Genomic DNA, 56,067 nt, shown 5'->3' on the forward strand with positions numbered 1-56,067 from the left:
ACGAACAAAGAACGAACAAAGAACGAACAAAGAACGAACAAAGAACGAACAAAGAACGAACAAAGAACGAACAAAGAACGAACAAAAGACGGTGCGAGCCGCACGGGCAGATAGAGAAAAGACGAATAAAAGACGGTGCAATTCGAATGGGCAGATGAGAAAAAGACGAAGGAAGAGCGATGCTAAAGCGAAGGTAAGTTGAAGTTGAGGTAAAGATAAAAAGATGATTATTGGAGGTTTTTAACTTTGTTAGAGTTTCAAACTTCTGCAAAGTTTATACATAAACGAATGATGAACAAATCAAACCTAAGTAGCAGGGTGGAGATAGGGTGTTTTATAATAGTTTAAAAGTTCATTTTATTAGGGTTTTATTTATTTGTAAAAATTTTGCATCATTAAAAATAAGCTTTTAAAAGGATATTCAGTAAAAAACTCTTTGCATATTGGTGCTAAATCAAAAATATTATGTACTTTTGCCCCAAATTTACATAGTGGGCTTTGTGAAAAAACTACTTATTGGAGTTAATAATCACTATGTGAGTTATATAAAAATTAAATTGGAGAATTACGATGGAGAAAATAACCGCTGCCATTACGGCTATCGGAGGCTATGTACCTGAAGATGTTCTAACCAATGAAATGTTGGAAAAAATGGTAGATACTAACGATGAGTGGATTTACACCCGTACAGGTATCAAAGAAAGACGCATACTTAAAGACCCTAATAAAGGTTCATCATTTTTAGGAATTGAAGCCGCTAAAGACCTTATTCGCAAAACAGGTCTCGACCCCAAAGAAATAGACTTAGTTATTTTGGCTACGGCTACCCCTGATATGCCTGTAGCCCTTACAGGTCCTTATGTAGCGTCGCAAATAGGCGCTGTGAATGCTTTTTCATTCGATTTGCAAGCTGCGTGTTCGAGCTTCCTATTTGGGGTTTCGGTAGCTGCTAAATACATAGAATCAGGGCGTTATAAAAAAGTACTCTTGGTGGGGGCAGATAAGATGTCGTCTATCATAGACTATACCGATAGAGCTACTTGCATTATCTTCGGTGATGGGGGAGGGGCTGCACTCTTTGAACCTAACTACGAAGGTTTAGGCGTACAGGACGAACTCTTAAGAAGTGATGGTATAGGACGTAACTATTTGTACATAAAAGCAGGAGGTTCTCTCTGTCCGACTACGGCTGAAACAGTGGCTAACAAAGACCATTTTGTATTCCAAGACGGTAAAACGGTGTTTAAATATGCGGTTACAGGAATGGCTGACATAGCAGAGGAGCTTATTAAACGCAACGGTTTGACCTCAAACGAAGTGCAATGGCTTACACCTCACCAAGCTAATAAACGCATTATTGATGCTACTGCCGAGCGTATGGGATTACCTGCTGAAAAAGTGATGCTCAACATTCACAAGTACGGCAATACAACTTCGGCAACCATCATCTTAGCTCTTAACGACTACGAAAACCAACTCAAAAAAGGAGACAATATAGTATTGGCAGCCTTTGGGGGAGGTTTCACTTGGGGAGCTATTTACTTAAAATGGGCATACGACGGAGCCCTTTATCACAAATAAGGAACAACCATTGAGAAAAATACAATACACGTATGGATTTAAGAGACATTCAAAATTTAATTAAGTTTGTTGCCAAGTCGGGGGCAAGCGAAGTGAAATTGGAAATGGAAGATGTAAAAATCACCATTAAAACGAACCCTGATGAAAGTGGCAAAGAGCAAGTGTTTGTACAACAATTGCCCGTAGCACAACAGCTACCGCAATTGCCTTTGCAACAGCAAGTGCCTGTACAACAACTTCCTACAGCTGAACCTGCTGACAGCAAACCAGCAACACCTGCCGATGACGATAGCAAATACATTACTATCAAATCGCCGATGATTGGTACTTTTTATCGTCGTCCTGGTCCAGACAAACCGCTATTTGTGGAAGTAGGTTCTACCATAGCCAAAGGTAGTGTGATTTGCATTATTGAGGCGATGAAACTCTTCAACGAAATAGAATCAGAAGTTTCTGGTAAGATAGTTAAAATATTGGTTGATGATTCTTCACCTGTAGAATTTGACCAGCCATTGTATTTAGTGGATCCTTCATAAACCAAACAATTATGTTTAAAAAAATATTGATAGCCAACCGTGGAGAAATTGCCTTACGCGTGATACGTACGTGTCGCGAAATGGGTATCAAATCGGTAGCCGTATATTCTACTGCCGATGCTGACAGCTTGCACGTGCGCTTTGCCGATGAAGCTGTGTGTATAGGTCCTCCACCCAGCAAAGATTCATACTTAAAAATACCTAATATTATAGCCGCTGCCGAAATTACCAATGCCGATGCCATACACCCTGGTTACGGATTTCTTTCGGAAAATGCGAAATTCTCGAAGATTTGTGCAGAACACGGCATTAAGTTTATAGGCGCATCGCCTGAAATGATTGAAAAAATGGGTGATAAGGCATCAGCTAAAGCGACTATGAAAGCCGCAGGAGTGCCTACCGTACCAGGTTCTGACGGGCTCGTAGAATCGTTGGAGCACGCTAAAAAGATAGCTGCTGAAATAGGCTACCCTGTGATGCTGAAAGCTACTGCCGGTGGGGGAGGTCGCGGTATGCGCGATGTATGGAAAGAGGAAGACCTCGAGAAAGCCCTCAACAGCGCGATGCAGGAAGCAGGAGCTGCCTTTGGTAACGATGCGATGTATATGGAAAAGCTGATTGTAGACCCTCGTCACATTGAGATACAAATCGTAGGCGACCAATACGGCAAGGCTTGTCACCTTTCAGAACGCGACTGCTCGATACAGCGTCGCCACCAGAAACTTACCGAAGAAACGCCGTCGCCTTTTATGACGGACGACCTTCGCAAGCGTATGGGAGAAGCTGCAGTGAAAGCTGCTGAGTATATCAAATATGAAGGGGCAGGAACGGTAGAGTTCTTGGTAGACAAAGACCGCAATTTCTACTTTATGGAGATGAATACTCGTATACAAGTAGAGCACCCTATCACTGAACAGGTGATAGACTATGACCTTATTCGCGAGCAGATATTGGTAGCTGCCGGAGTGCCTATCTCAGGTAAGAACTACACGCCTAAACTGCACGCCATAGAGTGTCGTATCAATGCGGAAGACCCTTATAACGACTTCCGTCCGTCGCCAGGTAAGATTACCACCTTGCACGCCCCAGGAGGTCACGGAGTGCGCCTCGATACTCACGTGTACAGTGGTTATGTAATTCCGCCTAACTACGACTCGATGATTGCGAAACTCATCACTACAGCGCAAACCCGTGAGGAAGCAATTGCCAAGATGAAACGCGCCTTAGACGAGTTTGTAGTAGAAGGAGTGAAAACCACGATTCCGTTCCACTTGCAACTAATGGACGACCCCGATTACTTAGCAGGCAATTACACTACTAAGTTTATGGAGGATTTCCAGATGAAACCCCAAGTGGCAGAATAATGAAGTAGAAATGATTATATAAAGAAAGGGACTGTCTAACTCAAGAGAAAGATAGTCCCTTTTATATCGTTACAATACTATGATATATCTTGTTGTATATTTTATTTGTTGGGTATTAGCTGTTGTACTGTATGCTTTTTCTTTCGATGAAAGCTTTGTATATACCGCATTATATACTCATTTGGTTTATGGAGTAGGCTTTTTCGGGTTGTTTAACTTTGTAGGGCACTCGGTACTCAGTGAGAAAGTAGCTAAAACCATAGGATGGGTATCTAATGGTTTTCAAAAAGAATTGGGGTTTGTGTCGTTGGGGATTGGTATTTGTGGTATATTGTGCCATTGGTTTCGCGACGGATTCTGGTTGGCAACGGCTATTCCGTTTAGTGTATTCTTGATAGGAGCAGCCTTGTTACACATTGCTGAGATGAAGCGAAAACACAATTTCAACAAAGGGAACGTATGGATTATACTTCCTGATTTGCTAATGCCCTTAACGTTATTAATATTGTTTATACTGAATTAGAGATGAAACTGATAGCAATGATACCTGCCCGCTACGGAGCGACCCGCTTTCCTGCAAAGCTGATGCAAGACCTTTGTGGCAAGCCTGTAATTGTACATACTTATGAACGTGTAGCTGATACCCGCTTGTTTGACGAAGTGTATGTGGTAACTGATGACGACCGTATAGAAAAAGCGATACGAGAGGTAGGAGGCAAAGTAATTCGCAGTAAAAAAGAACACAATAGTGGCAGTGACCGTTTGGCAGAAGCTTCAAGAGATTTAGACGTAGATGTTATTGTGAATGTACAAGGAGATGAGCCTTTTACAGATAAAGAGAACTTACAAAAAGTAATTGATATTTTTGCTAAAGACCTTACTAAAAGCATAGCGGTAGCAAGCCTAATGGAGCGTATTACTGACCCAGATGATATTGCAAATCCGAACAATGTGAAGGTAATAGTGAACAAATTTGGAGAGGCACTCTATTTTTCGAGGAATATCATTCCCTTTCCTCGCGACCCTAACACCAAGGTGTCTTATTACAAGCACATAGGTATTTACGCCTATCGCAAAGAAGCATTACAACAGTTCACCGAGTTACCTCCTTCCTTATTAGAAGAAACGGAAAAATTAGAGCAGCTTCGTTATTTAGAAAATGGGTTTAAAATACGTTTAGCACTTACCAATATTCCTACCATAGGGATTGATACCCCCGAAGATTTGGAGAGGGCACGTAAGCGATTGATTACACAAAAGTGATAAAAACAGAGATAAAAAGACTAAAATTGAGGCGAATAAAGCAGAAATTTAGTAAATTATTAACATTGATTATCAGCTATTTATAAAAATGTTGATAACTTATTAATAAAAAAATGCTGTAAAGTTTCTTTTTTTCTATATCTTTGCTACGTCTAAAGAAGTGTAAAGACACGAATAGAGCGACCTAATTAATAACGAATTAAACAAAAAATTATCGGCTATACATCTAGATATAGTTGTTTAAGTGAAAAATGAAATATAACAAGTATTACGTAGGGTTAGATATCGGGACTACCAAGATTGTAACTATGGTAGGGGCAAAGAACGAATACGGGAAGATTCAGATTTTAGGTTATGGGCAATCTAAAAGTGAAGGCATCAATAAAGGAGTAGTAACTAACATTGCTAAAACTACTCAATCTATTATGGATGCTATTCAAGATGCCAAAGAAAAGACAGGCTTAGAAATTGAGAACGTAGAAGCAGGTATCGCAGGACAAAATATCATAAGTCGTTCACATAGCGATTATATTACCCGTACAGACCCTGAACAACTTATAGACTTTGACGATTTAGAACGCTTGAAAGAACAGGTGTTCTCTATAGCACTTTCACCGGGACAAAAGATAATTCACGCACTCCCTCAGGACTATAAAGTAGATAATGTGGGAGATATTAAAGAACCTATCGGTATGATGGGGACGCGTTTAGATGCTACTTTTCACTTAGTTATCGGGCAAGTAAGCGCTATCAAAGGGATTACTCGTTGTGTGGAAATGGCACATCTAAAGCCCATAGGTCTTACTTTGGAACCTATTGCTTCTGCTAAAGCTGTATTAAGCGAAGAGGAGAAAGATGCAGGAGTGGTGTTAGTGGATATAGGAGGAGGTACTACCGATGTAGCTATCTTTAAAGATGGTATTATCCGCCATACAGCCGTAGTGCCTTTAGGAGGTAATATTATTACTGATGATATAAAAGAAGGTTGTGGAATACTCACCCGTCAAGCCGAAATGCTGAAAGTAGAATTTGGGTCGGCTTGGCCAGGAGAGAACCGAGATAATGAGATAGTATCTATTCCTGGTATTAAAGGGAAGGAGCCTAAAGAAATAACACTTAAAAACCTTTCTAAAATTATTCACGCAAGAGTAAGTGAGATTATCAATTTAGTATTTAACGTGATTAAAAATTACGGTCACGAAGAAACTAAAAAGAAACTGTTTGCCGGAGTAGTACTCACAGGAGGTGGAAGCCAACTGAAGCATATTGTTCAGTTAGTAGAATATATTACGGGAATGGATGCCCGCATAGGTTATCCTAATGAGCACTTAGCAGGTAACTCTGACCCTAAACTTACTTCGCCTATTTACTCTACGGCTATAGGTCTTGTAATGAGCGCTATTGAAAATGAAGCAGAAGAGCAATTTAAAAAACGCTTCCAGGAAGTAAAAGCTCAAGAGACAATAGAGAACGGAAAGGGAGCGGTAGTGGAGCCTTTATCAGCAGATTTGCAGGATTCATCACTTGAAAAACAACCTATTACAATAGTAGATTCACCGAAAATAAATGTTTTTCAAGATAAAGATGAAGATAATGAATTAGAGATACATAAAACTAGTAGAGGCTGGTGGAGTAAATTAAATGAAAAACTAAAGGACTTCTTAGATAGTGAAGATTAAGTAGAAACAAATAATTATGATTTTTTTGATATGAATTCGGACATTCAATTTGATTTGCCAAAGAATATTAGTAACTATATCAAAGTTATTGGCGTAGGAGGCGGAGGGTGCAACGCCGTGAATTTCATGCACAACGAAGGTATAAAAGGGGTAGATTATGTAGTCTGTAATACAGATGCACAAGCTTTGGAAAACAGCCCTATCCCTAATAAAATTCAATTAGGAGTTACCCTTACTGAAGGATTAGGAGCAGGAGCCAATCCTGATATTGGTGAAAAAGCGGCTCTTGAAAGTATTGAGGATATCCAACGTACTTTGGAGGGGAATACCCAAATGGTGTTTATCACAGCTGGTATGGGTGGTGGAACAGGAACAGGAGCAGTGCCCGTAATAGCAAAGCAAGCTAAGGATATGGGTATTCTTACCGTTGCTATTGTAACTACTCCATTTAATTATGAAGGCTTAAAACGCAGTCGACAAGCACAAGCGGGTATTAAGAAACTACGTGAATGTGTAGATTCTCTTATTGTTATCAATAATAATAAAATCAACGAAATATACGGTGATTTGAGTATTAAAGAGAGTTATGGAAAGGCGAATGAGATATTATTAAAAGGAGCGAAAGGTATGGCTGAGGTAATCAGTAAGCATTACCTTGTAAATATCGACTTACGCGATGCTCGTACCGTACTTGAAAACGGGGGTACAGCTATTATGGGCTCAGCCTCAGCTGAAGGTGATAATAGAGCTTATGAAGCTGTAGCAGCTGCTTTAAACTCTCCTTTACTAAACGATAATAAGATAGCAGGTGCTAAAAATGCTCTTCTTTTGATTACTTATGGTAAAAAAGAAGCAACTCAACGTGAAGTTACTGAAATAAGTAGTTTTATTCAAGAGCAAGCAGGTGATAATATGGCTGACCTTATCTATGGGATAGGTGAAGATGAATCATTAGGAGAAGCTATTTCTGTGATAGTGATTGCCACAGGCTTTGATGCTGACCAACAACAAGAAATAGTGAACGCTGAAACCAAAAAGGTAATTCATATTCTTGAGGAAAATCAAACAGCTACTCGTGATTTAACAGAGCCCAAAGGAACTGTGGTTAATGCTATAAGTAGCAGTTATCCTATTTCCTCAATCTCTGAAATAAAGAAAGAGTCTTCGCTATCAGATTTATTTAATATTTGGGTGGATTGTGAAATAGTTACTGCTGTAAATGATGAGTTTGTGATAGTAGATAAGTCTATTCCTAAAAAGAATAGTTTTCAGACTATTGAAAAAAAAGCTGAAGTGCAAACCCAGCAACCAACATCAGTAAAACACGAAGAGCCCGAAAAAGAAGCTCCAATTATTCACCAATTGAGTGAGGATATTCATAAAGAAGTACCTCAAGTAGAACGCCGGAAGAATCCTCCTGTTGTAAATCAAGAGGGAGAAATTCGTTATACTTTAGAAGACTATACAGAGCTTGAAAGAACTTTTATAGAAGCAAAGCCAACCTCTTTTACAGAAGATAAAAACTCAAACGAGTTTATTCTTTATAAGAAAGAAGAGGATTCTAAGTCCAAAACTTCTCCTTCTTCAGGTCAATTAGATATGTTTGCAGAAGAAGAGGATATAGAGTCTTCTTTGAACCCTATTGACAGTAGAATCTCTGATGTAATGAAACGCTCTCGTTCCAATCGTTTGCAAGATTATAACTACAAGTTTGGAAGTAATAATCAATCACGTACCTCTATGGGGAAAGATAGCGCAGGAGAGATGCAAATAAGAAAAAACAATTCTTATTTACACGACAATGTAGATTAGTTTTATAGGACTCATCTATGAGAAAAACCATATTCTAATAAAAACGGGAAGTTTAATTTAAACTTCCCGTTTTTCTATACAATCACATTATTGAAATTATTTTATAGTACTCTATTCATATCCCACTCTTCAAGATATTTAGCTACACGCTGTACAAACATTCCTCCTAAGGCTCCATTTACAACACGATGGTCATAACTGTGAGAAAGCATTAGTTTATAACGAATGCCTATTGTGTCTCCTTCTGGAGTTTCAATTACAGCAGGAACTTTTTGGATAGCTCCTATTGCTAAGATACCTACTTGTGGCTGATTAATAATAGGAGTACCAAACAAAGTGCCAAATGAACCTATATTGGTTACTGTATATGTGCCATCTTTCACTTCATCGGGTTTGAGTACATTAGCACGAGCTCTATTAGCAAGGTCATTTACTACTTTTGCCATACCTCTTAAACTGAGCTCATCAGCGTTTTTTATAACGGGAACAATTAGGTTACCGTCTGATAGCGCAGTAGCCATACCTATATTAATATTTCTCTTCTTGATAATGCTATCTCCTTCTACTGAGACATTCATCATAGGAAAATCAACAAGTGCTTTGGCAACCACTTCCATAAAGATAGGTGTAAAAGTGAATTTCTCACCTTCGCGCTCTTCAAATGCTTTTTTTACTTTATTGCGCCATTTCCATATACGGGTTACATCTACCTCAATAAAACTTTGTACGTGTGCTGAAGTAAGTTTGCTTTTTAGCATATGCTCTGCAATGAGTTTACCCATACGGCTCATCTCAATTCGTTCTTCACCGCGTTTGGTATAAACTCTCTTATCGGCAGGAGTAGCATCGAAAGTAGCTGAAGGCTTTGCTTTTCCTTGTGTCCTATGCGATAGATAGTCAAGAATATCACTCTTGGTTACGCGGTCGTTTACCCCCGTTCCTTTGATGCTGTCTAACTCACTTAAACTGATGCCTTCTTTCTTAGCGATATTCTTTACCAAAGGTGAATAGAAACGCTCTGTTTTGCTGAAGTCTATTTGTGGCTGAGCTGAGGTACTTTGTTGTATGTTAGCAATGTTTTTTTCTAAACTTGCAACCGATTGTTGTACAACATCAAGCGCTTCTCCAGAAGAGCTAATCTCTTCTTGTGTCTCAATAACAGCTATTACTTCACCTACTTTCACAACGTCATTCACTTGAAACTTGATTTCAGCCAATATACCCGACACATCAGTAGGTACTTCAGTATCTACTTTATCTGTAGATACTTCCACAATACTTTCTTCGGCTTCTACAGGATCGCCTACTTTTTTCAGCCAGTTGGTAACAACAGCCTCTGTTACACTTTCTCCTAATGAAGGAAAAATTAATTCATATCTTGCCATTTTCCTGCTACTTTATTTCTTTAACCTCTTGTGGGAGGTTCATATTTTTGGTTAATACGCTTATTTTATTAAGGTCTATATCGCCTGTGAGCGATAATACTATAGTTTGTTTTGAAGTCTCGGTCGGTTCTACAAGCATTAGCAGTTCCGATACGTGGGTAGCATCTTTCCCTTCTTTGGTGTAGAATTTCACATTTTGAGCTTTGTCTTTTACTCGCATTAATTCTGATAGCCCTGCTGTTTTAAGGTACTGTTGTGCTTCTGTTTTCATTAGCCCAGCAGCCGTTTTACTCTCAGTCGTGAATATCTTCATTCCTTTGAGCTTATTAGCAACTTCCATAAACTCTTTAGCTTCCGCATCTTTACTGTCAATTTTTGATAGCATCTGAAACATCTTCTGCGATACTACCACAGTGCTAATATCTTTATTGGTTTCTAACTTTTCAAAGGCTGTTTGTCCGTTAACAGCTATGGTCACCCAAAAAGCAGATAGCATTAATATTTTCTTTATTTTCATAGTAACAATATGTTGTTAATGTTCTTTAACGATTTTGTTTTTAGTTTCCTCATATTCTTTGAGGTATTGCACTTTCTCAGCGCCCTTATTATATTCCTCTGAGAGTATTAAAAGCCCTTTTCTTATTACTTGGTAGTTGTACTCTGCTTCTTTGTATTCGCGTTGCTGTTTCACCCAATAAAAAGAGCCTAATCCTATCGCCACCGCTATGAGTAGACAAATTGCAATAGTTTTTTTCATATTTTCTTGTAACTTTGTTAATGTCTTCTGAATATTGATAAATCAAAGTCAAGGAAGTAAAGAGTTATCAATATTAATACTAATAACACTATCCAAAAAGTTTTGTTTACCCCTGCGTTTTTTCGGTTGCGACTCTCACTGCGGATAGAACGCCATTCTTCCGTGAAGTGGTTCGTTACGGTTTCGCGGTCTTTGCGAATGCGTGAGCCCATCTCAAAAGGGTTGCCTTCTTCCTTCCCTTCGTAGTAACGAGGAGTATAGTTAAAGCGCTTGTTCTTTGGTAATTTAAATAATCTAATCTTCATAATAATGCAAAGGTAAAAAATAATTGATAATTAACAATAAAATATTGCACAAAAATTATTCCAATAAGCTATCAATTTGTTCCATTACTTCCTTAATGATGTGATTTTCATCAATAATGTTTTCGGAAAGTTCTCTTTTACTTTTCTGTAATTTGATGATTTTTTCCTCAATGGTATCCTTGCTCACAAAGCGTATCACGTTCACTTTATTTTGTTGCCCTATACGGTGAGCCCTCCCAATAGCTTGCTTTTCAGAAAACGGATTCCACCACGGGTCTAATAACAAAACATAAGATGCCTGCGTGAGATTTAACCCTACCTCACCTGCTTTAAGCGAAATGAAAAAGAACGATATACTAGGATTGTTCTGAAACATCTCTACTTGGTTCTTGCGCTCAAACGAGGGTGTTTCGCCTGTTAGTTTAGCATATTTTATCCCTTTTTTGTTACACCATTCTTCGTAAAGTGCTAAATGACTCACAAAACTGCTAAAAATAAGTGCTTTTCGAGATGATTGTAGCAATTCCTCCATATAATTTATCACTTCTTCGTACTTTCCTGATGCAAATTTACTCTCTTTGTCCACTAATTTAGGGTGTAAGCTTATTTTTCTAAGCCTCATTAGCATATTTAGAGTATTAAATTCAGAGATTGGCTCATTAATTTGTAAAAGCTGGTTACGCACTTTCGATTTTTCTGTTTCATACCATTTGTGTTGGGCTTCACTCATAGGACAGTAGATAATTTGCTCTTCCATTTCTGGCAAATCGTCAAGCACTTGCTCCTTTGTCCGCCTTAGTAAAAACGGACTGATAATAGTCTTTAACTCCTCTAAGGCTTGTGTGTTTTTCTTTTTGCTGATTTCCACTTCATAGTTCTTGTAAAACGAAGCATAACTTTTCAGTATATTCGGATTGATAAATTGCATCTGCGACCATAAGTCACTGAGTGAGTTCTCAATAGGTGTCCCACTCAGCGCAATGCGATGAGTCGCTTTTAAGGTGTGTATAGCTTTGAATGTCTTTGAGTTCTTGTTTTTAATACGCTGGCTTTCATCTAAAATGATATACCTAAATTCGTACTTTTGGAAGAGTTCCATATCGCGTTCTACTATCGGATAACTGGTAAAAACCACATCGTAATTGCCTAAGCGTTTGGCTTTTACTTTTCGGTCAGCCCCCACGTATTGTGTGCATTTAAAATGTGGGGCAAACCTTTTAGTCTCGTCATACCAATTAAAAATAAGCGATGAAGGCAGAATAACCAATACTTTTAGAGCCTCTTTACTCTTTTCTATCCCTGAAAAAAGGTCGGCAGTTTCAATCGCTTTTTCGGGTAAAGCATCGTGTATAGCCACCAATAAGGCAATGGTTTGTAGTGTTTTCCCAAGTCCCATATCATCAGCAAGGCACGCCCCAACACCATTGTAATAGTGTTGTAAAAGCCACTCCACACCCTCTATTTGATACGGACGTAAGGTAGCTCGTAGGTTAGGCGAGGGGGTATAATTCACTTTTTCTACTAAGTTCTGAGGTTTTATCTCGGGTACAGCTTCCAAAAGTGCATAGTTACTCTTGCTAATTTGCAGTTTCTCCTGCCTAATTTGTGCATATTTGGCAATACTACCAAACTTACTAAACCATTCTTGAGGAATAATGAAGGATTTTCCATCAGGAAGTAAGTAAATAGGGTTATTTTCTTTTAAATTCTTGATTAAATCTTTAAAATGAAAGCTATTTTCTCCTTGTTTTACTCTTATATTGAGGTCAAACCAATCGTTTTCGGTACTTGTTTCTGCAAAAATGAGCTCAGGCAGATGTTCACTGATCTCTTTTCCACCTTCTATACTAAAAGTATGAAAGCCAAAACCTGCTTCTTCCAAATCTTTTTTGCAGTGCAATAGATGAAAATACGAAGCAAAAGGGTCTTTACTTTCAACTGAAAAAGTACCTCCGTCGTTCACAAAACCTAACTGTTCCAAAAGGCGATACTTTCTTGTTTCTTCTTCTTTATTTCGTTGGTAATTATATATTTTTATATCGTTATTGGGGCTTATTTCTAAGTTCGACTGATTGTTTTTCGCTTGATTACTGTCAAAAGTATAACCATTGTAATCAAAGTGTATGTATATTTTGTAATGATTGGCAAAGAAATCGTGTAAAATATCCAATTCACTACCTTTTAATTCATTCTGAGTAATAATTTTAAAGCCTTTTGCTTCTACCTGTGCATTTCTAAGTACTTTTTTAAGGAATTTCTCGAAGTATTCGGGGAAAGTTTTTTCGGGAATAAAGCTACTTTCTTTATTCAAAAAAGGTTTAAGGTGCGAAGCTTTAATATGTGCTACTCGCACTACTTGCCCTTTGAGTACAATCCAAGCGTATAAGTTGTTCAGCAGTTCGATATGGCTTTCACAAGGCAATAATTTTTCATCGTCTTTCTGTAACAACAACCGATAACTAATACCCCCTTCAATTTTTGTAAATTCCAATAGAGGTTCAATTATATTCGTGCTTATGGGTAGTATTTTCTTACTGATATCGTCTTTGTGATTGTGGTTAGTAGTGATAAACAAACTATTTTCTGCAATAATAGAAAGTAATTCAGCCGTTTTTTCTTCTATTTGTTGCTGAATATGCTTTTTTATTTGGGCATTTTTGTATATTTCCTCAAAACTATCCCCTTTTTTGATGTATTTTTGATGTAGAATATTAGGTTGTAGACTATTTACGATACTTAAAGCCCTTTTTTCACTTTCTGATAGTTCAAAGTTAGTCAAACTATGTAATACTTCTGTGGTAGCTTTCTTGTAAAACGAGGTGTATCCGTTTTGTTTTTCGGCTAAATAAGCATTAGGCAAAGCTAGTTCTATGGTAGGGTGAAAGCTAAAATCAAAAAATAAAAACATAACTCAATAATGTAACTGCTGTAAGGTTTTGTATTCAGCGGACAAAGGTACAGTATTTTTACAGGAATAAAAAAACTAAGTGTCCTCTTTTTATCAACATCGATAGGAAAAAACCTTTATTGAACAACACTTTGCAAGATATTTGTCCTCACTTTGTGAAAATTTCAAACTTTTACAAAGTTAAAACTTGATATATTATATCTTCACCTTATCTTTATTTTATCACCATTCATTGTTCGTTCATTGTTCGTCTTTTGTTCGTCTTTTGTTCGTCTTTTGTTCGTCATTTCTTCGTCCTTTCTCTATCTGCCCGTGCGGCTCGCACCGTCTTTTGTTCGTCTTTTGTTCGTCCTTTCTTCGTCCTTTCTTCGTCATTTGTTTATCTGCCCGTGCGGCTCGCACCTGCTCGTGTGGCTTGCACTATCTGCCCGTCGTGCTACGACCTCGCACCTGCCATTTTGTCACCTCCTCCTACTTTGGTACTCTTTTCGCTATATTCCCCCTAGTAAATAACAAATTAAGAGATACGAGTCTTACCTCTTATCTCTTACTTCTTAACTAAATAAAAATGAAAGGAAATATAAACGTCTCTGTGGAAAACATCTTTCCACTTATTAAAAAATTCTTGTACAGCGATCACGAGATATTCTTACGCGAACTCATCTCCAACGCTACCGATGCAACCCTTAAACTGAAACACCTCACTACTATAGGCGAGGCAAAAGTGGAATATGGGAACCTTATCATCGAAGTGAAGGTCGATAAGGACAATAAAACCCTCCATATAATCGACCAAGGTATCGGTATGACCGCTGAAGAGGTCGAAAAGTACATCAACCAAATTGCCTTTTCAGGAGCTGAGGAGTTTTTGGAAAAATATAAAGATACTGCCAAAGACGCCGGAGTGATAGGTCATTTTGGGTTAGGCTTCTACTCTGCTTTTATGGTAGCCAAACAAGTGGAAATCATCACCAAATCCTATACCGATGCTCCAGCCGTGCGCTGGGTATGCGATGGTAGTCCTGAATTTACCTTAGAGGAAACTGACCTGCGCACCGAACGCGGTACTGAAATTATCTTGCACATCGCCGATGACTCTACTGAGTTTTTGGAAGACTTCCGTATCGAAGAGTTGTTGCGCAAGTACAACCGCTTTATGCCTATCCCAATTAAATTTGGTACAAAACAAGAGCCGTTACCTCGTCCTGAAAATGCCCCTGACGACTATAAAACGGAATATGTAACAGTTGATAATATCATCAATAATCCTAATCCTGCTTGGACGAAACAGCCAGCCGATTTGAAAGATGAGGATTATAAGGCATTCTATCACGAACTCTATCCAATGCAGTTCGATGAACCTCTTTTCTACATTCATCTAAACGTAGATTATCCGTTCCACCTTACCGGTATTCTCTATTTCCCTAAGCTCACTAACGATATGCAGTTGCAGAAAGACCGCATACAGTTGTATCAAAACCAAGTATTTGTTACCGATAACGTCGAAGGTATAGTGCCCGAGTTCTTAACAATGCTCAAAGGGGTGATAGATTCGCCAGATATTCCGCTAAACGTATCGCGTTCTTACCTCCAATCCGATGGTAATGTAAAGAAGATTGCCAATTACATCACTCGTAAGGTAGCTGATAAGCTGAAATCACTCTTTACTAATAATCGCGACGACTTCCAAAACAAGTGGAACGACATTAAGATAGTGCTCGAATATGGTATGCTTACCGATGATAAATTCTACGAAAAAGCAGCCGATTTTATGTTGTACCCCACTACCGATGGCAAGTATTACACTTTGGCAGAACTAAAAGAAGCAATAAAAGCTGAACAAACCGACAAAAATGGTATTCTGGTAGTGTTATATGCTCAAAATAAAGAACAGCAATACACAGCTATTGAGCAAGCCAAAGAAAAAGGCTACGAAGTGTTGTTGTTGGATAGCCCTATTGTATCACACTTAATACAGAAGTTAGAGGGTGATAATGAGAAACTTACTTTCACCCGTGTAGATGCTGCTCCTGTAGCTAAGCTGATACAAAAAGAAGAACCTATTATTGCTAAACTTTCCGACGAAGAGAAAAACACGCTGAAAGCTGAAATCGAGAAGGTAATTCCTAAAGAAGGCTATATGGTGCAGTTAGAAGACTTAGACAGCGATGATACGCCATTCGTTATCAATCAACCCGAGTTTATGCGCCGTATGAAGGAAATGAGTGCTACCGGAGGAGGTGGTATGTTCGCTATGGGAGGCTTCCCCGAAGTGTATCACGTAGTGGTAAATAGCAATTCTCCTTTAGCCGATGCTATCCTCCACTCTAAAGACGAAGTTCAAAAAGAAAGCCTTATCAAGCAAGCCTTCGATTTAGCACGACTTTCACAAGGTCTCCTCAAAGGTAAAGAACTTGCCGACTTTGTAAAGAGAAATTGGGAAATTAACAAATTAGCAAATTAGTAAATGAACACCATTACACTTTGCCAAAGGTTTTAGTAGCTTGTCGTGCTACGACCTTTGGCAAAGTTCTTTGTCGCTACACTTTGCCAAAGTTTTAGACTTTGGCAAAGTTGAATATAATGATAGTCAGGTATTTTTACAATATATTTTGTAGAAACGTTTTGTAAAATTCCTTACAATTTTTTTTAGACAATCTTTTAATTATTCTGATAACTTATATTGATATGTTTAAGATTATAATGTTTGTGCGCAAGAAACAGCATCTTAGCACAGAAGAATTTATAAAACTATGGGAAGCACATTCTCAAAAAGTAATAAACTATAAAGAAACCCTATTGATAAAGGATTATGCTAAAACATTTCCTTTTCAACCTACTGATGAAAAATCGTCTACACAGCGAGAAACCCTCCCTTTTACCTTTGATGCTATGGGTGAATTGTGGTATGAAAGTAAAGACGATTTTCTCAGAGCCCGCAACACTCCTGAGGGGCAAAAAGCCTTAGCCGACCTCCGTGCCGATGAACTCAAATTTGTAGATATGGCAAACTCTGTAATGTGGCTCGGTACTGAGGAAAGAATATTTTAACATTGTACAAATACAATACACGCGTTGGCGCGAGCTTGTAGCTCGCGCCAACGCGTGTATTTTTTATTTGGTAGTTTAAAAATGAAATATTACCTTTGCCAAAAATAGACAAATCAACACATTAACAAATCCATAAATTAATACATTAATTTTATATGAAACAACTATTTACCATCATTGCATTATTCTTCCTTATCTTTGGCTATGCCCAAAAGAAAATGACTTTTACTCAAGCACAAATACCTTTGGCTACTGATAAAGATAATCTTATTACCTCATTTGTACTGCCTGTAAAGCAAGGAACAGAGGTAAAAAAACTCTCTTTGCAGTTTAAAAATAAAAAGCTCAATCTTTCAGAACTCTCTGTTTATGTAGGTGCTAACGCTAAAAGAGAACAAGCAACACTTTTTGCTAAAACTTCAAATCTCGGCTGTAACACCAAACTACAAGGGAATTTTAAAGCTACTAATGATAGCCTTTTTGTTTGGGTTTCTGCTCGTACTACTCAAAAACCAGACCTCTTGCAAAAACTGTACTTATCAACGGTAAAACTCATTACCAATGAGGCTAAATTCACGCTTAATAATGCTAAAAAAGAAGGACAGCGTTTTGCTATTGCTCTTCGTCAGCGTAAACAAGACGGCATAGAATGCTATCGTATACCAGGGCTTGTAACCACTAATAAGGGTACGCTGATAGCCGTTTACGACAATCGTTACAACAACTGCAAGGATTTGCAAGAAGATATCGATGTGGGAATGAGTCGCAGTACCGATGGCGGACAAACGTGGGAGCCAATGAAAAAAGTGATTGATATGGGCGAATGGGGAGGAAAACCTAACCGCCTTAATGGGGTCGGAGATCCTGCAGTTTTGGTAGACGAGCAAACTAATACTATTTGGGTGATAGGCTTGTGGCAACACGGCTTAGATCCTCAAACAATGAGTTGGTGGGGCTCTAAAAGTGGAATGACTCCTGAAGAAACAGGACAAATAGTAGTAGTAAAAAGTGAAGACGATGGTAAAACGTGGAGTGAACCTATCAATATCACCTCTCAAATCAAAAATCCTGAATGGAGACTCTTTTTCCAAGGACCTGGAAGAGGTATCTCAATGAGTAATGGTACCTTGGTGTTTGCAGGTCAGTTTAAGGATAAAGACCAAGTGCCTCATTCAACTATTATTTACAGCAAAGACCACGGCAAGACGTGGCACGTAGGGACAGGAGCTAAAACACACACTACTGAATCTCAAGTGGTAGAACTCTCCGATGGTACGTTAATGCTCAATATGCGCGACGATCGTAATCGCTCTAATTATGAACTTTCTGATAACTATCACGGGCGTTCAGTAGCCGTTACTGCCGATATGGGCAAAACGTGGATAGAGCACAACACTTCCCGCACTGCCCTCACCGAGCCCAATTGTATGGCAAGTATTATCTCATATAAGGACAAAAAGGGAAAACAGTATTTATTCTTCTCTAATCCTAATGATGCAAAGAATAGAGTAAATATGACTATCAAAGTTAGTGATGATGAAGGGAATACTTGGGATAAACTACCTTCAATATTGTTGTATGAGCAAGCAGCTATGGGCTATTCTTGTCTTACTGTAGTAGATAATAAATATATAGGCATTCTTTACGAAGGTGATGGAGATTTGTACTTCCAAAAAGTGCCTATCAAAGAGTTTATCAAGTAAAGCAAAAGAATTTATAACCTTAATAGAGACGATATAAAGAGTATCGTCTCTATTTGTTTGATTTAAAATACTCGAAAAATTTGCTTCGTATATAAAAAAGAAGTACATTTGCACGCAACTAAATTCTCTTTTTTAAAATGAATTTCCAAGATAAAATTATTAATGAAGGATTTACCTATGATGATGTCCTTCTTATCCCCAATTATTCTGAGATATTACCTCGCGAAGTATCGATAATCTCACGTTTTACCCGTAACATCACCCTGAATGTGCCTATTATCTCAGCGGCAATGGACACTGTAACTGAAGCTGCTATGGCTATAGCTATGGCTCGTGAAGGAGGCATAGGGGTGCTCCACAAAAATATGACTATTGAGGAGCAAGCCAAACAAATACGCAAAGTAAAACGCGCCGAAAGCGGTATGATTATCGACCCTGTTACGCTTCCCTTAAACAGCAAGGTGAGTGATGCAAAACGCTGTATGAAAGAAAACAATATTGGCGGTATCCCCATTGTTGATGCTAACGGAATCTTAAAAGGCATTGTAACTAACCGCGATTTGCGCTTTGAACACGATAATAATCGCCCAATAACCGAAGTAATGACCTCTAAAAACCTCGTGATTGCCAACGAAGGCACTTCTATGAAGGAAGCTGAGGGTATTTTACAACGCAGTAAGGTAGAAAAACTTCCCGTAGTAGATAAAAACTACAAATTAGTAGGTCTTATTACTTTCCGAGACATTGCCAACTTGCAAGAAAAATCTATTTCTAACAAAGATAACTTAGGGCGCTTGCGCGTAGCAGCAGCCTTAGGTGTTACTGCCGATGTGGTAGACCGCGCCGAAGCCCTTGTACAAGCAGGAGTTGATGCCGTAGTTATCGATACAGCTCACGGACATACAAAAGGCGTAGTGAACGCTCTTAAAGCCGTAAAAAGCAAGTTTACCGACTTAGAAGTAGTGGTAGGAAATATTGCCACTGCCGAGGCTGCCCTTTATTTAGCCGAAAATGGCGCCGATGCAGTGAAAGTAGGCATAGGTCCAGGCTCTATATGTACTACCAGAGTGGTGGCAGGCGTGGGTTATCCTCAATTATCAGCGGTGATGAACGTCGCAAACGCTCTTAAAGGCAAAGGAATCCCTGTGATTGCCGACGGAGGCATTCGCTACACCGGAGATATTGTAAAAGCTATTGCCGCAGGTGCCAATAGTGTGATGCTTGGCTCTCTGCTTGCTGGCACTAAGGAATCACCGGGGGAAACTATCATTTTTGAAGGCAGAAAATACAAATCTTATCGTGGTATGGGCTCGGTAGAAGCGATGAACCAAGGTAGTAAAGACCGTTATTTCCAAGATGTAGAAGACGACATCAAAAAACTTGTCCCCGAAGGCATTGTAGGGCGCGTGGCATACAAAGGCGAACTACAAGAAAGTATGCATCAGTTCATCGGTGGCTTGCGCGCAGGTATGGGATACTGTGGTGCCAAGGATATTGAAACGTTGCAAGCTGTGAGTCGCTTTGTGCGCATCACCGCAAGCGGAATTACCGAAAGCCACCCCCATAATATTACCATCACCAAAGAAGCTCCTAATTATTCACGTTAATAAACGAATATAACTTCCATAAATGAGGCTGTCTGAAAAGATTAGACAGCCTCATTTATGTAATAAATAACAAAAAAGTGCCTATCAATAATATATTTTGTATTTTTGCAATCTGATATAACAAACTTTTCAGATGGATAAACAATAAAAATTGACCCCAATGTTAAAAAGAATATCCCCTTATAACCTTATAATGCTTTCGTTTATTGGCTTAATAGTCGTAGGTGCTTTGCTTTTGATGATGCCTTTTGCACATACGCCTCAGAAAGATATTTCTTTCCTCGAAGCACTTTTTACAGCTACTTCGGCGGTTACCGTTACGGGTCTTTCGGTGATAGATATAGGTGCGACCTTTACTATTTACGGCAAACTTATTTTACTAGTGCTTATCCAGTTTGGCGGATTGGGAGTGCTTACTATTTCCTCTGTTTTGGTATTGCTCATTTCTAAACGCATTGGTTTTTATACTAAACGATTGGTTGCCGAAGGGCTTAATCACAACAAAAGTTACGATATTTATGCCGTAGCAAAGCGTGTGGTGTATATTACTTTGATTTTTGAAGCTACGGGAGCAATATGTTTGTTTGTTTCTTTCGTTCAAGATTACCCTTTGGGCCAATCGATATTTTTTTCGGTGTTTCACTCAGTATCCGCTTTTTGTAATGCAGGTGTTTCTTTGTTTCCTCATAGCTTCGAAGGCTATACTTACAATGCTTTTGTGAATATTATCATCGCTTTTTTGATTATTTTTGGTGGTTTGGGATTTACAACCATTATTCAAGCCTATGAATACTTGCGAAAAAAGAGACGAAGACTCGATATTAACTCACAATTTTCAATTTTGATGACAATAATATTGCTCGTTGCGGGTACGTTTCTGTTTTTTACCTTAGAATATAAAAACTATCACACGCTTTACGGAAAAACTTTTTTTGGTCAGATGCTTATTAGCTTTTTTCACTCTGTAAGTTTGCGTACAGCAGGTTTCGATACGATTCCGTTGGAGCATTTAAGTAGCGCCACCATTCTTTTTTGCGTAACGTTTATGTTTATAGGGGCATCGCCAAACTCCACAGGTTCTGGCGTGAAAACTACTACTATTGGCATTTTATTTCTCGGTATTAAAACAGCATTACTCAATAAAAACTATATCGAATTCTCAAAGAGACGCATCTCTTGGAAACTCTTTAATAAAGCCTCAGCACTCGTGTTTATTGCGATGATGTATGTGCTTACAATGATTGTAATCCTCACAGCCTTAGAACCCGATTTAGAATTTACCAAAATAGCTTTCGAACTCATTTCGGCATTCAGCACTTGCGGACTTTCTACCGGAATTACCTCACAATTAGGCAATAGTTCAAAATTTATTTTGATATTTACAATGTTTTTAGGCAGGGTAGGACCGCTTACCATTGCGCTCGCCTTATCGAGACCACGAGTTGAAGGAAATTACAAATACCCAAAAGAAAATATTTTAATAGGATAGATTATGAAGAATTTTTTAGTCATAGGATTAGGAGAATTTGGCAAATCGGTAGCCAAAACACTCTATAAGAACAAAGCCACTGTGCTAGCAATAGATTCGCGTGAGGGCGTTATCAAGCAAGCTCTCAATGAAAATATCATCGAAGAGGCAGTGATTTTGGACGCTACCGATGAAATTGCCCTCAAAAACGTAGTGAAAGACGATTTCGACACTGCTTTTGTGAGCGTAGGCGATAATATCCAGGCGAGTATTCTCATTACTTTGCAGTTAAAGGAATTGGGGTTGAAAAATATCATTTGCAAAGCCGTAAACCACACACAAGAAAAGGTTTTATACAAAATAGGCGCTACACAAGTAGTATTTCCTGAGGAATTAATGGGCGAAAAAGTAGCCTATTCCGTTTTGCGACCCACTATTATAGAATATTTTAAGTTTGCCGAAGATTATTTTATCTATGAAGTAAAAGTACCCAAGAGTTATATAGGAAAATCGTTGATGGAACTCAATTTGCGACACAAGTATGAGATAAATATTTTGGCAATAAAGCATTCTGATGGCAAAATGAACGTAACACCCGACCCAAATGCCAAACTTAGCAAAGACGACCTTTTGGTAATACTCTCCAATACCAATGTAATTGATAGAATTGTGTAAAAAAATGCTTTTTTATGCTAAAAAATAGCTTACAGAAGCAATATTTTAGCTTCTGTTGCTATCTCGATAGCTTCCATAATCAAACTGAATGCTTCCATAATCAATATTTTAGATTATGGAAGCAATATTTTTGCTTCCGATAACAATATTTTAGATTGCAGAAGCAATTTATATTGCTTACAGAAACAATATTTTTGATTATATAAGCAATATTTTAGGTATTAATATTGCTGAGGTTTTAAACTTTGGAATTTTTTTTGAAAAAGAGATGTTTTATATTAGCTATAAAAGTTTTAGAAATGATTAAATAATTATATTTATTATTAAATAATTTATAAAAAAATAGAATAATGAAAAGACAAGATGAAATAGAAAAAGTTTATGGAAATAAAACTCACGTAGTTTTATTAGGCGCAGGGGCAAGTTATGCTTCAACATTAAGAAACCCTGAAAAAAATGGTAAGAAATTACCTTTGATGAAAAATATTGTAGATATTGTAGGTTTAACAGATATTGTTAATGGATTGCCTATTGAATATAAAGAATTAAAAGATGATTTTGAAAAGTTATATAGCAAAATTTGTTGTAATGAAAAGTTTAATGAGGAAAAGAAAATAATTGAAGAAAAAATCTATGAGTATTTTGATAGTTTAGATTTACCAGATGAACCAACAATATATGACTACTTAATATTATCTTTAAGAAAATATAAGGATACAATTGCTACATTCAACTGGGATCCATTTTTATATAAGGCTTATCATAGAAATATGCCTTTTGTAGAGAGTCCTGCAATTCTCTTTTTACACGGAAATGTTTCTATTGGATTAGATAAAAATTCTGGAGAGACAGGTCCAGCTGGAATGTATTCTAAAAAAACAAATGCCTATTTTGAACCAACAAAGTTATTATATCCGATAGATAAAAAAGATTATAGTTCAGATGATTATATAAAAAATGTGTGGAAATTATTGTCTAAAAAATTAAAAGAGGCAAAAAGGGTAACAGTTTTTGGTTATTCAGCGCCAGTTAGTGATGTAGAAGCTATAGATTTATTGTCTAACGCTTGGGGAAAACCAGAAGATAGAACAGATGAACAATTTGAGTTTATAGACGTAAGGTCAGAAGATGATATTATAAAATCTTGGAAAAGATTTATCTTTGAATCACACTATGATTATTGTGATAATTATTTTAAAAGTTCTTTAGCTCTTCACCCGAGAAGGAGTGTAGAAAATTATTATCATCGTTTTTTCCCTTTTTCTCCCTCTGAGATGTTTCAAAAAGGGAATAAAGTTCCTAAAAATTTTTCAACTTTAGAAGAATTATGGGAATGGCATAGACCTTTAATTGAAGCAGAAAATAAATTTATGTTAGAACAAAGTTAGATATTAGAGTTGAAAAGAATTGATATTTTCCGTTTCATATAAATTGTTAAACTTTTGTTAAAACATTTGTTTTTCCAAACAAAAATTCGTTCCTTTGTGGCGTTATTAACCCATTAAATATTTTTACTATGGGAAATTTGATAAATGCAACCTTATCAGAAACTGATAAAGAAAGTGTAAAAACAAAACTTTCAGAAGTGCAACAGCTCTTGAACTTTTTAATAGCGTTGCCAGCAGATCAAAAAAGAGGCGGTGCCTCTATGGGACAAAAAAGTGTGGAATTTGTAAACCTCGCTTTGCGTGGCGCCAATCATTTTCCGCAATATTTGTTGCAATCGTTTAACAAAGCTGAGTTTGAAAACGATGTGCATTTAATAGACCAATTGTGGGATATTCGCGTATTGGTAGCTTCCTTGCTCGAAAAGCTCGACGATACTATTTATGCTGCTTCTTCCGATGCTATGCAAACAGCCAACGAGGTATATACCTATTTGAAAACATCGGCTAAGAAAGACGCTTCGGTAAAAGCATTGGTAGACGAAATGGGAAAACGTTACGGCAAGAAAAAAGCTAAAAACGGACTTACCGATAAGTAATGCTATGGTAAAAAAAGGACAAAACGCCAAAAGAAGGCACTTTCTTTTGGCGTTTTTGTGCTTATAACCTTTGCTAAAATCCCATTATATCGGTTAAGTATTTGCACAATTCATTTATTTACTATACTTTTGTATCATCATAAAAACAATTTATGCTACGAAATAATTATCAGGAAGAAACTTTTGACGAAGGTGATGTAACGGAATTTTTGGAAGACGAATGTCATCTCATTTTATACAATGATGATGTCAATACTTTCGACCACGTTATCGATACCTTAGTAAAGGTTTGTCATCACACCTTTGAACAAGCCGAGCAATGCGCTATTATTGTGCATTTCAAAGGAAAATGCGATGTAAAATCAGGAAGTTATAGCTTCCTTAAACCGCTCTGCACCGCGCTTCTTAATGCGGGACTCTCTGCCGAAATAGAAGAAGTATAATTTTTTTATCTTAAACTATTTGGTCTTAACTTTTAACTATTCATTAAAATCGTGGAACTAAAATTATCAAAACCTATTTGTTTTTTTGACCTTGAAACTACGGGCATCGATATTACCAAAGACCGCATTGTTGAAATATCTATCTTGAAAGTCTACCCCAATGGCAATAAGGAAAGCAAAACGTGGCTTGTAAACCCTACTATTCCTATCCCCAAAGCTGCCTCAGATGTGCACGGCATTACCGATGAGCGCGTTGCGGGTGAGCCTACTTTTAAAGAGCTTGCCAAGCAAATTCATAATATGATAAAAGATTCCGACCTTGCTGGCTACAATTCCGACCGCTTTGATATTCCTTTGCTTGCCGAAGAAATGTTGCGTGCCGAAGTAGATTTTGATTTGGGAAACCGCGTATCGGTAGATGTACAAACTATTTTTCACAAAATGGAACAGCGCACCCTCTCGGCAGCCTATAAATTCTATTGTGGTAAAGACCTTATTGATGCGCATACGGCTTCGGCAGATACTAATGCCACTTATGAAATCCTCAAAGCCCAGCTCGACCGTTATGACAACTTAGAGAACAACATCAAAAAGCTCAGCGAGTTTACTTATCGCAAACAAATAGCCGACTTTGCTGGTTTTATTGGTTATAATGACAAAGGCGAAGAAATCTTTACCTTTGGAAAACACAAAGGTAAACGTGTAGAAGATATTTTTGACGAAGAACCAGGATATTTTGGTTGGCTTCTCGGTGCCGACTTCCCGTTGTATACCAAAAAAATCCTTACGGCTATCAAACTCCGCAAATTATCGGCTACTATTAAATAGATTTTTGAAAATCCTCTTTTGTTCTTTGCTATGGAAACAAACATCGACTTAGAAGAAGAAAACAAAGCCATTGCGCGCGAGTATAAAGAACTCTTGCGTATCAGCTATCAAACCCTGAGTGATGAAGATAAAAAGCTCATTCGCTTGGCGTTTGACACCGCTGTTGATGCGCACAAAAACCAACGCCGAAAAAGTGGGGAACCTTACATTTTTCACCCTATTGCCGTAGCTAAAATTGTCGCTTCACAAATAGGATTAGACGCCGTAGCCATTGCGTCGGCTTTGCTACACGATGTAGTAGAAGATACTGACTATACGATTGAAGATATGGAACGGCTTTTTGGTAACACTGTAGCACATATTGTGGAAGGACTTACCAAAATTTCGAGTATGAGCCGTGAAAATGATATCTCTTTACAAGCCGAGAACTTCCGAAAGCTCCTCCTCACGATGAACGACGATGTGCGTGTGATTCTCATCAAAATTGCTGACAGACTCCACAATATGCAAACGATGGATTCGATGGCAGAATACAAACAAGCCAAAATAGCTTCGGAAACACTCTATATTTATGCACCTATTGCTCACCGCATTGGCTTGTATAACATCAAAACAGAATTAGAAGACCTTGCCCTTAAATACACTGACCCCGAGCGCTACAATAGTATCCTAAACAAAATGGAGGAATCCAAAGAAGAACAACAGGAATACATTGAGGCGTTTACCAAAATCGTAGAAACTTCTTTGACGCAACAAAAAATTGATTATTCCATCAAAGGGCGACCCAAATCAATCTATTCTATTTACAGAAAAATGGAATCGCAAGGTGTGAGTTTTGAAGAAGTTTACGATAAATTTGCGATTCGCATCATCTATAAAAGTGAACCAGCCGAAGAAAAGTTTTTGGCTTGGAAAATATACTCTATTGTTACCGACCACTTCCGTCCCAATCCCACCCGATTGCGCGATTGGATTTCCTCACCCAAATCTACAGGTTATGAAGCCTTACACATTACCGTAATGGGGCCAAAAGGCAAATGGGTAGAGGTGCAAATACGCAGCGAACGTATGCACGAAATCGCCGAAAAAGGTTATGCAGCCCATTTTAAGTATAAACACGGCGACCAAAAAGAAGAAGGCATCGAAATGTGGCTTAATAGGTTGCAAGAAATCTTTGAAAACAGCGAGGCAAATGCGGTGGACTTTGTAGAAGACTTTAAACTCAACTTGTATTCCAAAGAGATTTTTGTCTTTACCCCTAATGGCGAGATAAAATCCCTCCCGAAAGGCGCAACACCCTTAGATTTTGCTTTTTATATCCATACAGGAGTGGGCTTAAAAACGCGGGGAGCTAAAGTAAACAATAAATTAGTGCCCTTAAACTATGTGTTAAAGAGTGGCGAAACGGTGGAAATCATCACCGCCGAAAATGTAAAACCTACTAAAAACTGGCTCAACTATGCCACCACAGCCAAAGCTCGTAGTAAAATAAAAAATGCTTTAAAAGAAGAGACAAAAACCGTTGCCGCCGAAGGGAAAGAGATTTTAGTACGAAAATTAAAACAATTGAAGATTACTCTCAACGAAGAAGTGATGAATGAGATGGTGAGTTACTTCAAAACAAAGACGAGCTTAGATATTTACTATCAAGCAGGCACGGGAGAAATCAGCAACCAAATGCTGAAAGACTTTGTATCGCATCGCACGTCTTTCTTTGGCTTATTCAAAAATAAAGCAGTAAAAAAACCTACTGACGAACCCATTTATTCGCCCAACGTTCACTATGATAGCATTGTGTTTGGCAAAGAAGAAGAATCGTTAGACTATACTTTTTCAAAATGTTGCAATCCTATCCCTGGTGATCCCATTTTTGGGTTCGTTACTATCAACGAAGGGGTGAAAGTACACAAAAAAACTTGCCCGAATGCTATTTCGATGCAATCGAATTACGCTTATCGTATCATTCAAGCCAAATGGGTAAAATCTGATGAAAGAGATTTCAAAGTGAGTCTTAAAATTAGTGGTATTGACCGCGATGGACTCATCAGCGATATCTCAAAAGTGATTTTGGATAGCAAATTTGTAAAACTTACCAACATTAATATTGATACCGAAGGTAATGTATTCAGCGGGAAAGTCTCTATTTCTATCAACAATAATGCTACTTTAAAGAAATTGATGCAAGATATTAAGAACATTAAAGGAGTAGATAAAGTAAATAGGCTCTAATATGCGAAAATTAGCAAATAGTGAGCTCAATAGGTTGGATATTGAGCAATTTAAGAAGGCAGAAAAGACGCCTTTAATAGTAATTTTGGATAATGTGAGAAGTTTGAACAATATAGGTTCTGTTTTTCGCACTTGCGATGCTTTTTTAATTGAAAAGATATACCTCTGTGGGATTACCGCCACTCCCCCAAACAAAGAGATTCACAAAACAGCTTTGGGTGCGACTGATAGTGTGGCGTGGGAATATGTAGAAAACACACTTTCGGCAGTAGAAAAGCTAAAAGAGCAAGGTGTTTATATTATTAGCATTGAGCAAGCTGAAAATTCTACAATGCTGAATGATTTTCAGCCTAACGGAAAGCAAAAATATGCTATTATCTTTGGCAACGAGGTAAAAGGAGTGGAACAAGAAGTGGTTTCAGCTTCTGATGAGGTGATAGAAATCCCACAGTATGGTACTAAACATTCTCTGAATATTTCGGTAAGTGCAGGAATTACTATTTGGGAGTTAGCAATGAAGCTCAAGAAGCATACAATGTTATAAAAATAGAAATGATAAACAAAAAGCCTGATAACATATTGTTATCAGGCTTTTTTGTAGAGCGGGAGACGAGGTTCGAACTCGCGACATTCAGCTTGGAAGGCTGACGCTCTACCAACTGAGCTACTCCCGCAATTACAATGATATAAATGATTTTTCGAGTGCAAATATACGGGCATTTGCTATTATATTCCAAATTTTTTAAAACTTTTTTATTGTGTTTTCTGTAAATAAAAAAGTAAAGACTTATAAATCAATGATTATTTTTCTCATTACTTTTCTTCTGATAAAGATAAAGACAAACGAATGAAGATAAAATTTTACGTAAAGTTTTTAAATGTATATTTTTACTAATTTTTATCTTTATTTATAAGTAGCTAAACTTTCTAAAAGTAGCGAAACAAGTTCTTTATGACTGATTTTCATTGTGGAACTTGCAATACTGATAGGAGCTCCATACATTTTCTGACTGCTGGTAAAGATTTCTATGGCTACCATTTTATTTCTCAATGGTTTTCTTGTTTAAATATTTTTCTTTTATATATTTGCTGACTTTGTGATAATAGAATGAAAGAATTAAAATACCTATCACAAAGGCAATAGCACCTATCACAGCTTGGGTAGGGTTTAAGCTTTTATGAAGATAATAATCTAAGTTGAAATATGGAATAAAGTGATAGAGCGCAATACTGTGAATGATGTAAATAGAAAGGGTGTTTTGCCCTATACGTTGTAAAAAATGGGCAGTAAGTACATTTCGTAAGATTGCAAATACAGCAAATGTCCAAAGAGTATCACCCATTCTCAAAAAAAGAAAGCCATTGTGTGCTAAACTTTCAAAGTGTTCCCACCCTGTAATGCTATATAAGAAGTGAAAAGTGTGATATTGGAAGTGAAAAATGGCTCCGATGCCAATAAGTAGTAGTGTATATACTGTATATAAGTGTTTGGCGTTTCTGTAATAGTAAAAAAGCGATCCCATAAAGCCTCCTAAGGTTACAAAGCCTAACCACGGAAAAATGGTAAAGAAAGTACCGTATTTCGGAGTAAAGTAATTGGCTACTACTTGAGGTAACCAAGAGTATTCATATTGGTTATAGGTCTCGTTGAAGGTGAAAAGTAGTAAAGTAATGCCGATGAGCATTGTAGGAAGGAAATGCCTCACGTGATTTCGAGCTAATAAGTAGAGTCCCACCATTATGATGAGAGCTAACCCTATACAATGCAAAATATCTACAAAATAGATGCTTTTCCGCAAAATACACGCCACAGCTATAAGCATTAATCCGCGTTTTGCTCCTTTCTTCACACGTGGGTTCTTGAGTCCTACACCACTGCGTTCGCCTTCTCGAATGAGCAAATAGGTAAAGATAAAGCCTGAAATGGTAAGGAATACAGGTGCGGTAATACCTGTGAAATAATGCCAAATATGATAGTAAGGGTTACTTTCGTCACAGTATGGTTCAGCAAGTAAAGCGGTGATGAAATGCCCTTGTAACATCATACAGATGGCATAAGCGCGTATTACATCGATAAATATCAGTCGTTGTTTCATTATATTTTTATAGTCTATTATCTATGGTCTATTTTTCCTTTTGTAGTGGGGGTGGTTCTTATTTCTATATATAATACTAAGTATCTTAAAACGCATTTCTATTTAGGTAACAGACAAAATGTAGTGCAAAGGTATAACAAATTTCCCATATACCCAAAATAAAAACATTGGCAAAGCTCCTCGCTCTGCCAATGTTTTTATAATGTATTACTTATTGTCTTATTTGTTCAAATCTTCCAATACTTTCACAGCTTCATCTATATACACATCTTTTTCAAGACTTTCGTGCCAACGATCACGACGTAATTTCAAGTCTTCACTGTTTTTTATTTTAGCCTCATCAGAAGCTACTGAAGTGAATTTCAAGTTAGATTTGTAATCGTTAATTGCTTTGAACTTTTTAGATTGCTCTTCGTTTTTCTCAATTACTTTTTTGTAAGCCTCGTAGTTGAGAGGAAAAACATTGTCTTTCTGTTGCTGTTTTATCCATCGAGCGTTTTCGTCAATCAGCTTTAAGTATTGATTTTCACTGATGCGTTTTTTGCTGTTTTCTATCGCCTTATCAAAGTTGGCATTGTTAGTCCAAGGAGTGTACTTAGCAGGCTCTATTTTATCCCAAGGCATAGCGTTGGGCATATCGCGTTCGCCTATGTCAATATATTTGTATTTATCAGGCACTACGATATCGCTTTCTACACCTTTTAGCTGGGTAGACCCTCCGTTGATACGATAGAACTTCTGAATAGTAATTTTTATAGCACCAAGGTCGCCGTAATTGTTTTGGCGCAAGAAACTATTAAGGTCTACAAAACTTTGTACAGTACCTTTACCAAAGGTTTGTTTACCACCTATGATGATAGCGCGTTTGTAGTCTTGCATAGCCGCTGCCAAAATCTCTGAGGCTGATGCCGAAAGCTCATTGGTAAGAATTACCAGCGAACCGTCCCATTGTGTTTTAGGGTCGTTGTCAGAGAGTACATCACGACTTCCGCGTGACGATTTTACCTGTACGATAGGCCCCTTAGGAATAAATAAACCTCCTATATCCACTACTGTTTTTAAGGAGCCCCCTCCATTGGTACGTAAATCTACAATAAGTCCGTCTATATTCTCTTTTTTGAGCTTTTCTATTTCAAGAGCCACATCAGTTGCAGCATTGCGTTGGTTTACATCTTCAAAATCAATATAGAATTTAGGTAAGTTGATAAGTCCATAGCGTTTACCATTAGCCGTTATCACTGCCGATTTGGCATAAGTTTCTTCAATCTCTACCACATCGCGAATGATGGACACTACTTCTATTGTGCCGTCTACGCGTTTTACGGTAAGGCGTACTTCAGTGCCCTTAGGCCCTTTAATAAGTTTTACCGCATCGTCTAAACGCATTCCTACTACATCTACGGGTTCACCGGCTCCTTGTGCTACTTTTAGGATTTGGTCGCCTACTTCAAGGAGTTTACCTTTCCATACTGGCCCTCCCAAAATCACATTGGTAATAGCAATTCCATCAGTCTTCTTTTGTAATTGTGCTCCTATACCTTCAAACTTACCCGACATATCTCGGTCGAAACCTTCTTTGATGTCTGGTGCCATATAGTTGGAGTGGGGGTCGAAAGTCTCAGTAATAGCGTTCACAAACATACTGAACCACTCTTCACGAGTGATGTCGTTGTACATACTGAACATATCAGCCAATGTCTTTTGGGTAGCTTCTATCGATTCTTTTTTGAGCACCTCATTGGTTTTAGGCTGATATTTAGCGTCCTTTTCTTTCTTGCTTGCTTCTTCCTTTTGTTTAGTGATATAAGTGGAAAGCGTAGTGAAAATAATTACTTGTTTCCAGCGGTTTTGTAACTCAGCTTTGTTCTTTACAAAAGGCAACTTCTCATAGTCGGTATTAATCGTTTCATTGGTATTCAGGTTGATAGGTTTAGCAAAGATAGCTTTGGTAATTGCTTCTGCTTCTTTCATACGTTGTTTGAGGCGTTCGTAAGAAAGGTTGAAGAATGCAATTTCTCCGTTTTTCAAATCGTCGTCCAAACGGTTTTCGTACTTTTTAAACTCGTTGATATCCGATTGTAGAAAATAACGCTTCTGCCCATCAATATTATTCAAATAACTGTCAAATACTTTCTTAGAGAAAGCATCGTCCATTTTTATCGGACTAAAATGCGCGTTTTCCAGTACGTGTTGTACAATGTCCAAAAGCACTCTATCCTTGTCTTTATCTGGATTGTCAAATTTCTTACTTGTAAAACTACAAGACGCAAATGAAATAAATAATAAAAATAATACTGCTGAAATATTTTTCATTCTAAAATTGTTTTTTAATAATTTAGCTAACTTTCAATTCTTAGCTCTTAGCTTTATCAAATTCTGTGCCTTTCTCTTGTTGGGCTGATAATTTTTACATTTTGGAAAACAATAGCCCCTCGTATAACCCCTGCAATAGTGTCGTGTAAAGCTTTGATGATTTGCATTTTTAGTTCGTTTTTGTGATATACCAAGCTGATTTCGCGCGCAGGGTAAGGCTCAGCGAAATAGTGAATGCGTTTCTTTTCTTCCTCTTTCAGTTCCAAAGAGTGTAAATATGGTAACAAAGTCATTCCTAAGCCTTCGTTAGCCAAGCGTACCAAGGTTTCAAAACTACCGCTTTTTAGTTGGAAGTGCTCTTTTGAGTCTATCACATCTTGGTTGCAGATATTCAGTACACTGTCCTTAAAACAATGTCCGTCTTCAAGCATCAATATATCGTTGATATCCAAATCCTCAGAATAGATAGTCTTAGAGTTTTGCAAACGGTGATTTTGTGGAATATAAGCCACAAAAGGCTCATAGTATAACGGTCTTTCTACTATCGACGGATTGTGCAGAGGGGTTGCCAAAATCCCTGCATCATAACTCCCGTCCTCTATCTTTTTCAAGATGTTTTCAGTAGTTTGCTCCTCAATTTTTAGGCATACCTTAGGGTATTTATTGATGAAATTAGCGAGAAACATAGGTAGTAGAGTAGGGGAGACGGTAGGGATAATCCCCACGCGAAACTCACCTCCTATATATCCCTTTTGTTGTGCCACTATATCGTTCATTCTCCCCGCTTCATTTACGATTACTTGGGCTTGCTTAACGATTTGTTCTCCTATTTCAGTAACCTGTAAAGGCTTTTTGCTCCTGTCAAAAATAGTAACCCCCAACTCTTCCTCCAATTTCTGCACTTGCATACTCAAGGTAGGCTGGGTAACAAAACTGTGTTCAGCAGCGGTAGTAAAGTTCTTGTACTTCGCCACAGCCAACACATATTGGTATTGAGTAATGGTCATAATTTGCGTTTATTTCAAGTGTGGCAATACTTCTTTTCCTATTTCTTCAAGCACTTCACTTGCAGGGCGAGAGCAGTATTTTAGTACGAGCATAATATGGTTAACCCCTATTTTCCCGAGTTCTAAGAACATATCCAATAAATAGTTACGTCCTAAACGGAAACCTAAGTCCATTTTCTCTGGTTCAAAATCAGGGTCATCTTTTAGGTCAATATACACAGGTTGAATATAAGGTTTAGGAGGTTCTCCTTCTTGTTTAAGAGCTTTGTGCCAGTCTTGTATTACCTTCTTTGTGAAAGCAAAATCTCTTGGGTAGTAAATCCACCCGTCCGAGTTTTTCGCAATCCATTCCAAATTCACTCCTCCTATGTGCCCTGTAGCATACATTGGTATATTTTTATGCAAGGGCTTAGGCACTACATCACCCATTTTTTCCATTAGGGTACCATACTCATTGTTGTAGGTAGGGAACTCTTTGCTCCATAAGTCGCGTAACATAGCCATATGCTCCAATACACGAGTACTCCGTGATTCATAAAGTTCATTAAAAGCAGGATATTCTACAGGTCGGTCACCAGAAGCAACTCCCATCATAAAACGCTTCGGAAATAGCACGTCAAGACTCGCCGAAGCTTTGGCTACGTGTAAAGGGTGACGCAGTGGTAGTATTACACTCGCAAAGCCAAACTTAATACTTTGGGTAAGAGTAGCAATGTGTGCCAAATATATCCACGGGTCAAACATTTGTCCTACTTCGTTAAAATCAGGAGTGTAGAGGGGAATGTCACGCACCCACACAGCATTAAAGCCTAACATTTCAGCTCGCTGAATGAGTTGTACTTGGTTTTCCATCTTAGGAATAGCCCCTTCGTATGCTTCAATAGGTAGTAGTAAACCAATAGATAATTTGTGTGCGTCTATCATAATGATGAGTTTGTTTAGAACGGCAAAAATAAGAAAAAATAATGTATAAATTCACTAATATCGAAAATCTTTTTTACTCATATATAATATCTATTGATTTTCAGTAATATATAGCCCTTTTTACAAATCTCTAATCACCCTTTCTTTATCCTTTCAAAACCAACTTTTCTACCTTCATTCTTTATTTGCCCGTGCGGTTTAGCCCCTCTTTCCAAAACGAACTCTGCCAAAGTTTCAAATTTTGCCAAAGTTGAAATCTACTAATCACCCTCTTTTTATCTTCATTTTAGCTTTTACTTACCCCCACTTTTCCTTCGTCTTTTGTTCGTTCATTGTTCGTTCATTGTTCGTTCATTGTTCGTTCATTGTTCGTTCATTGTTCGTTCTTTGTTCGTCTTTTGTTCGTCTTTTGTTCGTTCTTTGTTCGTTCTTTGTTCGTCATTCGTTCGTCTTTTGTTCGTCATTTCTTTATCTGCCCGTGCGGCTCGCACCGTCTTTTGTTCATCATTCCTTCGTCCCACTTTTCCGTTACTACACTCCCTCTCCTTGGGAGAAGTCTCCGAATAGGAGAGTATGTGACTGGGGAGAGGATATTCCCTTCATCTTTTCATTATCTGCCCGTGTAGCTCACACCAATTTTGATATACCAAAAATTTGCCATACCTTTGCACTATTAATTCCAAAAAACAATTTGTATTATGGCAAGAAGTCGAAATGTTATTTTAAACGGACTCTCTGGTATGATTGGTAAAACGTTCGTTTTCCGAAAAGTTAAAGGACAAACAGTAGTCTGTAAAGCCCCTTCTAAGTCCCGCGTACCAGCTTCCGAAGCTCAATTAGGCTGTCGCACTAAGTTCCAAGAAGCCGTGCGTTATGCTCAGCTCGTCCTTAAAGACCCACAGCTCAGGGCTTCCTATGAAGTATTACCTAAGGTCAAAAAAGGTACCTCATCAGTTTACCACGCTGCTATCACAGCGTATCTAAACAATACCGCTATTAAAAACTAATAATGTATTAAACTTTCAAACCGCAGAAAAATGAAGTATTATATTATAGCAGGCGAGGCTTCTGGTGATTTGCACGGTGCTAACCTAATGAAAGCCCTATTAGAAAAAGACCCAAAAGCCGAATTCCGCTTTTGGGGGGGCGACCAAATGCAACAGGTGGCAGGTACACAAGTAAAGCATTACCGAGACCTCGCTTTTATGGGCTTCTGGGAAGTGATTACGAACCTGCGCACTATCTTGCGCAATATCGATTTCTGTAAGAAAGATATCACCCAGTTCAACCCCGATGTTCTTATTTTTATAGACTATCCCGGCTTTAATATGCGCATTGCCCAATGGGCTAAACAACAACATATCCCTACTCATTACTACATCTCACCACAAATATGGGCTTGGAAAGAGAACCGCATAAAAGCAATCAAACGCGATGTAGATTTTATGTACGTCATACTCCCGTTTGAAAAAGATTTCTACGAAAGAAAACACCAATACCGCGTGCACTTTGTTGGTCATCCTTTGCTCGATGCTATTGCACAGCGCAAAGAAGTAGATGAGCAGACTTTTAAAAAGGAAAATAACTTAGATGTGCGCCCTATTATAGCACTCTTACCAGGTAGTAGAAAGCAGGAAATAGCCAAGATGCTAAAAATAATGCTCTCTATAGTCGATGATTTTCATCAGTATCAGTTCGTAATAGCAGGAGCCCCCTCAATTGATTATCACTTCTATAAACGTTTTATCAAAGAAGAAAACGTGCATTTTGTAAGCGGTAAAACTTATGATTTGCTTTCGGTATCTTATGCAGCGCTTGTGACCAGTGGTACGGCAACCTTAGAAACTGCCTTGCTCAACGTCCCCGAAGTGGTGTGCTACAAAGGCAATTGGATTTCCTATCATATAGCCAAACGCATTATCAAGCTCAAGTACATTTCGTTAGTAAACCTCATTATGGATAAGCCTGTGGTTACTGAGCTTATTCAAGGTCACCTTACTAAAAAGAATTTAGAAGCTGAGCTTAACAAGCTCACTACTTATAGGCACCGTTACGAAGTGTTTAAAGATTATGTTTTGTTGAGAGAAAGGTTAGGCGGAGAAGGTGCAAGCGAAAAAACAGCCTCATTAATATTACGTCAATGTCAGGAAAATTAAACACAGCTAATAGCGTAATTGTGGTATGTACATTGCTATTGGGTATAAGCAAACTTGTAGTGTATACTAACAAAGTAACACAAGAGCAGCTTAACCAGTGGCTATGTATGCCTCAATCGTTACCTCTGTTTTTAAAACAACCTTGGACGCTCATTTCTTATGCTTTCTATCACGTAAGCATTCAACACCTATTTTGGAATATGCTCCTATTATTTTTCACAGGGCATATTTTCTTCAATCTCTTTAACGGAAAACAATTTGTAAAAGCGTATAGCTTTGGGATTATAGGTGGCGGAATCACTTTTCTAACCATAGGTTACTTCTTCCCCTCCTTCACTGATAATACGATGCTCTTAGGAGCTTCAGCTGCTGTTATGGGAGCCTTAGCCTTTGTGGTAACCCTGTTCCCCTCCTATAATGTCTATATTTTTACCTTTAAAATAAAATTGCTGTACGTTATATTGGCTTTTATCCTTTTCGATATACTCAATATATCAGTAAACACAGGAGGTAAGATAGCCCACTTCGGAGGTATTTTAGGAGGGATATTCGCAGGACTTACTTCAAAGTACAGTTTTCGTATTCCTAAAAAAGCAAAAACGCCCCAAGAAGAGTCTCCTAAAAAAGAGAAGAAAGTCGTTTCAGAAGAACAACAGATACGAGCACATCAGGTCAATCAACTGTTAGAGAAAATCAGTGCCAGTGGTTATGCAAGTTTAACCGACCAAGAAAAGAAATTCCTCTTTGAAGTGAGCAAGGAGAAAGAAAGCTAATTTGCTATCAATGAGAGGCTAATTCAAACAGCGAATTACTAATAAATGTTAATATTTAGTAGTGGGTATATTTTTAACATATTCTTAACTCACCGTGTTTAGATAATGTTATACTTTTGCCCCAAAATAGTTGAATGCTTATTGGTGATGAAGATGAATCGGCTAATATTATGGGTGCTTTTTAGCACTTTAATCGCTTGCAAGGGTAAGCGTAATGAGCCTACTATAATAAGTGGCTTTTTCCCTAATGCAAAGGACTCTTTTGTTGTTCTATACAGCAATGATACTCCTATAGATACTGCTTATTTAGATAAGAATAAAACTTTCCTGTTTAACCTAAATATAACCGAAGGAGAGTTGTTTAACTTTGAAACAGATGGTAAGTATCAATATGTGTATGTAGAACCTAAGGACAGTGTGGTAGTGTATGCCAATGCACTCAGTTTTGAAGAAAGTATCTCATTCTCGGGTAAAGGCTCTGCTATTAATAACTTCTTACTCTCACAATCTAAGATGTCAGATGCGCAAGAAGAAGTTTTTAGGAAGTTTCATTCTTTGCCACCTATGCAGTACAAAAACAAAAGTGATTCCTTATATCAAGATAGAAAACGGGAGTATGATGATTTTCTCAAACTAAATCCTCAGCTCACCGAGAAAGCAAAAGATTTAGCCTTAGTAAGCGCTACTTTTCCTATCTATAAGGAAATGGAGATATATCCTTTTGTTTATCAAAATAAGAACAACATTTCAATCGTAGATTTACTACCCTATAACTTTTACGACTATCGTAAACAAATTAATTATAACGATAGCTTTTTAGAGTATTTCCGACCCTATTATAGGTATATGGTAATGTATGTCAATAATCTGGCTTTTACTCAATACACCTATGATACTCACACTTTGGTAGATGTAAGTAGGGAATTAGGGTTTCATTTGCAAAAGATTAAAATCATCGATAGTCTTTTTACCAATGGAAGTTTGAGAGATAACCTATACCGAAATGCAGCTTATGCCTATATTTTTAATATCCAAGAGCACACCGAGTATAAAGATTACTTCGATAAATTTGCTAAGTATAACAAAGATAACAAGTATAAAGCCGAATTAGATAAGGTATTTAGAAACGTAATAGCACTACAAGCGGGAAGAATTCCTCCCGATTTTGATTTGATTAATGCAAACGGTGAACCTACTAAGTTTTCGGAAATACAACAGCCGGAGGTAACTATTTATTACTTTTGGTCAGTCAATCAGAAAGAGCTTTCCAAACTTATCTTTGGAAGAGTGAGTCAGTTAAAGAAGCTATTTCCCAATGTAAAGTTTGTAGGTATTGATATAGGGCAGGATAAAACCCAATGGCGCAAACAAATCTCAAATACCGATTGGACTGACCAATATCACTCTATCAATTTTATAGATTTGTCGCAAAAGTTTTTAATTAATAATATTAACAAATCAGTAATTATAGATAAAAATGGACGTATCATATCGGCTTTTGAAGATATTTTCAGTCCAAACTTAGAAAAAATATTATTATCAAAAGAATCTTAATTATTTATGTCTGACCAGATTATTACCTTTATTATGTATTGTGTTCCGGCTCTTATTGTAGGAGCGGTAGCCTTTTATTTTTTTAGAATACATATTGAAAATGAAGATAAAAAGCGATTGTTTCTTCTTCATAAAGAAAATCAAAAATACACAATGCCTATCCGCTTACAAGCATACGAGCGAATGACACTTTTCTTAGAGCGAATGTCTCCTCAACAACTATTTTTGCGCATTCCTCCTCATAACTTTTCTAAGAAAGAGTATGAAACATTGCTTGTAAACTCTATTGATGAAGAATTTGAACATAACTTAGCACAACAAATATACCTCAGTGAAAAGCTATGGAATATTATTCGTACTGCTAAAATGGCTACTATCCAAATAATCCGTAAGGTAGCCCTAACCGAAGACGTAAAAGACTCACAAGCTATGGTAGAAGCTATATTTAAAGAGTTTGTAGAGAAAGCCACTCCTTCGGCTAATGCACTAAGTCATTTAAAAGAAGAAGTACGTCAATTTTTAAAATAGGAATATTTCTATAAGTATAAAAAAATAAGGGATTGAATTATGTAATTCAATCCCTTATTTGTTATATGTGTACTTTTCCTATGTTTCAGAGATAGAGGCTAAGAATGCTTTTATAATAGTTGCAGACAGTTTGCCTGCTTCTACTACAAAAGTCTCATATGATACCGCATTCCCTTCGCCTGCCTTATCAGAAATAGCGCGAAGCATTACAAATGGAATGTTTAATAAATAGCAGGTTTGAGCAATAGCTGCTGCTTCCATTTCTACGGCTTTTGCTTTAGGGAAGGTATTAGCAATTTCTTGTAGTCGGGTGGGCGAGGAAATAAAAGAGTCTCCACTTACTACTTGTCCGTAGTGAAGTGTATGGCTGTATCGTTCGGCTACTTGTTTTAGTCTTTCTGTCCATTGCGTGTTAGCAATAAAGGCAGGAGGCATTTGTGCTTGCTGACCTATTTCATACCCAAAAGCCGTAACATCTACATCGTGGTAGCGTACTTCAGTAGCTAAGATTATATCGTGTACCGAAGTATCACCTAAGCCTCCGGCAGTACCTGTATTAATAATAAGCGATGGATTGTATCTCTCTATAAGTAAAGTGGTCGCAACTGAAGCACTTACTTTACCTATACCTGAAAGTAATAATACTACTTCTATCCCATTAAGAGAACCTTCATAAAAAACAAAACGCCCTATTTTAGTTTCTTTGCAAGACTCAGTAGAAGTTCTTAAACTATCTATCTCAAGCTCCATTGCACCTATAATTCCTATTTTCATAAATAAAAAATCTTTACTGAATTATTAATTCTTCAAAAGCCTTTGTCTTAAAGGTAAGTTCTTCGTTTCGTTCGTTACTATACACTAAAAGTACAGCCATATTGGGGTGTTTTTCTAAGAAAGCTTTGCTCTTTTCCAATCCCATTACCATAAACATAGTAGCATATCCATCAGCAAACATAGTAGAAGGAGCAACTACTGTAGCACTGAGCACATCACTTTGGGTAGCGTGTCCGGTAATAGGGTTAATAGAATGTACATATTTGCGCCCATTACTATCTGTCCATACTTTGCGATAGTTACCAGAGGTTGCCAATCCTTGATTGGTAAATTGTATAGTAGCTACCAATTCGCGATCGTCCAAAGGTTTGATAGGGTTTTCTACGCCTATCGTCCACGCTTTGTTCTCTATGATGTTCCTTCCTTTCAGATACATCTCACCTGCTATCTCCACTATATAATTCTCAATACCTTTTGAGCTGAGGAAAGCCGCAACTACATCGGAGGTATAGCCTTGTGCTATGGCATTAAAGTCAAACAGTATTTCAGGAGATTCTTTTTCAATATGGTTATCAGCTGTGAGATGTACTTTATTAAAGCCTACATATTTCTTCAGTTCTGCTATTTTTTCATCTGTGGGAAGTTTATCCTCAGTTATCTTTTGTTTACCGAACCCCCAAGCATTTACTAATACACCTACCGTAGGGTCAAACAAACCTTCACTTTCTTGCCATATTTGCTGAGAGGCTTCAAAAACCTTCCTGAAATGTTCGTCTACCACTACATTTTTATCTCCTGCATTGATTTTAGAAATGTCAGAATCTGGTTTATAGGTAGACATAGACTTATCTATCACTTGTAAAATAGAGTCTATGGCAGGTTTTAAGTCTTCTTTAGTTTTGCTAATGTACTTAATGTGATAAGTACTACCTTGTGCTTCTCCACTTATAAGATGAATTTCATCTTTTACAGAAGGCTGGCAAGCTACTAAACCTATTGCGATACTTAAAAATAAATATTTCATTATTTAATTATTAAAATTTTACTTCTTCTTGCATAAAGGAATGATTTCTTCAGCAACAATACGATACCGTTCTATTTCTTCAGCTGTGAAATCGGAAGCGTATTGCAGTTCCTCTACTTCAAAGCCTATACTGCGCAATTTATCAAAATAGTCTAAACCGTAGACCCTTACGTGGTCATACTGACCAAAAATACGGGTGCGTTCTTTCGGGTCAGTAATAGTGTTATCTTCAAACGTAATTGCTCTGTGGTAGTCCTGTGGTACTTGAAAAATACCCCAACCACCCTTTTTCATCACACGATAAAGCTCTTTCATAGCTTGGGTATCATCTTGGATATGCTCCAATACGTGGTTACAAAATATTACATCAAAACATTCGTCTTCAAATGGTAAAGCACACAAATCAGCTTTTACATCTGCCAAAGGAGAATATAGGTCGGTGGTGAGGTAATTGAGGTTAGGTTGTTTTTTAAAGCGTTTATAGAAGGCTTGTTCAGGAGCGACGTGTAGCACTTTTAGCTCACGTGTAAAGAAATCGGTTTCACGAGTAAGATAGAGCCAAAGCAATCGGTGGCGTTCAAGTGATAGGGTAGAGGGCGAGAGTACATTGGGGCGAGCTTTGCCGTAGCCATATGGTAAGAATTTCCTAAAAGTCTTGCCATCAATAGGGTCTTGGTATTTCTTTCCTCGCAAGTAGAAAGCTAAAAACGGACGCACCCAATAGCTCATCTTTATAAGCCAAGGGCGTGGAACTTTGTTTAATATAGTGGTAATAATAGCCATTAGAAGGTGTTTTTAGCGAAATAAGGTGAGCCCTACTCCTTTCATTTCTTCGGAATAAACGGGGTAAACAACCATTTGTATTGAAGATTTCTCTTTGCGTGTAAGCCATTTGGAAGTATATGGCAAGAGCCAATAGGCTGTTTTGGCACTAAGGATACCTATACCTGCCCCTACAAGCACATCGCCTATCCAATGGCGATTATTGTACAAACGCATTGCACCTACGGTGGTAGCTATAGCATAGCCACTGATACCTACCCATATATTCTCATCTTTGTACTCTTGCCAAAGGATTTCCATACCTGTAAAAGCGGTAGCTGTATGTCCTGAAGGGAAAGAATTGTAAGCACTTTCATCGGGACGATGTATTCTGACACTATATTTTACTCCATTTACTAAAGCTGCCGTAATGGCATAAGCCGTAGCTCCTACTATGAGTCGTTCCTTTACACTGTGCTTGGCTTTTATACCTAAATTGCTATAAGCAAAGACGCTGGCAATAGGTAGATACTGTATATAATCATCGAAGCGCAACTTCTGTCCGCCGGAATATCTATAAGCGTGTCGTTGTACATAACGATTGATATAAGTAGCGTTGGAGATAACTCCTAAGGTAATGAGAGAAGCAGGAAGTAATACCTGTTTGAGTTTAGGTTTTTCAGTAGCTACTTGCAAAGTATCGGCTGTGAGTACCGACTCGTGGAGTACTGATAAGCTATCGGTTTGAGCTTTTATAGATTGAATGAGAATAAAACAGAAAGCTACAATTAAAAGTAATATTTTCATTTTTAACAAAAAATAGAATTTAAAATGCAAAACTACAAAAAATAATATAATTAGCTCATACAAAGAGGATTAATTTTTTGACAGGAAGATAAGAGAAGACAGAGTCTTAGATGATTTGGACAGGCTTTTTCAAAATTAGGTTTCTAAATCGTTACCTAATACCTTGAAAAAATAATTTTTATTAATAGGTTATATTTCAGTGTTTTACACCTTTTTTCATATTGTACAGTAACTTGATAAAAAGTACTTTCGCAAATTAAAAAATTAGAGTATGAAAAAAGTAAAACGCTCAACTTTTAAGGTATTGTTCTACCTTAAAAAGAACGCCCCAAAGAAGAACGGTAAAGTTGCTATTATGGGGCGTATTACCATTGACAATCAGGTAGCTCAGTTTAGTACCAAACTTGAAATCCTTCCACAGAAATGGGATTTGAAATATGGCAGAGTAACAGGTAAAACAGAGGAAGCTACCCAGCTCAATCGCAAGCTAGAAGAGATTCGTTCACGTATGGTTACTCATTATGAGGAGTTGATGAAGTACGAGGGAGTGGTTACTGCTCAGAAGCTAAAAGCTACTTTCTTTGGTATAGGAGTAATGGAAGATTCCTTGCTAAAAGTCTATGAGAAGTTTAAAGAGGACTTTGCCCTGATGGTAGAAAAAGGTGTTAGAAGTTATAGTACGCTCAACAAATACGAAAATGTATACACTCATTTGAGTGAGTTTATACAGTACAAATACCGCAGAAGTGATATTTCTTTCAAAGAGCTTACAGAAGACTTTATCAACGATTTTGACTTCTATCTTAGAGTTAATAAAAGTCTTACTCACAACACAATATGGGTTTATATGATGCCCCTTTGTAAAATGGTAGAAATAGCCATAGACAAAGGTATTATCTACCGCAATCCCTTTAAGAATTACATAAGCTCTATGGAGGAGAAAGACAGAGGCTATTTGCTTAGAGAGGAAGTAGAAACTCTTTTACAATATCACCCTAAGAGTGCTTCTGTTGAATTAGTACGAGACCTATTTGTTTTTAGTTGCTTTACAGGCTTCTCTTACATTGACATCAAGCAGCTCAAGAAAAGTCACTTACAATCGTTCTTTGACGGCAACAAATGGCTTATCAAACGCCGTCAGAAATCCGATGTGCCCTGTAATGTACGTCTGTTAGATATAGCCGAGAAAATTATTGAAAAATATGAGGGTACAACTCGTACAGAGGCACTATTTCCTACACCCTCCAATGCTAATTGCAACCTCCTGATTAAAAAGATGATGAAAGATTGCAACATCATTCGTGAAAAACCTATCTCCTTTCACTGGGCACGCCATACCTTTGGTACTCTGTTCTTAACAGAAGGGGTCCCCTTGGAAAGTGTTAGCAAGATGATGGGACATAAGAATATCAAAACCACCCAGATTTATGCTAAAATCACCAATGAAAAAATCAGCAAGGATATGGAAATTGCTGCCGAACGATTAAAGAATTTAAAGATAGGATAGCTTCTCAGTGTCTTTTAAAAATTAGAAATCCATTGATAACATTTCAAAAAGAGATGTGTCAATGGATTTTTTTTGTTGCCTTACAGAAAGCTATTAGAAGAGAAAAAGACTTCAACAAATAAGGAAAAGGGTATTCGTTTGTCACAAATAGAAATACGTCATTAAGGCTTACCTATTTTCCCTGTTTTAAACACTTAAGGCACGTAATGGCGGTTCGTTGTTCGAGTGCAAAGGTATTTCTGTGTTCTTAACGCTTCTTGCAAGGTCAAGCCCGATGGGTTTTCAAAAAAATCTCCAGCCCTTGTTCGTTGTCCTGCGGGTAGTATTTTTTTGAAAAACCTTGCTGAAGCTAAACACAGACCTTTTATGGCACTCGAAACGAAACCAGCTCATTCCGACCTTTAAGCGAATAAAAAAAATGTCAAATATGAGAAAAATGTCGCTTCTTACAGATTGTTTTTTGAAACGAATACCGCTTTTCCTCCCATTGTCGAATAAAAAATTTCAAAAGGACAACCCAAAAGCCGAAAATCGTGCGTATCGTGTCCAAACAAGCCGTAAAGCCGTATAAAACTCCTAAAATGCAACAAGATGAAAAAAGAATCCTGTATCGCAACTAAATTCGTTTCTCACGAAATAAGTCCCTTAGAACATCTGAAAGACTGCCAAGTCTATCAGCTCCGTGTAAAGCTCAATAGCGGTGAGAAACTCACCCGAACAGAGAAAAATTGGATTACCCAAGCGGTCAATAGTAACTGCTTTTTCAGAAATGCTATCCCCTTATTGGGCTACCGATTTGACTTTTCCGATGTACTGAGAAAGTTCATTGTAAAGCAGTATAATACTTGGTATGAATACTATGCTATCGACCGCACCAGCCTCCGTGCCTATCTTTATGGGCGCATAGACCAAATAGTAGAAATTTAGTAACCTAATAACAAATAGAACGCTTATGAATATTGTAGGAAGACTTACCGAAAATGCACAAGTGCAAACCCTATCAAATGGCAAACAAGTCGTTAATTTCTCTGTAGCAGTGAACGACAACTACCGAAACAAAGCAGGTGAAAACGTACAGCAAACCTCCTTTTTTGACTGTGCTTATTGGCTCAGTACGGGAGTTGCTCCATACCTTACCAAAGGTACATTGGTTGAATTGGAAGGACGAGTATCGGCACGAGCGTGGCTCAATCGTGAGGGAGAACCTCAAGCAGGCTTGAACTTTCACACCTCCAAAATCAAATTCCACTTTAGTAAGAAAGCAGAAGTAACACCTAATACCTCTGCAAGTGAGACAAATAACGCAAATGCCATAACACCTTTGCCAAAGCCCCAAGTCACAGCAGGGCAAGTCGCAGAGGAAGACGAGGACGATTTGCCTTTCTAAATGTATAACCCTTTAAAATTGAACAGAAAATGAATATCAGCAAAACACCTACAACATACCTATTGGTGCGTGCCTATACCAATAGCGAATGGGATAGTTGCGACTTTGCTCTTATCGCCCTTACCGAGCAATGGCTTGAGAAAGTGAAAAAAGTAGCCCAACAAGTATCTACCCTAAAGAGCGACCCCGATTTTGTGAACCTTAGTTTCTATGAGGCAAGAACCGACTTTTATACCCTCAGCGATGAGGAACAACCCGACTTGTCCCTCTTGGAAGAACGCACTTGGGCTTTTGTGGAACTCACTGAGGAGGAATTAGCCTCTTTCAATACGCCTGAAAGTCGTTTAGAAATCTACCGAAGCATATTTACCCGATACGATGATTTCTATATAAAAGCCTATGGAAAATACTCCTCCGATGAGTATTGGACAGATGACATCCGTTTTGATGAACTTTTTAAAACCTTTGAAAAATGATAATAACAGACCTCAATGGCGTACCTATAGAGGTAACCGACCTCGATAAAGCCTTAGCGCAAGCCGATAGCTTTAGAAGGTATAAGCATACTGACAATACCCACAAGGCGTTAGACAAGAGACTAAAAGCCTATTGGCAGGACTTATATATTAAACTAAAGCAACTCAAAGAAGCCCAAAACTCAACCCTTAATAAAACCTAACAGCCTATGGAAAGCGTTTACTTAGTCTATAAGACCGATAGCTTGCACTACTTGAGTAGCCGTGTCCTTATGCAAGTATGCACAAGCAAATACAAAGCAATCGAAGTGATAAAAGCCTATTGCAAGCGGTACAAGCTACCCTTTACCCAAGACGACCTAACCAACTTGCAATGGTACGACCAAACCCAATGTAGCAAAAGAAGCATTGAGTTTGAGATAGAACCCCAAGAAGTAGTTTAACCTAAAAAAGAGTATCCCAATGAAACCACTCAAACAAACCCTAACAACTGATCCTCAAGCCCTGTCCTATATAGGGATAATCATCCGAACTTTTGAGCCACTGCACTTTATGAACCTTAGCGACCAAGACCGAGAGGCAACCCTCAAAGCCCGACAAGCCTTAGAAGCTATCGTAAAGGCAAACGGCTACACTGTGAGTTATCACACAGAAAACACTATCAAAAAAGCCCCTTAAAAGATAAGGATATAAAAACAGAAGTATTAATTTAAAAACGAAGTAATGAAGACACTTAACATAAATGTATTCCCCTATAGTGAGTTATCTATAACCTCTCAAAGAAAAGCCGTAGAACACTTTAGATACATCAATGTAGATAATGTAGATTGGTGGGAGGGTGATTTTATTGATTTTGTAGCATTATGCACCTATATCGGTATTGATGTACACCCTAAACAAATCTTTTTTAATGGCTTTTATTCTCAAAGTGATGGAAGCTGTTTTTTCTCTTACATAGATATTCCTAAAATGATAGATGGAATTTCTAAAAAGCGTTGGAGAGAAATTGCCCCTAACTTGCTCTTAGAGTTTGACAATTGCCCTATCCCTAAAAGAATTGTCAAATTAATAGAAGTTGGTGCTATTGACTACTATGCACTTACTAACATTCCTAAACAAGGTTATTATATAGATTTGGAAATCCAATTCTTTTTAGGCGATAAAACCTACAAACGTATAGAAGAAGCCTTAAAAACTCTAAAGGAATGGTTACAAGAGAGTTTAGAAAATATCAATCACCACCTATTTTGTAGTTTGCGAAATAGTTATGAAACACTTATCGGTGACGAAGCTATTGCTAATAGCCTTATTACAAATGAATATCTATTTACCAAAGACGGATATTACAGCGACTATCTAATGCAAAAAATCAATATAACAGAAGTATCAATTTAAAAAAGAAGTATCCAATGGAACCCCATTTTTTCAATCAAATTGCTCAGTTAGCCATACAAGGCAAACTACACTTAGTCATAACTCAAGAAGCAAATAGCCAGCTTGTTGTATCGGTATTGCTTGAGAATGAACAATGCTCAGACCCTGCCAAGCACCTTTTGCCTCCCTTAGTACTTAGAGGTACAGCCGAAGAATTAGATGCAGGCTTTTTTCAAAGCATCACCCAACCCTTAGAAGAAACCTCGTCTCTGCTTGTGAATATGGAGCAGTACATCGAGGCGCAAAAGCAAGCCCAAAGGCAATCAGCTATGGAGAAAGAAAAAGCCGAGAAACAACAAAAGAAATACGATGAGGCTATGAAAAAAGTAGCTGATTTAGAAGCGCAAGGCAAGTACCGAGAAGCGTGGTCAAAACTACCTCCTCCCGATGAGTTCCCTAACTATGCCGATAAAATCCGCAAAAAAAGGTCAGAACTATCCACACACTTTGCTCCTACCTTGTTTGAAGAATAAGTATCAACCCCTAAAAAAGTATTGTTATGCTCATAGCTACCCAACTGAAAAGAATGTTTGTCTTTGAAGAAAACCGACAAACTATTCACCTTGCTGACCCTAATCCATCGTGGTCAGTAGAGCAAGTCAAGAATTTTTACAGCACCCATTACCCCCTGCTCACCAATGCCAAAGCAGGCACACCTTATGTAGAGGGAGACAGCGTTGTCTATCCCTTACAAATCACAATGGGTACAAAAGGCTAAATCTCTATTAATTCTAAAGCTATGAGCCTTGTAAAACAGCTTAAAACAAGGCTTGTAGCTAAAACTAAAAAAGTTATCAAAAACTAAAAAACAACCTAAAAATGTATGCAACAGCAACCCCAACAAACCCTCGCACCCATACAAAGCGAAGCACAGAGAGAACTCTACCGCAGGTTAAGAGAGTTTTCCAAAGCAGTCCAACGCTCCAAAGACCGCTCACAGATACGTCAAGAACAGCAACAAGTAGCCCCGAAAACTCTTTTGCCAATGGTTTTCTAAAAACGACCTTTCCTCCTAAAGTGTATCACTCAAGCAAGCACATCGTTTTTAGTGGAGAAGAGCAGGCACAGCTAAAAACCACTCTCAAGTGTTCCCTCGCTCAAATGGCAGACCATTACGGCTTTACTCCTTTTCCCATAGAGCAGTACGACCTTTCTTGCGGGATTGCCTTAGCCCTTTCTTACAGCCAAGAGCAAATCAAAAAGAGAGATACCAAAGGCACTTTCTGTGAACTAAAAGTATTGAAAGCCCACAATGGCAATGCCTTTTTCTCTTGTGAAGAACGCTTTTATTTGCCTAACGAAGTGTTTTTTGTTCCTCTGCAACCGCTTTATAGACTTCTGAAAGTACATAAAAACAAACCACTTTATGAACTATTTTTATCGGTATATGCCTACCTAAACCAACGTGCTTTTATAGCAAACTATGTACAAGAAGATTGTTTTGTGGCTTATGCCTATGAAATGTTGCAAGATTGTATTAGCCAAGACTATGAAGAAATAGCGGAAAAAGACCACCTCCTGCACCTTTTAAAGCAGGCACAACAAATAGGTACTATTCTTTCCAAAAAGATACGCAACCCTTGCCATTTGGACTTTTTTCAAAGACGTATAGCCCGCTTTATTCCTAAGAATGATTTAGAAGCCGAATGCCTTGCCCTCTCTCAAGCCTTTTATACCTTGTGGCAGGATTTTCCTAACCACTCTATCTATACCCATTTGTACAGAGCAGAGGGCTATGAGCAAGGTGAAGAGGAACTTTTTGAGGTAGAGAAATACCTATCTTTTGTCTATGAAGACCAAAGCGACCTATTCCATACCTATCTTTTAGATTGGCTCAATGGAGAATACTCCCAATGTAGTGAGATAGAACTCCCTACCATTTACAAACATTTCAACAGAACAACACCCCTTACTAACTTTGATTTTGAACAACGTTTCTTTTCTCTCTTAACCGAATTTATAACCCTTTTAAACCGCATTTAAAATGAAATACACAGACCTCACCCCAGAAGTAGGGGAAGTATATCGCCCTACATCGGCACTTGTTTTTTACGAAGACAGTAACCACTACAACCCACAAAGTTATGTAGAGTACTTACACCTTGATAGCAATGGTAACCCTACAGGCGCACAACCCCTCACTCTCGACCAAGCGCAAGCACTTACCAAAACGCTCACCTGCCAAAAAGAGCAAGCACAAGCCTTTCTAATCCCTAAAGGTATTATCCCCCGCAGGGTGCTCCATCTATCCCATAAAGGTGAGGGGCAGGCTGTTTGGTACTCTAAAGAACAAAAAAAGCAGTTGTTTTTTGCATCCTCCCTTGCTATAGAAAGCAAAGAAGTAAATCTACCTCCTCTGTTGTGGAAAGCTACCCCCAAGAACCTTTGGATATATGCTCTGCCGAAAAACCAAAAGCCACACCTTAATACACCTCTGTGCTATGCGCCTTTTTTTAACGTCTATGAAAATGGCAATGTGTGTATGGGGTCAGTGCAGGTAGATGAGCGTAAAGCCTCTTGCTTAGAAGACTTTATCACCCAATGGGAAGATTATTTTTTCAATAGCTATTTTTCTCATCAATTAGGCTCATATCCTATAACCAAAATACCCTTAATAACCCTTTGGCAGGAACTCACTCAAAGTAATAAGTCTTTTCCTTGCGAACTGCTCAATCCCAATCACCTCACCTTACAACAAATCCTATAACAATGAAACAGACCCTAAACACCTCAAACACCCTCAACCCTTTCAATACCTCTGCCCAAACACACAAAGAGCGGGTACATTTTACTGATACAGCTTTGCTCAACGCTACCAATCCTATTAAAGTACATCTGATAGGAGCAGGAGGCACAGGCTCACAAGTAGCCACTGCTTTAGCACGTATCAACCACGCTTTGGTTGCTTTAGGACACGCAGGGTTATCGGTAACCCTTTGGGATAACGACCTTGTAAGTCCTGCCAATCTCGGCAGACAACTCTTTTCAGCTTGTGAGTTAGGAATATACAAATCCACTGCTCTAATAAGCCGTATTAATCGCTTTTTTGGTACAGATTGGAGAGCGCAAACACAGCTATTCAGCACTGAGACCTTTCCCTCTGAAGAAGAAACAATGAGAGGAAGTATTTACCTTTCGTGTGTAGATAGCGCAAAGGCACGCTTTGACATTGGGGAAGTACTCACTCATTTAGAGCGAGCCCATCACTACCACAACAACCCTAAGTATTGGTTAGATTTTGGCAACAGCACCCATTCAGGGCAAGTGATTTTAGGTACTTTACAAGCTATTGAGCAACCTCATAGTGATACCTTTATCCCTATAGACACCCTACCTACTGTTACCCAAGCCTTTGGAGAACTATTAACGCAATCCGAGCATAATGACAATACCCCAAGTTGCTCCCTTGCTGAAGCCTTAACCAAGCAAGATTTGTTCATTAACGCCACTCTTTCACAGATGGGAAGCACCCTACTTTGGAACTTATTTAGAGAAGGGCTCACTCCTTACAGAGGCTTTTTCCTCAACCTCAAAGACTTTCGTACACAACCCTTAGCTGTATAAACAACAACACTGACAAGCAGTTATAAAAAATGCTTGTCAGTGCTACTAACTGCCTGTCGTGGCTTAAACTGCCTGCTGGTGCTACCAGCCTTCTTTTCTTTGAGAAAGAAAAGAAGCAAAAGAAAGACCTTACAGATAGATTTTTTGTTAGTTTAGGATAAAGAGAAGCCTTATAAGAAAGCCATTAAAGATAAAAAGAGGAGCTATTTCTTATAGTTAGCCTCCAAAATCTTTAGAATATCACTTTGTTTAAAGAGAATTTTACCACCAATTTGGATATAAGGAAATAGCCCATCATCACGGTATTGCTGTAGGGTTCTTTTGGTGATATGTAGCAGCTCACAGACCTCCTTTCCTGATAGAAATACCTCGCCGTCAAATACAGGGCGGAAGTTTTTAAGGATAAAGTCCATTTGCTGTTTAAGGTTTTCAAGCTGACTTAGGTAAGTGCTTAGTTCCTGGTGTGTTTCTGTGAGTAAGTTCATCGGTTTTGAAGGTTAGAGGTTAAAAGCTGTTCTACATCACTACGCTTAAAATAGTTCTTGCGGTGGATGCACGAGAAAGGCAAGAGCTTTTGGTCTTTGTAATACTGCAGAGCACGCTTGCTAATGCCCAAAAGCAGACAAACCTCCTGAGAGTCCAACCACTTTTCTTTTTGCCAAATACCTTTATAAGTATCCATTACCACTTGCAGAGAATTGTTGAGTTGCTGTACATCTTTTTGTATCTGTTCAAAAACAGATTTTTCTATAACTACTACTTCCATTTGCATTATTTTGCGCAAAGGTAAAACAGAACAAGCCCACTTTTAGAAGTAGGCTTGTTTTGGAAGAGAAAGGAGGATTTTGGCTTTATATCTTTACTCTTTCTTCACATTAAACTCAAAATCAAGTTTTTGTTCATTGCCGAAGGAGTCGCTTATCCAAACGGAGAAAGACTGGTTAGCTTCTGAGGCAGAAGTGTAGTAAAGCCTAAACGCTCCTTTGGAGGCAAGAGGATAGACATCATTAACAAGTAAGACTTCTCCTTGTGGAGAGGTACGCAAACTTCCTTTTCCCTCATACTGAAAGTAACGAATAAAATAGCGGTTCTCATCGTATTGGTAGGGAGAGCGCAACTCACAGCGTATTTCTACTGTATCGGTTTTACCTATGCTTTTAGGCACGGGCAATACCTTTACCTCAAAAGGGAAATTTTGTTGTACGTCCAACTCTTTTTTACAAGAGGTGAATAGGCTCACACATAGCATTGCAATGAGTCCTATTACAATTTTCTGATATATTTTCTTCATCGTATTGTCTTTTTAAAGGTTAAAACATATAACGCAGTCCTACAGTAGCACAGGGACGCAGTAGCTCAAAGGAACTTCCCCACAGAGCTGCTACCTTGCCAGAGCAAAGCACTAAAAAATGATCACTTAGGTAAGTCTCTATCTGCAAACCTACCTGTGCGCCATAGAGAAAATTATTTTCATTCTTTAGCAAAGCTCCATCAGGAAGGAGACTTTTGCTATGATTGACTATCTCATAGCCCAAAAGAGCTTCTGCTCCCAAGTTCAAAGCTACCGTTTTACTGCTGTCGCTGATCAAGGCAAAGCTATAACCTCCCGCACCTATATACCTCTCAACAGGTATATTCAGACTCTTGTAAGGGTACAATCGTCTTTGATATTCAAGGGCAAAATGCTTGTAGTTACCCCTTTTAGCATTGATACTATAGCCCAACTGCACCCCAAAATCATCAGAAAAAGAGGAAGTAAAAGCCTCTGGAGGCACAACCCAAGAGAGCGAGATCCCTTTTTGCTTGGGTAACAATCGCTGTGCCTGGGCAATGGAGCCTCCTAAAAAGCACAGACAAATACAAGTGATAATTCTTAGCATTGCCTTTAGAATTTAAGGTTAAACTGTTCAATAGGGCGAGCGGCTATAATCTCCTCGTTAGTGATAAGGAACGATTGGTAACGAGAGCCGTTTTTTTCAAAGATTTCTACCCGCAAAACCTTGTCATCAGAGAGGGTGAGTTGGTCTAACATATACACCGAGCGGGCTTCTTTATGCGCCTTTAGTAGCGATATAGGTTGGTATACGCGCAAGGGCTCAACAGGCACTTCCTGTATAATGCTCTTTTTGGTGGTCTTCTTATCAATGATTTTAAAAGTGATAAAATCTACTTCAAAAGGCAGGTTAGAGCGATTGGACAATTGCACATCTACATAGAGCTTGCTATTGTGTACATAGATGCCTTTTAGTAGCCATTGTATACCTGCATTCTCCGAACCTATATGCTTGATGTAATTCTTCTTCTGATGGTAGATAGACGACATAATAATCTGTGCTACCGCAGGTGATTCCCAGCCTGTATCGGAGAAGAGAATATCCGACTTCACATTGTTGCCTTGGGGCATTCCTCTACCAAAATCAATGGTAAGAGGCTGTGGCGTGGTGTGATAACTCACCTCAAAGCTATAAAAGCCTCCGTCTTGAGTGATGACTGATAGGTTGGTGCTATCGGTAAAGTCTGTTTTAGCTGCCTTTACCCTTAGTACATTCTCGGCATCTTTCACCTTGTCAGCTACTAAGTTTTCACTGCCTAAATCCACATAGCGGATAGAAGCGGGAAAGATAAGATGGGTTGTTTGGTCATAAGCCACCTGCAAAGGATAAGGTACTACTTTTCCTAATTGTGCTAAAAGTTCCTTTTTCTCAGTACTGAGGGCTGTGTTTTCCTTTGCCTCATTCTGGGCTTGCACGGTAACAGTAAGCATTGTTACCGATAATAATAAGTGTAATTTACGCATAAATAAAATGATATTAAGTGTGTTTAATAGGTTGAAAAATAAATAATTGTGTTGTTTTGTGCTTTGTTGTGTGTTTATGGGTTTGTCTAAAAGGCTATTTCTTAGAGATAAGCAGGAGCTGATAACCTGCTTTAACCCTTATGGAAGGCTGTGCAATCTTTTTAGAAAGATAGGACGTACCTCCTTGCACGACCCCCTTGCTCAGCTCAGAGACAATTTGGTCTTTGGCGGAAGAGCTAAAGGTAAAGCTACTCCCTGAACTTTTGCTCATTCCTGCTGCTATTTCTCTAAAGGCATTGGCATCGGAAGAAGCAGGCAGGTATAACCCTTGTTGCCCATCGATGTCGTAGGCAGCTATAGAGACAGGAATTACCTTGCCCTTGTACTCTAAGGATTTTACGGTGAGTAACAATCTATCACCACTCACTTTAGCAGAGGCTGTAAGCAGTTCTCCTTTGGGAATGAGTATGCCTGCTACTCGTATAGGCTCTAAAAGTCTTAGCTGTACCCTTGAGTTTTCTCCTAATAGCTGTTCGATATGCGTACAAGCACGAATGCTATTCTTTAGGATACTACCTTGTGGCTTAAAGCTCTCGCCATTGAAAAAAGCGGTCTGTTGCTCCTTCACCCATTCTTGCAGAGCCTCCTTCTCGGACTGCTTGCGGGGCAAACGACTGACGACCTTTTCCTCTGGAGTATAGACAGGAGCGATGTTTTTACTCTGTTCTGCATTGTCAGCTTCGCTACTATTGTTTCCCTCGCCTTCTTGCGAGCCTGCGCCCCCCATCATTGAAGGGTTTTGCTGTCCTTTAGGCAAATATCTTGAAGCCATTTCATAAGACTTTTCCATCAATGCCATTTGGGCATCTATAGAGGTTGGATCTTGCTTGTTGGAGAGTTGAGACTTAAGAGAGGCTATCTCTTCTTTGAGTCGTTGTTGCTCCTCGTAAGCACTATTGTCTTGGTAGAAACTGCCTAAAGTCTGGTGAATATCGCGATAAGACTGAGCTGAACGCTCAAAGGCATTAGGGGTAGCCTTGCGATAACGCGGAGTGGGTTCTTCTTCCTCCTCGATAGCTTCGGGATATTCCTCGCCTTCGTCTTCCTGCCAATAGTCTGACAGCGCATTGAGAGAGGCTTTTTTATCAGCTTCTTTTTCTTCCAAGAGGGCTTCTTCGTAGGCTTTTTCCTTATCAGAAGGCAAGAGGGTTTCGGTAGCTTGTGGTATTGCCTCATTGATACCTACTTGTGTTTGCTCTTGCTCACTTCCGCCACCAAAAAGCAGATACATACAAGCGAGGAAGATTATCCCCATTAGGGCATAAATGACAATTTTCTTGAGTTGTTGTTTTTTAGCAAGGGCTTTTTCCTCATTGCGCTCTTGGAGGGCTTTTTCCTCTTCTTCACTGACCAAGAAACTTGGTGTAGAAGAAGCGTTAGCCTTATCTGAGGCAGGGGTATTACCGTTTTGCTCTGGAAGGGGTGTGTTCTTTTCCATTATTAAGTTGTTTAAAAATTAACGAATCCTTTTTTGGGGTATTCCCCTCAGTAGGTACAATAGTCTTGTTGTCAATATGCTGTATGGCAGGGGCTTCGCCTTGGTGGTACTCTTGGTAAGCGTGCCATAGTATAAAAAGAGTAAGTAGCGAGTAGACTGCAAAGGCTAAGAGTACCAAGCGTTTTCTTTGTGAGGGTGAAAGTCCCTGGCAATAGCTTTGAGTTTGCTTTTTTAGAGAATGTATCTCTCTTTGGATTTTGGCTATCATCTCTCTACGGTTCTAAGGTCTTTGTTTTCTATTACATTGAACTGTTCGATGATAAATCCCTGAGGGTTGTTATCAGAACGCACGGAGTTAATCAACCTGCAGGAGGTAATAAGACTCCTTTCGGTGATGTTGCTGGCGCGGGTGATGAACTGCTTGGCAAAGGTTTCCACCTGATAAGGATAGTTATTAAAGTTACAGCGCACGCTGTCGATGACTACCCGTTGGAGGATATTGCCAGAGATGATGCGGTTGTAATAGCCTTTTTCAGCCAAATCTTTATAGTAGTTAAAGGCAGATTTATCAGCCATAAAAAAGGCACGTTTGGTATTGTCTTCAATTGCTTTTTTATCTGGGGCTAAGTTGAAGAAGAGTTCGTGAAACCTGCGCACGTGTTCTTTAGCCTCGACAGGGCGATTGATTTTCTCATCTTGAGAGAGTGCCAGCATTAGTGATTTACCGTTGTCTAACACATAGATTTTCTCGCGCTGTTTCTCGGCAAAGTAATAGGCATAGCCTACAGCGAAGATACTCACGCCTGAGCAGAGCACAGCAAAGGCTATGGCATACATACGGATTTGTTTGAATCCGTTTTCGATGTTTCTAAAGATTTTAAATTCCATTAATTTTAGTATTCAATTAGACTTGTTTTTACTTCATTAACCTACCTGTAATATTACCTGAAAGAGAGCCAGCTCCTGCACCTGCTATATTACCAGCATTAGAGGTAGCTTGGTTTACATTTCTACCATAATTACCCATACCTCCTGCTTGTATAATCCAACCTGCCACAGTAGGAATGGTAAAATAGCCTATGATACCAATGACCATAAAGATAATGTA

The 56,067-nt window shown here is 38.3% G+C and carries 63 protein-coding genes and 1 tRNA gene (1 of these 64 cut by a window edge); 39 read left to right on the plus strand and 25 right to left on the minus strand.

Annotated elements, in window-relative coordinates; translation table 11 throughout:
- The first annotated feature begins 570 nt into the window (after positions 1 to 570).
- From HMPREF1528_RS07600 to ftsZ, 7 genes are all read left to right on the plus strand, one after another.
- Positions 571 to 1,581: a beta-ketoacyl-ACP synthase III gene (locus HMPREF1528_RS07600; RefSeq protein WP_002672722.1), complete on the plus strand. Its 1,011-nt coding sequence runs from the start codon at positions 571 to 573 to the stop codon at positions 1,579 to 1,581.
- 32 nt (positions 1,582 to 1,613) lie between these two features.
- Positions 1,614 to 2,117, plus strand: coding sequence for an acetyl-CoA carboxylase biotin carboxyl carrier protein (gene accB, locus HMPREF1528_RS07605; protein WP_002672720.1), 504 nt, complete (start codon positions 1,614 to 1,616; stop codon positions 2,115 to 2,117).
- An 11-nt stretch (positions 2,118 to 2,128) separates the two neighbouring features.
- On the plus strand, positions 2,129 to 3,481 hold the full coding sequence (gene accC, locus HMPREF1528_RS07610) for an acetyl-CoA carboxylase biotin carboxylase subunit (RefSeq protein WP_002672717.1): 1,353 nt from the start codon (positions 2,129 to 2,131) through the stop codon (positions 3,479 to 3,481).
- Between the two features lie 79 nt (positions 3,482 to 3,560).
- A complete protein-coding gene (locus HMPREF1528_RS07615; protein ID WP_009421359.1) occupies positions 3,561 to 4,004 on the plus strand; it encodes a DUF6790 family protein in 444 nt (147 codons plus the stop codon).
- A gap of 2 nt (positions 4,005 to 4,006) precedes the next feature.
- Entirely contained in the window at positions 4,007 to 4,744 is a 738-nt protein-coding gene (gene kdsB, locus HMPREF1528_RS07620) for a 3-deoxy-manno-octulosonate cytidylyltransferase (RefSeq protein ID WP_016479282.1), read from the plus strand.
- Between the two features lie 251 nt (positions 4,745 to 4,995).
- Positions 4,996 to 6,423, plus strand: a complete 1,428-nt coding sequence (ftsA, locus tag HMPREF1528_RS07625; RefSeq protein WP_016479283.1) for a cell division protein FtsA — start codon at positions 4,996 to 4,998, stop codon at positions 6,421 to 6,423.
- A gap of 30 nt (positions 6,424 to 6,453) precedes the next feature.
- Entirely contained in the window at positions 6,454 to 8,235 is a 1,782-nt protein-coding gene (ftsZ, locus tag HMPREF1528_RS07630) for a cell division protein FtsZ (RefSeq protein ID WP_016479284.1), read from the plus strand.
- A 101-nt stretch (positions 8,236 to 8,336) separates the two neighbouring features.
- Here ftsZ and HMPREF1528_RS07635 read toward each other — a convergent pair whose 3' ends face one another.
- From HMPREF1528_RS07635 to HMPREF1528_RS07655, 5 genes are read right to left on the minus strand one after another with little or no spacing between them, the layout of a single operon-like run.
- Positions 8,337 to 9,620: a dihydrolipoamide acetyltransferase family protein gene (locus tag HMPREF1528_RS07635; protein ID WP_016479285.1), complete on the minus strand. Its 1,284-nt coding sequence runs from the start codon at positions 9,618 to 9,620 to the stop codon at positions 8,337 to 8,339.
- A gap of 7 nt (positions 9,621 to 9,627) precedes the next feature.
- Positions 9,628 to 10,137 (minus strand): DUF4252 domain-containing protein, encoded by a 510-nt coding sequence (locus HMPREF1528_RS07640; RefSeq protein WP_002672710.1) that lies wholly within the window; start codon positions 10,135 to 10,137, stop codon positions 9,628 to 9,630.
- A 15-nt stretch (positions 10,138 to 10,152) separates the two neighbouring features.
- A complete protein-coding gene (locus tag HMPREF1528_RS07645; protein WP_016479287.1) occupies positions 10,153 to 10,377 on the minus strand; it encodes a hypothetical protein in 225 nt (74 codons plus the stop codon).
- A 17-nt stretch (positions 10,378 to 10,394) separates the two neighbouring features.
- Positions 10,395 to 10,682 carry a hypothetical protein gene (locus tag HMPREF1528_RS07650; RefSeq protein WP_002672706.1) on the minus strand — a complete coding sequence of 96 codons (288 nt, stop codon included), beginning with the start codon at positions 10,680 to 10,682 and terminating at the stop codon, positions 10,395 to 10,397.
- A gap of 55 nt (positions 10,683 to 10,737) precedes the next feature.
- Positions 10,738 to 13,590, minus strand: a complete 2,853-nt coding sequence (locus HMPREF1528_RS07655) for a DEAD/DEAH box helicase (protein WP_016479288.1) — start codon at positions 13,588 to 13,590, stop codon at positions 10,738 to 10,740.
- 568 nt (positions 13,591 to 14,158) lie between these two features.
- On the opposite strand from HMPREF1528_RS07655, the gene htpG reads away from it, so the two are divergent.
- The 12 genes from htpG (at position 14,159) to HMPREF1528_RS07715 (ending at position 28,122) form a co-directional block, all read left to right on the plus strand.
- A complete protein-coding gene (gene htpG, locus HMPREF1528_RS07660; protein ID WP_016479289.1) occupies positions 14,159 to 16,054 on the plus strand; it encodes a molecular chaperone HtpG in 1,896 nt (631 codons plus the stop codon).
- 224 nt (positions 16,055 to 16,278) lie between these two features.
- Positions 16,279 to 16,641 (plus strand): EthD domain-containing protein, encoded by a 363-nt coding sequence (locus tag HMPREF1528_RS07665; RefSeq protein ID WP_016479290.1) that lies wholly within the window; start codon positions 16,279 to 16,281, stop codon positions 16,639 to 16,641.
- 155 nt (positions 16,642 to 16,796) lie between these two features.
- Positions 16,797 to 18,344 carry a sialidase family protein gene (locus tag HMPREF1528_RS07670; RefSeq protein WP_016479291.1) on the plus strand — a complete coding sequence of 516 codons (1,548 nt, stop codon included), beginning with the start codon at positions 16,797 to 16,799 and terminating at the stop codon, positions 18,342 to 18,344.
- A gap of 137 nt (positions 18,345 to 18,481) precedes the next feature.
- Positions 18,482 to 19,951 (plus strand): IMP dehydrogenase, encoded by a 1,470-nt coding sequence (guaB, locus tag HMPREF1528_RS07675; RefSeq protein WP_016479292.1) that lies wholly within the window; start codon positions 18,482 to 18,484, stop codon positions 19,949 to 19,951.
- A 160-nt stretch (positions 19,952 to 20,111) separates the two neighbouring features.
- Positions 20,112 to 21,440, plus strand: a complete 1,329-nt coding sequence (locus HMPREF1528_RS07680) for a TrkH family potassium uptake protein (RefSeq protein ID WP_016479293.1) — start codon at positions 20,112 to 20,114, stop codon at positions 21,438 to 21,440.
- Between the two features lie 3 nt (positions 21,441 to 21,443).
- Positions 21,444 to 22,094: a potassium channel family protein gene (locus HMPREF1528_RS07685; RefSeq protein ID WP_002672690.1), complete on the plus strand. Its 651-nt coding sequence runs from the start codon at positions 21,444 to 21,446 to the stop codon at positions 22,092 to 22,094.
- Between the two features lie 350 nt (positions 22,095 to 22,444).
- Positions 22,445 to 23,482: a hypothetical protein gene (locus tag HMPREF1528_RS07690; protein ID WP_016479294.1), complete on the plus strand. Its 1,038-nt coding sequence runs from the start codon at positions 22,445 to 22,447 to the stop codon at positions 23,480 to 23,482.
- A 128-nt stretch (positions 23,483 to 23,610) separates the two neighbouring features.
- Positions 23,611 to 24,078 (plus strand): hypothetical protein, encoded by a 468-nt coding sequence (locus tag HMPREF1528_RS07695; RefSeq protein WP_002672685.1) that lies wholly within the window; start codon positions 23,611 to 23,613, stop codon positions 24,076 to 24,078.
- A gap of 152 nt (positions 24,079 to 24,230) precedes the next feature.
- On the plus strand, positions 24,231 to 24,521 hold the full coding sequence (locus HMPREF1528_RS07700; protein WP_016479295.1) for an ATP-dependent Clp protease adaptor ClpS: 291 nt from the start codon (positions 24,231 to 24,233) through the stop codon (positions 24,519 to 24,521).
- A gap of 51 nt (positions 24,522 to 24,572) precedes the next feature.
- Positions 24,573 to 25,349, plus strand: coding sequence for a 3'-5' exonuclease (locus tag HMPREF1528_RS07705; protein ID WP_012796821.1), 777 nt, complete (start codon positions 24,573 to 24,575; stop codon positions 25,347 to 25,349).
- Positions 25,350 to 25,379: 30 nt separating this feature from the next.
- Positions 25,380 to 27,578: a RelA/SpoT family protein gene (locus HMPREF1528_RS07710; protein WP_009419105.1), complete on the plus strand. Its 2,199-nt coding sequence runs from the start codon at positions 25,380 to 25,382 to the stop codon at positions 27,576 to 27,578.
- A gap of 1 nt (position 27,579) precedes the next feature.
- Positions 27,580 to 28,122: an RNA methyltransferase gene (locus tag HMPREF1528_RS07715; RefSeq protein ID WP_016479296.1), complete on the plus strand. Its 543-nt coding sequence runs from the start codon at positions 27,580 to 27,582 to the stop codon at positions 28,120 to 28,122.
- 57 nt (positions 28,123 to 28,179) lie between these two features.
- On the opposite strand, the gene HMPREF1528_RS07720 is transcribed toward HMPREF1528_RS07715, so the two are convergent.
- From HMPREF1528_RS07720 to HMPREF1528_RS12635, 7 genes are all read right to left on the minus strand, one after another.
- Positions 28,180 to 28,252: transfer RNA gene (locus HMPREF1528_RS07720), tRNA-Gly, on the minus strand.
- Positions 28,253 to 28,482: 230 nt separating this feature from the next.
- Positions 28,483 to 28,617, minus strand: a complete 135-nt coding sequence (locus tag HMPREF1528_RS13075) for a hypothetical protein (protein WP_016479297.1) — start codon at positions 28,615 to 28,617, stop codon at positions 28,483 to 28,485.
- Between the two features lies 1 nt (position 28,618).
- Positions 28,619 to 29,674 (minus strand): heparan-alpha-glucosaminide N-acetyltransferase domain-containing protein, encoded by a 1,056-nt coding sequence (locus HMPREF1528_RS07725; RefSeq protein ID WP_016479298.1) that lies wholly within the window; start codon positions 29,672 to 29,674, stop codon positions 28,619 to 28,621.
- Between the two features lie 219 nt (positions 29,675 to 29,893).
- Positions 29,894 to 31,987, minus strand: a complete 2,094-nt coding sequence (locus tag HMPREF1528_RS07730; protein WP_009410250.1) for a carboxy terminal-processing peptidase — start codon at positions 31,985 to 31,987, stop codon at positions 29,894 to 29,896.
- 56 nt (positions 31,988 to 32,043) lie between these two features.
- A complete protein-coding gene (locus HMPREF1528_RS07735) occupies positions 32,044 to 32,994 on the minus strand; it encodes a hydrogen peroxide-inducible genes activator (RefSeq protein ID WP_002672662.1) in 951 nt (316 codons plus the stop codon).
- 9 nt (positions 32,995 to 33,003) lie between these two features.
- Entirely contained in the window at positions 33,004 to 33,918 is a 915-nt protein-coding gene (locus HMPREF1528_RS07740; protein WP_016479299.1) for an LLM class oxidoreductase, read from the minus strand.
- A 362-nt stretch (positions 33,919 to 34,280) separates the two neighbouring features.
- A complete protein-coding gene (locus HMPREF1528_RS12635; protein WP_157464897.1) occupies positions 34,281 to 34,439 on the minus strand; it encodes a hypothetical protein in 159 nt (52 codons plus the stop codon).
- A 177-nt stretch (positions 34,440 to 34,616) separates the two neighbouring features.
- On the opposite strand from HMPREF1528_RS12635, the gene HMPREF1528_RS07745 reads away from it, so the two are divergent.
- The 5 genes from HMPREF1528_RS07745 (at position 34,617) to HMPREF1528_RS07765 (ending at position 38,929) form a co-directional block, all read left to right on the plus strand.
- Positions 34,617 to 34,925, plus strand: coding sequence for a hypothetical protein (locus HMPREF1528_RS07745; protein ID WP_002672653.1), 309 nt, complete (start codon positions 34,617 to 34,619; stop codon positions 34,923 to 34,925).
- Between the two features lie 30 nt (positions 34,926 to 34,955).
- Complete coding sequence (gene lpxB, locus HMPREF1528_RS07750) at positions 34,956 to 36,074, plus strand: lipid-A-disaccharide synthase (RefSeq protein ID WP_016479300.1); 1,119 nt, start codon at positions 34,956 to 34,958, stop codon at positions 36,072 to 36,074.
- Entirely contained in the window at positions 36,059 to 36,847 is a 789-nt protein-coding gene (locus tag HMPREF1528_RS07755) for a rhomboid family intramembrane serine protease (RefSeq protein WP_009419111.1), read from the plus strand. The genes lpxB and HMPREF1528_RS07755 overlap by 16 nt, the downstream gene beginning before the upstream one ends.
- Before the next feature lie 147 nt (positions 36,848 to 36,994).
- On the plus strand, positions 36,995 to 38,401 hold the full coding sequence (locus HMPREF1528_RS07760; RefSeq protein ID WP_009410256.1) for a TlpA family protein disulfide reductase: 1,407 nt from the start codon (positions 36,995 to 36,997) through the stop codon (positions 38,399 to 38,401).
- 6 nt (positions 38,402 to 38,407) lie between these two features.
- Positions 38,408 to 38,929: a hypothetical protein gene (locus tag HMPREF1528_RS07765; RefSeq protein ID WP_016479302.1), complete on the plus strand. Its 522-nt coding sequence runs from the start codon at positions 38,408 to 38,410 to the stop codon at positions 38,927 to 38,929.
- A gap of 78 nt (positions 38,930 to 39,007) precedes the next feature.
- On the opposite strand, the gene HMPREF1528_RS07770 is transcribed toward HMPREF1528_RS07765, so the two are convergent.
- Genes HMPREF1528_RS07770 through HMPREF1528_RS07785 form a run of 4 tightly spaced genes read right to left on the minus strand, consistent with a single transcriptional unit; the run spans position 39,008 to position 42,296 of the window.
- On the minus strand, positions 39,008 to 39,703 hold the full coding sequence (locus HMPREF1528_RS07770) for a 5'-methylthioadenosine/adenosylhomocysteine nucleosidase (protein WP_016479303.1): 696 nt from the start codon (positions 39,701 to 39,703) through the stop codon (positions 39,008 to 39,010).
- 13 nt (positions 39,704 to 39,716) lie between these two features.
- Positions 39,717 to 40,727: an FAD:protein FMN transferase gene (locus HMPREF1528_RS07775; RefSeq protein ID WP_016479304.1), complete on the minus strand. Its 1,011-nt coding sequence runs from the start codon at positions 40,725 to 40,727 to the stop codon at positions 39,717 to 39,719.
- Positions 40,728 to 40,745: 18 nt separating this feature from the next.
- Positions 40,746 to 41,510: a class I SAM-dependent methyltransferase gene (locus HMPREF1528_RS07780; protein ID WP_016479305.1), complete on the minus strand. Its 765-nt coding sequence runs from the start codon at positions 41,508 to 41,510 to the stop codon at positions 40,746 to 40,748.
- A gap of 12 nt (positions 41,511 to 41,522) precedes the next feature.
- Positions 41,523 to 42,296 carry a phosphatase PAP2 family protein gene (locus HMPREF1528_RS07785; protein ID WP_002672639.1) on the minus strand — a complete coding sequence of 258 codons (774 nt, stop codon included), beginning with the start codon at positions 42,294 to 42,296 and terminating at the stop codon, positions 41,523 to 41,525.
- 271 nt (positions 42,297 to 42,567) lie between these two features.
- Here HMPREF1528_RS07785 and HMPREF1528_RS07790 point away from each other — a divergent pair, with 271 nt between their 5' ends.
- The 15 genes from HMPREF1528_RS07790 to HMPREF1528_RS13080 all read left to right on the plus strand — a co-directional run bounded on the left by HMPREF1528_RS07790 (position 42,568) and on the right by HMPREF1528_RS13080 (position 50,825).
- Positions 42,568 to 43,803: a site-specific integrase gene (locus tag HMPREF1528_RS07790; RefSeq protein ID WP_016479306.1), complete on the plus strand. Its 1,236-nt coding sequence runs from the start codon at positions 42,568 to 42,570 to the stop codon at positions 43,801 to 43,803.
- Positions 43,804 to 44,394: 591 nt separating this feature from the next.
- Positions 44,395 to 44,730, plus strand: coding sequence for a hypothetical protein (locus HMPREF1528_RS07795; protein WP_016479307.1), 336 nt, complete (start codon positions 44,395 to 44,397; stop codon positions 44,728 to 44,730).
- Between the two features lie 25 nt (positions 44,731 to 44,755).
- Positions 44,756 to 45,190, plus strand: a complete 435-nt coding sequence (locus tag HMPREF1528_RS07800; protein ID WP_009413225.1) for a single-stranded DNA-binding protein — start codon at positions 44,756 to 44,758, stop codon at positions 45,188 to 45,190.
- Positions 45,191 to 45,219: 29 nt separating this feature from the next.
- Positions 45,220 to 45,666, plus strand: coding sequence for a hypothetical protein (locus HMPREF1528_RS07805; protein ID WP_016479308.1), 447 nt, complete (start codon positions 45,220 to 45,222; stop codon positions 45,664 to 45,666).
- Entirely contained in the window at positions 45,663 to 45,869 is a 207-nt protein-coding gene (locus HMPREF1528_RS07810) for a hypothetical protein (protein WP_016479309.1), read from the plus strand. The genes HMPREF1528_RS07805 and HMPREF1528_RS07810 overlap by 4 nt, the downstream gene beginning before the upstream one ends.
- 6 nt (positions 45,870 to 45,875) lie before the next feature.
- Positions 45,876 to 46,109, plus strand: a complete 234-nt coding sequence (locus tag HMPREF1528_RS07815) for a hypothetical protein (protein ID WP_016479310.1) — start codon at positions 45,876 to 45,878, stop codon at positions 46,107 to 46,109.
- 19 nt (positions 46,110 to 46,128) lie between these two features.
- Positions 46,129 to 46,344 (plus strand): hypothetical protein, encoded by a 216-nt coding sequence (locus HMPREF1528_RS07820; RefSeq protein ID WP_016479311.1) that lies wholly within the window; start codon positions 46,129 to 46,131, stop codon positions 46,342 to 46,344.
- A 45-nt stretch (positions 46,345 to 46,389) separates the two neighbouring features.
- Positions 46,390 to 47,061: a hypothetical protein gene (locus HMPREF1528_RS07825; protein ID WP_016479312.1), complete on the plus strand. Its 672-nt coding sequence runs from the start codon at positions 46,390 to 46,392 to the stop codon at positions 47,059 to 47,061.
- Between the two features lie 14 nt (positions 47,062 to 47,075).
- Positions 47,076 to 47,573, plus strand: a complete 498-nt coding sequence (locus HMPREF1528_RS07830; RefSeq protein ID WP_016479313.1) for a PRTRC system protein E — start codon at positions 47,076 to 47,078, stop codon at positions 47,571 to 47,573.
- A gap of 26 nt (positions 47,574 to 47,599) precedes the next feature.
- Positions 47,600 to 47,818 (plus strand): PRTRC system protein C, encoded by a 219-nt coding sequence (locus HMPREF1528_RS07835; protein ID WP_009744763.1) that lies wholly within the window; start codon positions 47,600 to 47,602, stop codon positions 47,816 to 47,818.
- A gap of 105 nt (positions 47,819 to 47,923) precedes the next feature.
- Entirely contained in the window at positions 47,924 to 48,097 is a 174-nt protein-coding gene (locus tag HMPREF1528_RS12945; RefSeq protein ID WP_232211466.1) for a hypothetical protein, read from the plus strand.
- 20 nt (positions 48,098 to 48,117) lie between these two features.
- Positions 48,118 to 49,083: a hypothetical protein gene (locus HMPREF1528_RS07840; RefSeq protein WP_232211467.1), complete on the plus strand. Its 966-nt coding sequence runs from the start codon at positions 48,118 to 48,120 to the stop codon at positions 49,081 to 49,083.
- 1 nt (position 49,084) lies between these two features.
- The gene (locus HMPREF1528_RS07845; protein ID WP_016479315.1) at positions 49,085 to 49,807 is read left to right on the plus strand and encodes a PRTRC system protein B; all 723 of its coding nucleotides are present in this window, start codon (positions 49,085 to 49,087) and stop codon (positions 49,805 to 49,807) included.
- Between the two features lie 2 nt (positions 49,808 to 49,809).
- Positions 49,810 to 50,664: a PRTRC system ThiF family protein gene (locus tag HMPREF1528_RS07850; RefSeq protein WP_016479316.1), complete on the plus strand. Its 855-nt coding sequence runs from the start codon at positions 49,810 to 49,812 to the stop codon at positions 50,662 to 50,664.
- Between the two features lie 29 nt (positions 50,665 to 50,693).
- The gene (locus tag HMPREF1528_RS13080) at positions 50,694 to 50,825 is read left to right on the plus strand and encodes a hypothetical protein (protein ID WP_016479317.1); all 132 of its coding nucleotides are present in this window, start codon (positions 50,694 to 50,696) and stop codon (positions 50,823 to 50,825) included.
- A 42-nt stretch (positions 50,826 to 50,867) separates the two neighbouring features.
- Here HMPREF1528_RS13080 and HMPREF1528_RS07855 read toward each other — a convergent pair whose 3' ends face one another.
- The 9 genes from HMPREF1528_RS07855 to traJ all read right to left on the minus strand — a co-directional run.
- On the minus strand, positions 50,868 to 51,149 hold the full coding sequence (locus HMPREF1528_RS07855; RefSeq protein WP_016479318.1) for a helix-turn-helix domain-containing protein: 282 nt from the start codon (positions 51,147 to 51,149) through the stop codon (positions 50,868 to 50,870).
- Positions 51,146 to 51,430, minus strand: a complete 285-nt coding sequence (locus HMPREF1528_RS07860) for a helix-turn-helix domain-containing protein (RefSeq protein WP_016479319.1) — start codon at positions 51,428 to 51,430, stop codon at positions 51,146 to 51,148. Before HMPREF1528_RS07860 ends, HMPREF1528_RS07855 begins: the two co-directional genes overlap by 4 nt.
- A gap of 93 nt (positions 51,431 to 51,523) precedes the next feature.
- The gene (locus tag HMPREF1528_RS07865; protein WP_016479320.1) at positions 51,524 to 51,955 is read right to left on the minus strand and encodes a TraQ conjugal transfer family protein; all 432 of its coding nucleotides are present in this window, start codon (positions 51,953 to 51,955) and stop codon (positions 51,524 to 51,526) included.
- Between the two features lie 19 nt (positions 51,956 to 51,974).
- A complete protein-coding gene (locus HMPREF1528_RS07870; protein WP_016479321.1) occupies positions 51,975 to 52,544 on the minus strand; it encodes a conjugal transfer protein TraO in 570 nt (189 codons plus the stop codon).
- 5 nt (positions 52,545 to 52,549) lie between these two features.
- Positions 52,550 to 53,461 carry a conjugative transposon protein TraN gene (gene traN, locus HMPREF1528_RS07875; protein ID WP_016479322.1) on the minus strand — a complete coding sequence of 304 codons (912 nt, stop codon included), beginning with the start codon at positions 53,459 to 53,461 and terminating at the stop codon, positions 52,550 to 52,552.
- A 94-nt stretch (positions 53,462 to 53,555) separates the two neighbouring features.
- The gene (gene traM, locus HMPREF1528_RS07880) at positions 53,556 to 54,959 is read right to left on the minus strand and encodes a conjugative transposon protein TraM (RefSeq protein WP_016479323.1); all 1,404 of its coding nucleotides are present in this window, start codon (positions 54,957 to 54,959) and stop codon (positions 53,556 to 53,558) included.
- The gene (locus HMPREF1528_RS07885; RefSeq protein WP_016479324.1) at positions 54,922 to 55,227 is read right to left on the minus strand and encodes a hypothetical protein; all 306 of its coding nucleotides are present in this window, start codon (positions 55,225 to 55,227) and stop codon (positions 54,922 to 54,924) included. The genes traM and HMPREF1528_RS07885 overlap by 38 nt, the downstream gene beginning before the upstream one ends.
- Positions 55,224 to 55,847, minus strand: a complete 624-nt coding sequence (traK, locus tag HMPREF1528_RS07890) for a conjugative transposon protein TraK (RefSeq protein WP_016479325.1) — start codon at positions 55,845 to 55,847, stop codon at positions 55,224 to 55,226. The genes HMPREF1528_RS07885 and traK overlap by 4 nt, the downstream gene beginning before the upstream one ends.
- 28 nt (positions 55,848 to 55,875) lie before the next feature.
- A protein-coding gene (traJ, locus tag HMPREF1528_RS07895; protein WP_009389084.1) for a conjugative transposon protein TraJ crosses the window boundary here: on the minus strand, positions 55,876 to 56,067 show its end. Its footprint extends 795 nt past the window's final position; 192 of the gene's 987 nt are visible here — the last part of the coding sequence; the start codon falls outside the window, past its right edge — the gene reads right to left on this strand; the stop codon is at positions 55,876 to 55,878.

This window comes from Capnocytophaga sp. oral taxon 336 str. F0502 (genome assembly GCF_000411575.1).
GTDB classification, from domain to species: domain Bacteria; phylum Bacteroidota; class Bacteroidia; order Flavobacteriales; family Flavobacteriaceae; genus Capnocytophaga; species Capnocytophaga ochracea.

What these genes read in the sequence shown, in the direction of transcription:
- HMPREF1528_RS07600 (WP_002672722.1), top strand. Translation starts at nt 571, where the DNA reads ATGGAGAAAATAACCGCTGCCATTACGGCTATCGGAGGCTATGTACCT.
- accB (WP_002672720.1), top strand. Translation starts at nt 1,614, where the DNA reads ATGGATTTAAGAGACATTCAAAATTTAATTAAGTTTGTTGCCAAGTCG.
- accC (WP_002672717.1), top strand. Translation starts at nt 2,129, where the DNA reads ATGTTTAAAAAAATATTGATAGCCAACCGTGGAGAAATTGCCTTACGC.
- HMPREF1528_RS07615 (WP_009421359.1), top strand. Translation starts at nt 3,561, where the DNA reads ATGATATATCTTGTTGTATATTTTATTTGTTGGGTATTAGCTGTTGTA.
- kdsB (WP_016479282.1), top strand. Translation starts at nt 4,007, where the DNA reads ATGAAACTGATAGCAATGATACCTGCCCGCTACGGAGCGACCCGCTTT.
- ftsA (WP_016479283.1), top strand. Translation starts at nt 4,996, where the DNA reads ATGAAATATAACAAGTATTACGTAGGGTTAGATATCGGGACTACCAAG.
- ftsZ (WP_016479284.1), top strand. Translation starts at nt 6,454, where the DNA reads ATGAATTCGGACATTCAATTTGATTTGCCAAAGAATATTAGTAACTAT.
- HMPREF1528_RS07635 (WP_016479285.1), bottom strand. Translation starts at nt 9,620, where the DNA reads ATGGCAAGATATGAATTAATTTTTCCTTCATTAGGAGAAAGTGTAACA.
- HMPREF1528_RS07640 (WP_002672710.1), bottom strand. Translation starts at nt 10,137, where the DNA reads ATGAAAATAAAGAAAATATTAATGCTATCTGCTTTTTGGGTGACCATA.
- HMPREF1528_RS07645 (WP_016479287.1), bottom strand. Translation starts at nt 10,377, where the DNA reads ATGAAAAAAACTATTGCAATTTGTCTACTCATAGCGGTGGCGATAGGA.
- HMPREF1528_RS07650 (WP_002672706.1), bottom strand. Translation starts at nt 10,682, where the DNA reads ATGAAGATTAGATTATTTAAATTACCAAAGAACAAGCGCTTTAACTAT.
- HMPREF1528_RS07655 (WP_016479288.1), bottom strand. Translation starts at nt 13,590, where the DNA reads ATGTTTTTATTTTTTGATTTTAGCTTTCACCCTACCATAGAACTAGCT.
- htpG (WP_016479289.1), top strand. Translation starts at nt 14,159, where the DNA reads ATGAAAGGAAATATAAACGTCTCTGTGGAAAACATCTTTCCACTTATT.
- HMPREF1528_RS07665 (WP_016479290.1), top strand. Translation starts at nt 16,279, where the DNA reads ATGTTTAAGATTATAATGTTTGTGCGCAAGAAACAGCATCTTAGCACA.
- HMPREF1528_RS07670 (WP_016479291.1), top strand. Translation starts at nt 16,797, where the DNA reads ATGAAACAACTATTTACCATCATTGCATTATTCTTCCTTATCTTTGGC.
- guaB (WP_016479292.1), top strand. Translation starts at nt 18,482, where the DNA reads ATGAATTTCCAAGATAAAATTATTAATGAAGGATTTACCTATGATGAT.
- HMPREF1528_RS07680 (WP_016479293.1), top strand. Translation starts at nt 20,112, where the DNA reads ATGTTAAAAAGAATATCCCCTTATAACCTTATAATGCTTTCGTTTATT.
- HMPREF1528_RS07685 (WP_002672690.1), top strand. Translation starts at nt 21,444, where the DNA reads ATGAAGAATTTTTTAGTCATAGGATTAGGAGAATTTGGCAAATCGGTA.
- HMPREF1528_RS07690 (WP_016479294.1), top strand. Translation starts at nt 22,445, where the DNA reads ATGAAAAGACAAGATGAAATAGAAAAAGTTTATGGAAATAAAACTCAC.
- HMPREF1528_RS07695 (WP_002672685.1), top strand. Translation starts at nt 23,611, where the DNA reads ATGGGAAATTTGATAAATGCAACCTTATCAGAAACTGATAAAGAAAGT.
- HMPREF1528_RS07700 (WP_016479295.1), top strand. Translation starts at nt 24,231, where the DNA reads ATGCTACGAAATAATTATCAGGAAGAAACTTTTGACGAAGGTGATGTA.
- HMPREF1528_RS07710 (WP_009419105.1), top strand. Translation starts at nt 25,380, where the DNA reads ATGGAAACAAACATCGACTTAGAAGAAGAAAACAAAGCCATTGCGCGC.
- HMPREF1528_RS07715 (WP_016479296.1), top strand. Translation starts at nt 27,580, where the DNA reads ATGCGAAAATTAGCAAATAGTGAGCTCAATAGGTTGGATATTGAGCAA.
- HMPREF1528_RS13075 (WP_016479297.1), bottom strand. Translation starts at nt 28,617, where the DNA reads ATGGTAGCCATAGAAATCTTTACCAGCAGTCAGAAAATGTATGGAGCT.
- HMPREF1528_RS07725 (WP_016479298.1), bottom strand. Translation starts at nt 29,674, where the DNA reads ATGAAACAACGACTGATATTTATCGATGTAATACGCGCTTATGCCATC.
- HMPREF1528_RS07730 (WP_009410250.1), bottom strand. Translation starts at nt 31,987, where the DNA reads ATGAAAAATATTTCAGCAGTATTATTTTTATTATTTATTTCATTTGCG.
- HMPREF1528_RS07735 (WP_002672662.1), bottom strand. Translation starts at nt 32,994, where the DNA reads ATGACCATTACTCAATACCAATATGTGTTGGCTGTGGCGAAGTACAAG.
- HMPREF1528_RS07740 (WP_016479299.1), bottom strand. Translation starts at nt 33,918, where the DNA reads ATGATAGACGCACACAAATTATCTATTGGTTTACTACTACCTATTGAA.
- HMPREF1528_RS07745 (WP_002672653.1), top strand. Translation starts at nt 34,617, where the DNA reads ATGGCAAGAAGTCGAAATGTTATTTTAAACGGACTCTCTGGTATGATT.
- lpxB (WP_016479300.1), top strand. Translation starts at nt 34,956, where the DNA reads ATGAAGTATTATATTATAGCAGGCGAGGCTTCTGGTGATTTGCACGGT.
- HMPREF1528_RS07755 (WP_009419111.1), top strand. Translation starts at nt 36,059, where the DNA reads ATGTCAGGAAAATTAAACACAGCTAATAGCGTAATTGTGGTATGTACA.
- HMPREF1528_RS07760 (WP_009410256.1), top strand. Translation starts at nt 36,995, where the DNA reads ATGAAGATGAATCGGCTAATATTATGGGTGCTTTTTAGCACTTTAATC.
- HMPREF1528_RS07765 (WP_016479302.1), top strand. Translation starts at nt 38,408, where the DNA reads ATGTCTGACCAGATTATTACCTTTATTATGTATTGTGTTCCGGCTCTT.
- HMPREF1528_RS07770 (WP_016479303.1), bottom strand. Translation starts at nt 39,703, where the DNA reads ATGAAAATAGGAATTATAGGTGCAATGGAGCTTGAGATAGATAGTTTA.
- HMPREF1528_RS07775 (WP_016479304.1), bottom strand. Translation starts at nt 40,727, where the DNA reads ATGAAATATTTATTTTTAAGTATCGCAATAGGTTTAGTAGCTTGCCAG.
- HMPREF1528_RS07780 (WP_016479305.1), bottom strand. Translation starts at nt 41,510, where the DNA reads ATGGCTATTATTACCACTATATTAAACAAAGTTCCACGCCCTTGGCTT.
- HMPREF1528_RS07785 (WP_002672639.1), bottom strand. Translation starts at nt 42,296, where the DNA reads ATGAAAATATTACTTTTAATTGTAGCTTTCTGTTTTATTCTCATTCAA.
- HMPREF1528_RS07790 (WP_016479306.1), top strand. Translation starts at nt 42,568, where the DNA reads ATGAAAAAAGTAAAACGCTCAACTTTTAAGGTATTGTTCTACCTTAAA.
- HMPREF1528_RS07795 (WP_016479307.1), top strand. Translation starts at nt 44,395, where the DNA reads ATGAAAAAAGAATCCTGTATCGCAACTAAATTCGTTTCTCACGAAATA.
- HMPREF1528_RS07800 (WP_009413225.1), top strand. Translation starts at nt 44,756, where the DNA reads ATGAATATTGTAGGAAGACTTACCGAAAATGCACAAGTGCAAACCCTA.
- HMPREF1528_RS07805 (WP_016479308.1), top strand. Translation starts at nt 45,220, where the DNA reads ATGAATATCAGCAAAACACCTACAACATACCTATTGGTGCGTGCCTAT.
- HMPREF1528_RS07810 (WP_016479309.1), top strand. Translation starts at nt 45,663, where the DNA reads ATGATAATAACAGACCTCAATGGCGTACCTATAGAGGTAACCGACCTC.
- HMPREF1528_RS07815 (WP_016479310.1), top strand. Translation starts at nt 45,876, where the DNA reads ATGGAAAGCGTTTACTTAGTCTATAAGACCGATAGCTTGCACTACTTG.
- HMPREF1528_RS07820 (WP_016479311.1), top strand. Translation starts at nt 46,129, where the DNA reads ATGAAACCACTCAAACAAACCCTAACAACTGATCCTCAAGCCCTGTCC.
- HMPREF1528_RS07825 (WP_016479312.1), top strand. Translation starts at nt 46,390, where the DNA reads ATGAAGACACTTAACATAAATGTATTCCCCTATAGTGAGTTATCTATA.
- HMPREF1528_RS07830 (WP_016479313.1), top strand. Translation starts at nt 47,076, where the DNA reads ATGGAACCCCATTTTTTCAATCAAATTGCTCAGTTAGCCATACAAGGC.
- HMPREF1528_RS07835 (WP_009744763.1), top strand. Translation starts at nt 47,600, where the DNA reads ATGCTCATAGCTACCCAACTGAAAAGAATGTTTGTCTTTGAAGAAAAC.
- HMPREF1528_RS12945 (WP_232211466.1), top strand. Translation starts at nt 47,924, where the DNA reads ATGCAACAGCAACCCCAACAAACCCTCGCACCCATACAAAGCGAAGCA.
- HMPREF1528_RS07845 (WP_016479315.1), top strand. Translation starts at nt 49,085, where the DNA reads ATGAAATACACAGACCTCACCCCAGAAGTAGGGGAAGTATATCGCCCT.
- HMPREF1528_RS07850 (WP_016479316.1), top strand. Translation starts at nt 49,810, where the DNA reads ATGAAACAGACCCTAAACACCTCAAACACCCTCAACCCTTTCAATACC.
- HMPREF1528_RS13080 (WP_016479317.1), top strand. Translation starts at nt 50,694, where the DNA reads ATGCTTGTCAGTGCTACTAACTGCCTGTCGTGGCTTAAACTGCCTGCT.
- HMPREF1528_RS07855 (WP_016479318.1), bottom strand. Translation starts at nt 51,149, where the DNA reads ATGAACTTACTCACAGAAACACACCAGGAACTAAGCACTTACCTAAGT.
- HMPREF1528_RS07860 (WP_016479319.1), bottom strand. Translation starts at nt 51,430, where the DNA reads ATGGAAGTAGTAGTTATAGAAAAATCTGTTTTTGAACAGATACAAAAA.
- HMPREF1528_RS07865 (WP_016479320.1), bottom strand. Translation starts at nt 51,955, where the DNA reads ATGAAGAAAATATATCAGAAAATTGTAATAGGACTCATTGCAATGCTA.
- HMPREF1528_RS07870 (WP_016479321.1), bottom strand. Translation starts at nt 52,544, where the DNA reads ATGCTAAGAATTATCACTTGTATTTGTCTGTGCTTTTTAGGAGGCTCC.
- traN (WP_016479322.1), bottom strand. Translation starts at nt 53,461, where the DNA reads ATGCGTAAATTACACTTATTATTATCGGTAACAATGCTTACTGTTACC.
- traM (WP_016479323.1), bottom strand. Translation starts at nt 54,959, where the DNA reads ATGGAAAAGAACACACCCCTTCCAGAGCAAAACGGTAATACCCCTGCC.
- HMPREF1528_RS07885 (WP_016479324.1), bottom strand. Translation starts at nt 55,227, where the DNA reads ATGATAGCCAAAATCCAAAGAGAGATACATTCTCTAAAAAAGCAAACT.
- traK (WP_016479325.1), bottom strand. Translation starts at nt 55,847, where the DNA reads ATGGAATTTAAAATCTTTAGAAACATCGAAAACGGATTCAAACAAATC.